Genomic DNA, 56,600 nt, shown 5'->3' with positions numbered 1-56,600 from the left:
TGCATATGATTTCGGGGGAGCTGACTGGCAATGGTCTGGCTGCCCAACCCGGCGATGGTCTGCTCAGCCGTGATGAGCAGAGTTGGTCGCTGATGGCTTCGCAAGACAGTGAAGCCCTGCTGTTTGATCTGCCGTGATTTATAAATCATGGTGAAATTAATGAGTTACTAAATCGGTCTTACACTATTAACGAGTGATGAGTAATCAAAGGAATCTGGAGATGGACAAAATGAGAGACGTGGCACTGCTGGTGGGTCGTGTATTGCTGGCACTGATGTTTGTGGTGGCTGGCTGGGGCAAGATCGGCGGTTATGCCGGTACCCAGGGGTATATGGAAGCCATGGGGGTTCCCGGATTCATCCTGCCGCTGGTGATCCTGCTGGAGCTGGGTGGTGGTCTCGCCATCATGCTGGGCCTGTTCACCCGTAGCCTCTCCGTGCTGATGGCCGGTTTCACCCTGATGGCTGCCTTCATCTTCCACTATCAGCCTGCCGAGCAGATGCAGATGCTGATGTTCATGAAGAACGTCTCGGTGGCCGGTGGTTTCCTGGCCCTGGCGGCGGCCGGTGCCGGTGCCTTCAGCCTGGATGCCCGCCTCGGCAAGAACTGGTAATGCCCTGATAGTTGAAGTTTTCCAACGCCTTTGGCCGGTGCGAGTGCACCGGCCTTTTTATTGTCCGCGTTTCAGGGCCGCCTTGTCAGGAACTGTGATCGTCCCCCGCCATGGGGGGACAAGCGCCTTTTGCATCTTATCCCCCAATCCCCGACAATCTCCTCTCCCATGACGTGATGGGCCCCGGGTTCTTCCCGCACCCTGCTTCGTCATGGCGGGAGTCGCCCACGTCGACTATCCACCCCATCATCTTCTGATCTGGCGGGCGTTGATCATGTTTACCCTCTACCACTCCAATTCACTGGACTTGCTCAAAGAGCTGCTGGTGAACCACATCCGGCAGGCACCCCTGGCTCACCCCTTCGAGCGGGAGCAGATCCTGGTGCAGAGTCCGGGCATGGCCCAGTGGCTCAAGCTGGAGCTGGCCAAGGCGTTTGGCATCGCCGCCAACATCGACTTTCCACTGCCCGCCAGCTTCATCTGGGAGATGTTTACCCGGGTGCTGGCGGACGTGCCGCGTCAGAGTCCCTATAACAAGGGAGCCATGAGCTGGCAGCTGATGAGCATATTGCCCGCCCTGCTGGACAGACCCGCCTTTGCGCCGCTCGCCGCCTATCTGGGGAACACCACTGAGGAAAGCGAGGCGCAAGGCTCTTCCCAGCCGGAGCAGGTGCGGCTGTGGCAGCTGTGCCAGAAGATTGCGGATCTGTTCGACCAATATCTGGTCTACCGGCCGGACTGGATCGCCCGCTGGGAGCAGGGGGAGGGACTGGTCGGCACCGGCAGCCAGGAGCTGGCAGAGGTGAGTGGCCAGGATTGGCAGCCCGAGCTGTGGCGCGAACTGGTGGCCCGCACCCTGGCGCTCTCCCCGAGCGGCTATCACCGCGCCAATCTCTACGAAGAGTTCATCCACGAGCTGGCGCGCACCCATGATCTGCCGGGCACGCTGCCCAAGCGGGTGTTCGTGTTCGGTATCTCGGCCCTGCCGCCGCGCTACGTGGAGGCGCTGCAAGCCCTCGGCAGCCGGGTGGAAGTGCACCTGTTCATCACCAACCCCTGCCGCTACTACTGGGGGGATCTGCTGGACAGAAAGACTCTGGCGCGGCTCGAGCGCAGGCTCAAACCCGGCACCGATCTCGAGGCGCTGCAAGGCCCCGCCAATCCGCTGCTCGCCTCCATGGGTAAGCTGGGGCGGGACTATCTGCACCAGCTGATGGAGCTGGAGGTGCCGCAGATCGAGGCCTTCGTCGATATCGACGAGCAGGATGGCGCGGGCAAAACCAGCCTGCTGCGCTGCATCCAGAAGGATGTGCTGGAGCTGGCCTCGCGGGGGGAAGGCCAGTTCGAACTCGACAGCAGCCGCCACAAGAGCCCGCTCGACGCGGCGGATGGATCCCTGCAGATCCACGCCTGCCACGGCCCCATGCGAGAGCTGGAGGTGCTGCACGATCGGCTGCTGGCGATGTTCGACGCGGATCCCACCCTCACCCCGAAGGACGTGGTGGTGATGATGCCGGATGTGAACAGCTACGGCCCCTATATCCAGGCCGTCTTCGGCAAGGAGCGGCCGGGTGACCGTGCCCGGATCCCCTTTGCGGTATCGGACCGCGCCGCCAGTCAGGAGAGTCCGCTGCTGCAAAGCTTCCTCGCCCTGCTGGGGCTGCCGAGCGCCCGCTTCGGGGCGGGGGAGCTGCTGGCCATCCTGGAAGTGCCCGCCGTGCTGCGCCGCTTCGAGCTCGGGGATGAGGAGTTCAACCAGTTGCGGCGCTGGGTGCAGGAGACCGGCATTCGCTGGGGGCTGGACGATGCCTATCCCGCGCGCTTCGATCTGCCGCCGCTTGCCGGCAACAGCTGGCTGTTCGGTCTGCGCCGCATGTTGCTTGGCTTCGCCATGGGGGACGGAGAGCCGGTGGACGGTATCCTGCCTTACGCGGATATCGAGGGTCAGCAGGGGCTCATTCTCGGCAAGCTGGCCTGGTTCGTGGATTCCCTCGCCGAGTTCCTGCCGAGGCTGCAACAGTCCCAGCCCCTGGGGGAGTGGATCGGCTGCCTCAACGCCCTGCTGGAGCGCTTCTACCTTGCCGACGAGGATGAGGAGCGGCTGTTGCAACTCATCCGCACGGCACTCGCCGACTGGCAGCAGGGGCTGGCCGAGGCGCACTTCGAGCAGCCCATCTCACCGGATCTGCTGCGGGACTATCTCGGCAGCGTGCTCGGGGAGTCCCGCTCCAGCCAGCGCTTCCTCGCCGGCCAGGTCAACTTCTGCACCCTGATGCCCATGCGATCCATCCCGTTTCGCCAGGTCTGCCTGCTCGGCATGAACGACGGTGTCTATCCGCGTACCCTGGCTCCCATGGGTTTCGATCTGATGGCGGTGGCGGGCCGGCGCGGGGACAGATCCCGCCGGGACGACGACCGCTACCTCTTCCTCGAGGCGCTGCTCAGCGCCCAGCAGGGGCTCTACATCAGCTATCAGGGTTTCAGCGCCGAGGACAACAGCGAGAAGGTGCCGTCCGTGCTGCTGGCGGAGCTCATCGACTATGTGCGCCAGGGCTTCGTGCTGGCGGGGGATGAAGCGCTCTTTGACGAGGCGTCCGGCGAGCGGCTGCTGGCACACCTGGTGACAGAACACCCCCTCACCCCCTACAGCCACAGCTACTTCTACCCGACGCCGGGATCCGGTCTCTTCACCTATGCCGCCGACTGGCTGCCGGCCCTCAATCCCGCCCCCGGGGCGGCGAATTTCCAGAGCGGCGAGCTGCCGCTGCCCGCCGAATGGGGCAAGGAGCAGGGGCTGGAGCTGGCCGAATTGCTGCGTTTCTACCGCCAGCCCGCCAAGTACTTCCTCAACCGTCGCCTCAAGGTGTGGTTCGAACTGGACGAGGCCAATATCGAGGACAGCGAGCCGTTCGAGCTGGACGGCCTGCAGCATTATCAACTCAAGAGCCTGCTGCTGGATGCCCATCTGGCAGAAGGGGAGGCCATGAGCAAGCGCCGGGAGCGGCTGCGCCTCTCCGGTCAGTTGCCCCAGGGCTGGTTCGGCAACCTCTTGCTGGACGATCTGGACGCCGACATGGGCAAGCTGGCGGCGCGTCTGCGCCCCTGGCTGGCGGTTGACGACGGGGACAAGGGGGCGGTGGAGATCGACATCGCCCTCACCCAGGGACAGTTGCAGGGCTGGATAGACACCCAGCATGGCCGCGCCCTGGTGGTGAAACCCGGCAGCTTCAACGGCAAAGATCTGCTGCTGGGCTGGGTACAGCACCTGTGCCTCTGCCTCAGCCAATATCCCGGCGAGACCCTGTTGCTGGACGCCAAGCAGGGCTGGCGTCTGCCCGTGCTGCCCGCCGAGGAGGCGCGCCCCCGACTGGCGGCCCTGGTGGCGCTCTGGCAGCAGGGCATGAAGCGGCCGCTGCCGTTTTTCCCGAGCACCGCCTGGGAGTGGCAGAAGGCGATCGAGAAGGATCCGGAGAAACCCGATGCCGCCGACAAGGTGGCGCTGGCCCGCTTCAATGGCGGCTACATGGTGACTGGCGAGGGGCAGGACATCTATGTCGCCCGCTGCTTCCCCGAGCTCAATGACGAGGTGCTCGGCCAGTTGCAGGCCCTGGCCCGGGAACACCTGAGCCCGCTCTCTGCTGCCCTCGAGGGACTGGAATAATGGCGAACCTGCTCAATACCCTGCGCTTCCCCCTCTATGGGGAGCGCCTGATCGAAGCCTCCGCCGGTACCGGCAAGACCTACACCATCGCCGGTCTCTACCTGCGCCTCTTGCTGGGCCATGGCCCCGTGATGGAAGAGGGGGAGGCGGCCGGGGAGGCCTGCGCCCACGAACGCCCCCTGTCGGTGACCGAGATCCTGGTGGTGACCTTTACCGAGGCCGCCACCGCCGAGCTGCGGGGGCGGATCCGCGCCCGTATCCATGAGGCCCGCCTCGCCTTCCTGCGCGGTGAAAGTGGCGATCCCCTGCTGGCACAGCTGCTGGTGGAGGTGGAGGATCATGCCCTGGCGGCGAGCCGCCTGCTGGCCGCCGAGCGGCAGATGGACGAGGCGGCGGTCTTCACCATCCACGGCTTTTGTCAGCGCATGCTCAAACAGAACGCCTTCGAATCCGGCGCCCTGTTTGAAACGGAATTCTTGACCGACGACAGCCAGTTGCGGTTGCAGGCGGTGAGTGACTACTGGCGCGCCGAGTTCTACCCGGTGGACGAGGCCCTGGCCCGGGCGGTACGCAAGCTCTGGCCGAGCCCGGCGGCCCTGCTGCGGGAGATGAACGGCTGGCTCGACAACAGCGAGCTGGCGATCCGCCCGCCTCTGGGGGAGGAGACGCTCATCGAGCGTCACCGCGAGGCCATGGCCCGCATCGACGAGGTGAAGGGGCGATGGCTGGCGCAAGGAGACGAGATCCGCCGCCAGACCGAGGGCCACATCAGCCGCTATACCGGCAAAAACTACGAAGGCTGGCTCGGCAAGCTGGCCGACTGGGCCCGGGATCCCGCCAGCGGCTACGCCATTCCCAAGGAGCTGGAGCGCTTCGGCCAGCGGGCGCTGGAAGATAACCTGAAGAAAGGGGGGACAATACCGACCCTGCCGCTGTTCACCGAGATCGACGCCCTGCTGGCGAGCCGTCCCGGCATCCGGGATCTGGTGTTGCAGCGGGCGGCGCGGGTGGTGCGTGAGCGGATGCAGGCCAGCAAGCGTCAGGCCCATCAGCTCTCGTTCGACGACCTGCTGAAAGATCTCGACGGGGCGCTGGGCTCCGGGCTTGGAGAGCGGCTGTGCGAGCGGATCCGGGCGACCTACCGGGTTGCCATGATCGATGAGTTCCAGGATACCGATCCCCAGCAGTACCGCATCTTCCACCGCCTCTACGGCGGCAGACAGGATACCGCGCTGCTGATGATCGGCGATCCCAAGCAGGCCATCTACGGTTTTCGCGGCGCCGATATTTTCACCTATATCCAGGCGCGCCGGAATGTGAGTGCCCACTACACCCTCGGGCGCAACTACCGCTCAAGCCGCGCCCTGGTGGCGGCGGTCAACGGTCTGTTCGAGCGGGCGAAAGATCCCTTCATCTATGAGGCGGACATCCCCTTCCTGCCGGTGGAAGCCCAAGGCAAGGGCAAGACGCTGCTGCTGGAGGGAGAGGTCGCTCCCGTGCTGCACTGCTGGCAGCTGGGCGGCCAGCCCACCTTCAACCGGGGGGAGTATCAGAGCCTGATGGCCCGCGCCACCGCCGCCGAGATTCGCCGCCTGCTCGGACTCGCCCGCGAGGGCAAGGCCATGATAGGGGACGCGCCGCTCATGGCGGGGGAGATCGCCGTGCTGGTGCGCACCGGCGCCGAGGGGCGGCTGGTGCAGCAGGAGCTGGCCCGCCTCGCCATCGCCTCCGTCTATCTCTCCAACCGGGAGAGCGTGCTGGCTCAGGTGGAGGCGCGGGAGATCCTCTTCATCCTGCATGCCTGCCAGAACCCGAGCGAGGAGCGCAGCCTGCGGGCGGCGCTCGCCACTGGTCTGTTCGATCTCGACGCCAGGGCGCTGGATGCCCTTGCCTCGGACGAGCGGGCCTGGGAGAGCGCGGTGCAGGAGTTCATGGACTACCGCGCGATCTGGCACCGCAACGGGGTGTTGGCCATGCTGCGGGCCCTGCTGCACAGGCGCAACCTCGCCGCCTCCCTGCTGGCGAGCCCCTATGGGGAGCGGCGGCTGACCAACTACCTTCACCTCGCCGAGTTGCTGCAACAGGCAAGCTGCGAGCTGGACGGGGAGTATGCCCTGCTGCGCTGGCTGGGGGAGGCGGTGAGCCACCCCAACGGCCAGGTGGCGGAGCAGGTACTGCGCCTCGAATCCGAGCGAAAGCTGGTGCAGATCGTCACCATCCACAAGTCCAAGGGGTTGGAGTACCCCCTGGTGTTCCTGCCCTTCATCTGCAGCCATCGGGCCGCCGAACTGCCCCTCTATCACGAGGAGGAGGATGGCCAGAACCGCACCGTGCTCGATCTGACCGAGTCGGAAGCATCCCTGGCCGAGGCCGACAAGGAGCGCCTCGCCGAAGACTTGCGGCTGCTCTACGTCGCCCTGACCCGGGGGGTCTATGCCACCTGGCTGGGGCTGGCCCCGGTGCGCTCCGGCAACGGCAAATCCGAGCAAACCGATCTGCACCAGTGCGCCATCGGTTACCTGCTGCAACGGGGGGAGGCCGGCGATGCCGCGACCCTGAACACGGCTCTTGGCGAGCTGGCGCAGGCCCTGCCCGGGGTGGCGGTCGGTGAGCCCTCGCTCACCCGCCCGGCCCCGCTGGAGCCCGATCAGGCGTCCCTCGGTGAGCCCCTGGTGCGCCGCTTCGAGGGGCGACTGGAGCGGGACTGGTGGATCAGCTCCTACTCCGGCCTCGCGGCCCAGGGCCAGGGGCACAGCAAGGGCGTGCTGGCCAATCCCGGCTTCGATGCGGAGGTGGTGACGGAGGCGGCCGCGCCGCTGCTGGAAGAGGTCCCCGAGGCCTCCATCTTCAGCTTCCCCAAGGGCGCGCGCCCCGGCACCCTGCTGCACAGCCTGTTCGAGACCATCGACTTCCAAAGTGCGCAAGGGGACGAGCTGTGCGCCCATATCGCCACCCTGCTGGCCCAGGAGGGGTTCGACGAGCACTGGGCCCCCGTGCTGCAACGGCAGGTGGAAGCGGTGCTGGATACCCCCCTCGAGACTGGGTTTGGGGAGCCGGTGCGGCTGCGAGCGCTCGGGGCGGGCAGCAAGCAGGTGGAGCTGGAGTTCTTCCTGCCCATGGGGCGGGTCACTGCCCCGGCCCTGACGGCCCTGTGCCAGCGCCATGATCCCTTGTCGGCGGGCAACAACCCCTTAAGTTTCAGTACGGTACAGGGGATGCTCAAGGGCTTTATCGATCTGGTGTTCGAATGGCAGGGGCGCTGGTATCTGCTGGACTACAAATCCAACCACCTCGGCATGAGCCCGGCGGATTACGACCGTCCGGCGCTGGAGTCTGCCATGCGGGAGCATCGCTACGACCTGCAATACCAGCTCTATTCGCTGGCGCTGCACCGGCTGCTTAGCCTACGGCTGCCGGGTTACGACTTCGAGCAGCACTTTGGCGGCGTCTATTACCTCTTCCTGCGGGGCATGCCGGCGGGGGGCGTCTTCCACTGCCGTCCGAGCCGGGAACTGGTGCTGGGGCTGGACGAGTTGTTTAGTCAAACTGTGATGCCTGATGAAGATCGTTTAGAAAAATCAAACAAGGTGGACGCATGACGGGCGCTGTGATGATCGAACGCTTGAAACAATTGGCCCTGGCGGGGCGCATTCGCCAGCTGGATCTGCAATTTGCCAAATTGGTGGCGGATCTGGGGGCCGGTCCCGAGCTGGTGCTGGGGGCGGCGCTCACCTGTTTCGAGCTCGGCCGTGGCCACGTCTGTCTGCCGCTCAACCTGCTGACGAGCCAGGGTGGCTGGCGTCCCTTCGGGCTGGATCCGGATCAGAGCCGGGATCTGCTGATGGATCTGGCAGACCCTGCGCTCTGGCCCGGGCTGTTCGCCACGAGTCCGCTGGTGGGCCAGGAGGAGAATGACGGGGAGGCGCCGCGCTGGCCCCTGCGGCTCTGGCAGGAGCGGCTCTACCTCACCCGCTACCACGACTTCGAGCAGGGGGTGGCTCGCCATCTGGGCGCCTTGAGCGAGCAGGCCGAATGGCCCGAGATAGCACCGACCCTGTCGCGGCTGTTTGCCCGGGATGACGCCTTGATCTTCTCGGCCCTGCTGGAGGCGCGCCTTGCCCCCGATTTCTCGGCCCCCCAGTTTGTGGAGAAGTATCTGGATCTGGTCTTCCCGGACGAGGTGAACTGGCCCGAGGTGGAGGCCTTGCTGGCCCGCGCCCAGGCGGCGAGCGACCTGGCTGCACTGGATACCCTGGTGCCGGAGGTGCTCTGCTGCAACGGCCAGAAGCTGGCGGCGGCCACCGCGGCGGCGCGTCCCTTCGCGGTGATCTCCGGCGGCCCCGGCACCGGCAAGACCACCACGGTGGCCAAGCTCTTGGCCATCCTGGTGGAGACCGGCCTGCAACAGGGCAAGGCCCCGGCGATCCGGCTGGTGGCCCCCACCGGCAAGGCGGCGGCAAGGCTCACCGAGAGTATCGGCAGCGCCCTGCAGGCGCTGGATCTTGCCCCCGAGGTGGTGGCGGCCATCCCGACCGAGGCGGGCACCCTGCACCGGCTGCTCGGGGTCATCCCCGGTCGCAGCCAGTTCCGCCATCACAAGGGCAACCCCCTGCACCTGGACCTGCTGGTGGTGGATGAAGCCTCCATGGTGGACTTGCCCATGATGGCGCGCCTGTTGGATGCGCTGCCCAAGCATGCCCGCCTCATCCTGCTCGGGGACAAGGATCAGCTCGCCTCGGTGGAGGCCGGGGCCGTGCTCGGCGATATCTGCAGCTTCACGGAAGAGGGCGTGAGCCAGGCGCAGGCACAGTGGCTCTCCCGCCAGACCGGCTACCGGCTGCAGGGCACGCCTGCGGGGGCAACCGTGCGAGACAGCCTTTGCCTGCTCACCAAGAGCTGGCGTTTCGACCAGCATTCCGGCATCGGCCAGCTGGCGCGGGCCTGCAACGGTGGCGACACGGCCGCGGTGGAAGCGGTCTGGAGTCAGGGCTTCAAGGACATCAGCCTGCATCCCTGGGCGGGGGAGGCCTACGAGGGGTTGATCGCCCAGGGGGTGGAGGGGTATGGGGCTTATCTCAAGGCGGCCCGGGAGGGGCAGGATCCCGCCGCCGTGTTCAAGGCGCTCAACGGCTTTCAGATCCTCTGCGCCCTGCGGGACGGCCCCTTCGGGGTGGAGGGGCTGAATCAGCGCCTCGAACTGGCGCTGGCGCGAGCCGGGTTTGTCCAGCGTGACGGCGACTGGTACGCGGGCCGCCCGGTGATGGTGGTGCGCAACGATCACGGCATCGGCCTCTACAACGGCGACATGGGGCTCTGCCTGCCGGACTACAGCGATGAGCACGGTAAGAGCGGCCGATTGAAGGTGTGGTTCGAGCAGCCGGACGGCAGCCTGCGGGCCCTGTTGCCAAGCCGTTTGCCTCCCCACGAGACCGTCTACGCCATGACCATCCACAAGTCCCAGGGGTCGGAGTTTGCCCATACGGTGCTGGTGCTGCCGGATGGCCCCAGCCCATTGCTGACTCGCGAGCTGATCTATACCGGCATCACCCGGGCCAAGCGCCGCCTCGATCTCTACGGCGATCGCGCCCTGCTGGCCCAGGCAGTGCGGAAAAAGACCGAGCGGTATTCGGGGTTGGCGCAGCGGTTGAATACTGATACCTAATATTTAAATGTGAGAGTTCATTGGGTGCATTTTCACTTATTGATATTGAAGAGGGATATATGGAAAAAGTAGATAAGGCAGAATTTAATAAAGAGAAGGAATATATTTGGAAGAAATTGTCGGAATTAGATCAAAAATTAACTTTGAAAGCTAGTTCTGAGGCTCTGAATAATTTAGAAAAAATTATTCCTGAAAGTTTAAAGGTTGCATCGCAATCGTCTAAAATGACCTCTGAATATAGAAATCGGGCTCAAAAAGCACAGGGCGAAGCAGAGCAAGCTAAGAGTACAATTGATAATATTAAGTCAGAGTCAGAGTTGGCATTTGAGCGTATTAATGAAATCGATAACCTTTCTGTGCTATTCAATGAAAAGTTGAAAGCATTAATAACTAATGCCAATTGTACGTATGAAGATTTAACAACGACCTATGATGAGTCAATTGCTACAGTTACGAAGCTAAAAGCCATAGCTCAAGAGCATGATGCTCTTGTTGAAACAATTGAATCAATACAGCTGTATAAAGAAGAGGGCGATTCAAATCATGGTAAAATAAAGACAATTTTATCACAAGCTGCTGCATTGAAAAAGGATATTGATGATGTTCACGATGAAATATTTGGATATGAAAGCAATGATTCAAGTGGGGATACCTCAACGAGGGTTGAGGGTCTCCGTGATAAGTTAACCAAGACATATAAAGATCTTCGCGCTGACCTATCAAAGCAATCAGTAGATATTGAGGAGCATAAAAACAAAGCAAATGAATGTTTAAAAGAGTTGGAGCTTAACGCTGAGAAAAGCTACAAGGATTATGTTTCTAGTTGTAATGCCTCGCATGATGATGTTTTACAAAGAATAAATAAATTATTGCCTCGTGCTATGACTGCTGGGCTTGCATCAGCATATAACGATAAAATAGAGACAGAAATAGAAGAACAAAAGAAACATGAAAAGTCATTCAATAAAACAATATTCTATCTTTTTTTAATATCACTTATTCCCTTTGCTATAAATGCCTATAGGCTATTTGGTAGTGGTGATAACCTTATTGTGATAATTAAAGATACACCCTATTTGCTAAGTGCAATGTTGCCATTGTATATACCTGTGCTATGGCTGGCCTATACTACTAATAAAAATTATAAATTATCCAAAAGACTTATCGAAGAGTATACTCATAAAGGTGTTGTAAGTAAGACATTCGAAGGGTTATCTCATCAAATAGATGAGCTTGAAGATCAGGCGATATCTGGTGAGCTCAGGGTTAAACTTCTCTTCAATATCGTATCTGTAAATACAGAAAACCCAGGTAAACTGATTTCAAATTATGATAAATCAGACCATCCACTTATGGACGCCCTTGATAAAAGTGCACAACTTGCAGATGCTGTAACCAAACTGTCTAAAATACCAGGCTTCTCTGCTATTGCTAAGAAGCTAGACGACCAAGCAAATCAGATTGTTGCAGACAAAACAGATAAAATTAATTCAGTTTTGAACACTGATATTGATGGTACATATAAAGAAGAGGCTAAAAATACTGCATCCAAAGATTCACCACCAGGGCAGGCAGCATAAGAGTGCAGGTTTCACAGGTCCCGTTATCAACTGACACTGGCTTTCTTCCTCAAGAAGAGGAACTGGGTAAAGGATGGCTCCTACCTAAGTGTCGCAACCCTGCCACAGGGTTCACTGGTCGGCTGTGTTAATGGCTTGTGCTTTGTGAAACCCCCTTTATACTGGCGCCATCTTGTCGGAGTGCTGACCGTCGAACGACGCTAAGCTGAGACCGTTAATTCGGGATCCGTGGAACCTGATCAGGTTAAGACCTGCGAAGGGAAACAAGGGTAACTTGCGAGTTGCCGCGCTTGGGAGCCTCCGCTTCCTGCTTGCTACAGGGCCAGCCCTCGGCAAGCCAGCGCACGAGAGGGAGCCTGCCTCGCCGAATCATCCCATCAGGGAGGGTCTGTGCGGGGCAGGAGGGGAAGCCAGGATAGTCAGCCAGGTTGGCCAAGACAGCGGCACCACTCCCTCTCGTAAGCACATCCGCTCGCAGGTTCATCTTCTCCTCGAACTCCAGACAAGCAAACACCCATAACTTCAACCAGTTAATGTGAGTTTTGCTATGTCTACCCCAATCCAGTCCGCACCAGAAGTCCAGCCCGTTTCCGACAATGCCAAGGCCGTCCCGGCCAGCCGCCGCGAGCAGCGTGCCAGCGCCCAGCGCTTTATCGATAACTTGAAGGGCATGGCCCATCCCAACTCCAAGCGCATCTTCATCCAGGGCTCCCGTCCTGACATCCGGGTTGGACTGCGCGAGATCCAGTTGGCCGACACCTTCGTCGGTGGCACCAAGGAGGAGCCCAAGTTTGAATCCAACGATCCCGTGCCCGTCTACGATACCTCGGGCGCCTATGGGGATGAGAACGCCCAGATTGACGTGCGTCTCGGCCTGCCACGACTGCGGGAAGCCTGGGTGCTGGAGCGGGGCGATACCGAGCCGCTGCCGGGCCTGAGCTCCATCTTCACCCAGGAGCGTCTGGCGGACGAGGGGCTGGATCATCTGCGCTTCGAGCACCTGCCCAAACCCCGTCGCGCCAAATCCGGCAAGTGGGTGACCCAGCTGCACTATGCTCGCCAAGGGATCGTCACCCCCGAGATGGAATTCATCGCCATTCGCGAGAACATGGGCCGCGAGCTGGTGCGCTCCGAGCTGCTGCTGCGCCAGCATCCGGGCCAGGGCTTCGGTGCCCGTCTGCCCGAGAACATCACCCCGGAATTCGTGCGCGATGAGGTGGCCGCCGGTCGCGCCATCATCCCCAGCAACATCAACCACCCGGAAGCGGAGCCCATGATCATCGGCCGCAACTTCCTGGTGAAGATCAACGCCAACATCGGCAACTCGGCGGTAACCTCCAGCATCGAAGAGGAAGTGGAGAAGCTGGTCTGGTCCACCCGCTGGGGCGCCGACACCGTCATGGATCTCTCCACCGGCCGTTACATCCACGAGACCCGCGAGTGGATCCTGCGCAACAGCCCTGTGCCCATCGGTACCGTACCCATCTACCAGGCCCTGGAGAAGACCAACGGCATCGCCGAGGATCTGACCTGGGAGTTGTTCCGCGACACCTTGCTGGAGCAGGCCGAGCAGGGGGTGGATTACTTCACCATCCACGCCGGCGTGCTGCTGCGCTACGTGCCCATGACCGCCAAGCGCCTCACCGGCATCGTCTCCCGTGGTGGCAGCATCATGGCCAAGTGGTGCCTGTCCCACCACAAGGAGAACTTCCTCTACCTGCATTTTCGCGAGATCTGCGAGATCTGTGCGGCCTACGATGTGGCACTTTCGCTGGGTGATGGCCTGCGTCCGGGCTCCGTCTATGACGCCAACGACGAGGCGCAATTCGCCGAGCTGCACACCCTGGGTGAGCTCACCAGGATTGCCTGGGAGTACGACGTGCAGGTGATGATCGAGGGGCCGGGCCACGTGCCCATGCACATGATCGAACGCAACATGACCGAGCAGCTGGAGCACTGCCACGAGGCCCCCTTCTACACCCTCGGCCCGCTCACCACCGACATCGCCCCCGGTTACGATCACTTCACCTCCGGCATCGGTGCCGCCATGATCGGCTGGTACGGCTGCGCCATGCTCTGCTACGTCACCCCCAAGGAGCACCTGGGGCTGCCAAACAAGGAGGACGTGAAGCAGGGGCTCATCACATACAAGATCGCCGCCCACGCCGCCGACTTGGCCAAGGGTCACCCGGGCGCCCAGATCCGCGACAACGCCATGTCCAAGGCGCGTTTCGAGTTCCGCTGGGAGGATCAGTTCAACCTGGCGCTGGATCCCGAGACAGCCCGCGCCTACCACGACGAGACCCTGCCCCAAGAGTCCGGCAAGGTGGCGCACTTCTGCTCCATGTGCGGCCCCAAGTTCTGCTCCATGAAGATCACCCAGGACGTGCGCGACTATGCCGCCAAGCTGGAAGCGGTCGAGGTGAAACTGGTGGGCATGGACGGCCAGCAGGAGCGGGTCGTGGCGGAGGTGGAAACCGGCATGGCCCAGATGGCGGAAGTGTTCAAGGAGAAGGGGGGCGAGCTCTACCATCAGGCTGCTACCCTGAAGCAGGCCGCAGGGGAGGAGGCGTGAGCAGCGAGCGCGGGGCTCTCAGCCCCGCCCATGCCCTGACGGCGGCCCCACGCCCCGTGGTCTGGACCATAGCAGGTTCGGACTCCGGGGGCGGCGCCGGCATCCAGGCCGATCTGCATACCCTGCACGCCCTCGGCGTGCACGGCTGCTCGGTGATCTCCGCCATCACGGCCCAGAACTCGGTGGCGGTGAAGATGGTGGATCCTGTGCTGATGCAGAGCTTCACGGCCCAGATCGACGCCCTCGGCGTCGACTTGCCCCCTGCCGCCATCAAGATAGGCCTGCTGCCGACCCGGCTGCATGTGGAGGTGCTGGCCCGGCGACTCGATACCCTGAGCGCCCCCTTCGTGGTCTATGACCCGGTCGCCATCGCCAGCACCGGCACCCCCATGGCGGAGCCGAACATGCTGGCGGCGGTGCGCGAACACCTGCTGCCACGCCTGTCCCTCATCACCCCCAACGGCCCCGAGCTGGAGGCCCTGACCGGCATCCCGGCGACCAGCCCGGCACTGGTACGGGCAGGGGCGGCGCGGCTGCGAGAACTCGGCGCCCGCGCCGTGCTGGTGAAGGGCGGCCACCTCGGCTGGAGCGGGGATCACTGCCTTGACTACTACCAGGACGAGCACCGCGAGTTCTGGCTGGCGGCACCTCGTCTGGCCACCCGCCACGGCCACGGCACCGGCTGCTGTTATGCCAGCGCCATCGCCGCCATTGTGGCGCTGGATTACCCCATCGAAGACGCCATCACGCTTGCGCGCGCTTACCTGCAGCAAGGGCTGGCAGGGGCACAAGGGGTGGGAGCCGGCCCCGGCCCCATCGCCCACCTCGGCTGGCCGACCGATCTCGCCCGGTTCCCTCGCGCCGTGCTGCCAGGTTCCGAGCTGGATCGCCGCTTCGGTCTCTGTCCTGCCAGCGAGGCACGCTTGCCCCGAGGCCCCTTCGCCGAGACCGAACATCACCTCGGCCTCTACCCCGTGGTGGATTCGGTGCAGTGGCTGGAGCGGCTGCTGGCGGCGGGGGTCAAGACCATACAATTACGGATCAAGGACTTGCCAGAAGCCGAGGTGGCGCCAGCTATTCGAACTGCGGTGGCTTTGGGCCGCCAGCATGGCGCCCGGCTCTTTATCAACGACTACTGGCAGTTGGCCATTGAAACGGGTGCCTACGGCGTGCACCTGGGGCAGGAGGACATGGAGACGGCGGATCTCGCCGCCATCCAGTCCGCCGGCCTGCGCCTCGGCATCTCCACCCACGGCTACTTCGAGCTGATGCGGGCGCGGGAACTCGCCCCCTCCTACATCGCGCTCGGTCATATCTTCCCCACCAATACCAAGCAGATGCCGTCGCGCCCCCAGGGGCTGGTGCGGTTGCACCACTACCGCGCCCTGATGGCGGACTGGCCCACGGTCGCCATCGGCGGCATCGGCGAGCCCCGCATTGCAGCGGTGCAGGAGAGCGGGGTCGGCAGCATCGCCCTGGTCTCCGCCATCACAGGGAGCGATGACTGGCAGGGGGCCACGGCCCGGCTGCTGGCCGCTGTGGGGGCAGGGGATCCGGCGCACTCCGCCATCCAGGCAAAGGAGGCTGTCTATGCGCTCTGACGAGGCGTCGTTAAGTGACGAAGAGTACCTGAGATACGGCCGCCAGCTGATGCTGGCGGAAATTGGGGAAGCGGGACAGGTGCGGCTCAAAGGGAAGTCGGTGCTGGTGGTCGGCCTCGGGGGGCTGGGCTCACCGCTCGCCCTCTATCTCGCCGGCGCCGGGGTGGGCACGCTCTGGCTCGCCGACGGCGACGTGGTGGATTCCAGCAATCTGCCGCGCCAGTTTCTCTACACGGGCGAGGATCTGCGCCGCTCCAAGGCCGAGCTGGCCCGCGAGCGACTGGCAGCCCACAACCCGCTGGTGGAGCTGATTGCCATCAACCAGCGTCTCGATGACGCGAACCTGCCGGCGTTCGTGGCCGAGGTGGATTTGGTGATCGACTGCTGCGACAACCTCGCCACCCGCCACGCCATCAACGCCGCCTGCGTGGCCTTGGGCAAGCCCTGGGTCTCGGCCGCCGCGGTCGGCTGGCAGGGTCAGCTGATGGTGCGAAGCGCCCCCGAGCACGCCTGCTACGCCTGCCTCTACCCGGCGGATACCCACATCAAGGAGAGCTGCCAGAGCAGCGGCGTCACCGGCCCGCTGGTGGGCGTGATGGGCTCTTTGCAGGCGCTGGAGGCCATCAAGCTGCTGCTCGGCCGTGAGAGCCCGGTGGCGGGCACCCTGCGCCGCTTCGATGCTTTGACTCACGAGTGGCAGACTCTGCGCCTGCCTGCGGATCCCGCCTGCCCTGTTTGTGGCAGCGCCAACAAGGATTGCCCATGAATATTCGATTGAACGACAAGGCGCTGGCCCTGACGACGGAAGAGGGTGCCAGCGTGGCCGCCCTGCTGGCGGCGCAAGCGATCAACCCTCAGGGGGTGGCGGTGGCCCTCAATGGCGCCGTGCTGCCCCGCAGCCGCTGGCCAGAGACCCCCCTCAATGACGGGGATGAACTTCATCTCTTCACTGCCATCGCCGGAGGCTAACGCATGAAGTTTGCTCTCTCACTCCTGATGGATCTGCCTCGTGGCGGATCGCCATCTCTTCCTACCACTATGGCCGGAGGCTAAGATGCTGCGCATTGCCGATCACCATTTCTCATCGCGTCTGTTTACCGGTACCGGCAAGTTCGCCCGCCCGGAACTGATGGCCGCCGCCATCGAGGCGAGCGGCTCAGAGCTGGTCACCATGGCCATCAAGCGGCTGGAGCCGGGCAAGCGCCACGACGATATCCTCACGCCCTTGCGAGCGCTCGGGGTCAAGCTACTGCCCAATACCTCGGGGGCCAAGACCGCCGCCGAGGCGGTGTTTGCCGCTCATCTGGCCCGCGAGGCGCTGGGCACCAACTGGCTGAAACTGGAAATTCACCCGGACCCCAAATACCTGCTGCCCGATCCCATCGAGACACTCAAAGCCGCCGAACAGCTGGTGAAGGAGGACTTCGTGGTGCTGCCCTACTGCGGCGCCGATCCCGTGCTCTGCAAGCGGCTCGAAGAGGTGGGCTGCGCCGCCGTGATGCCACTCGGCGCCCCCATCGGCTCCAACCAGGGGCTGGTGACCCGGGAGTTCCTCGCCATCATCATCGAGCAGGCCAATGTGCCCGTGGTGGTGGACGCAGGCATAGGGGCGCCGAGCCACGCGGCGGCGGCGTTCGAACTCGGCGCCGATGCGGTGCTGGTCAACACGGCGATTGCCGTGAGCGGCGACCCTGTCGCCATGGGCCGCGCCTTCGCGCTCGCCTGCGAGGCAGGTCGCAGCGCCTATGCGGCTGGCCTTGGCATTCGCGGCTTCCAGGCCAGCGCCTCCAGCCCGCTGACCGATTTTCTGGAGGCCCTATGAGCCAGGGAGTCGTCGTCACGGGACAAGCTATTATCTCCCCTCTCCCTTTGGGAGAGGGGCTGGGGGTGAGGGCCGCGGCCGAGACAAAGGAAGCGAGCTTTGTCGATCGTTGGCGCTCACTCGACTGGGACGATGTCGGCATGCAGATCCGGGCCAAGACGGCCCGGGACGTGGAGCTGGCGCTGGGGAAATCGCGCCGCAATCTGCAGGATTTTATGGCGCTGATCTCCCCGGCGGCAGAGGCTTATCTGCCCCGGCTAGCCCAGCTGGCAGAAAGTCTCACCCGCCAGCGCTTTGGCAACACGGTCGGCTTCTATGTACCGCTCTATCTGTCGAACCTCTGCGCCAACGACTGCAGCTACTGCGGCTTCTCCATGAGCAACCGCCTCAAGCGCAAGACCCTGAATGCACAGGAGATAGAGCGCGAGTGCCTGGCCATCAAGGCGCGCGGATTTGACAGCGTGCTGCTGGTGACCGGTGAGCACGAGACCAAGGTGGGCATGGCTTATTTTCGCGAGATGATGCCGATCATCCGCCGCCACTTCAGCACGGTCGGGATGGAGGTGCAGCCGCTGTCCGAGGGCGAATACGCCGAGCTGAAAACCCTCGGCCTGGACGCCGTCATGGTCTATCAGGAGACCTATCACGCCCCCGCCTACGCGCGCCATCACCTGCGCGGCAACAAGCAGGATATCGAATGGCGTCTCGCCACCCCGGACCGGCTCGGCCGCGCCGGAGTGGACAAGATAGGTCTGGGGGCGCTCATCGGTTTGTCATCGGACTGGCGTGCCGACAGCTATTTCGTCGCCGAGCACCTGGCCTGGATGGAGCGCCACCACTGGCAGAGCCGCTATTCCCTCTCCTTCCCGCGCCTGCGCCCCTGCACCGGCGGGCTGGAGCCCGAGGTGACCATGACGGACCGTCAGCTGGTGCAGCTGATCTGTGCCTGGCGGCTGTTCTCGCCGACCCTGGATCTCTCCCTCTCTACCCGGGAATCCCCGGCGTTTCGCAACGGCGCCCTGCGCCTTGGCATCACCCAGATGTCGGCGGAGTCGCGCACCCAGCCCGGCGGCTACGCCGACGGCGGCCAGGAGGAGCTGGAGCAGTTCGCCATCCATGACGACAGATCCCTGGGGGAGGTGGCCGCTGCCGTCAGGCAGGCGGGGTTGCAGCCGGTGTTCAAGGACTGGGAAGCGTTTTTGGGCCGATAGGGCTAGGGATGGAGTTCAGCCAAACTCCGTGCCTGTGGCGAGCAGGCACGGCTGCGCCGTGCAGGACGCGAGGCCGCTGGCCTCGAAGGGGTTTCGCCCGCCCTTCGGGCCGGGGCGAGTGACTTTGGAAAGACCCGCTCTTTTCCGAAATCGCACCAAAGGTCTTCTCCCCCGCTTATTCGCCCGACTTTGTCGGGTTCCTTCGGCTCACCCGCTTGTCCGACGGCACGCGCCGACGGGCCTTTGGCCTTCGCCATCCATGGCTTCGGCCAAAGCCCGCTTCGAACATCCCTGTTCTCGCGTCACATCGGGTCGAGCTGCGCTCGCCCTTTTCCGATTTGGCCCATGGCCCGGCGCCGCTCGCTCGACATCCAGTCTCGCGGCCTGGACAAGCGGGCTCGCCTCAGCGAATAAGAGGTGGGAATAAATACAGTACCCGCCTCATTCGATGCAGACTGTATATATTACCCACATAACAACTTTTTCCGAAAAAAAGAGTACAATATTAGGGGGTTAAATTATTTTTAAAATAAAAAATAGTTGTTCGTGATAAACATAGGGCCTTGCTTGACCGCAGCCAACCCTAATTATTGGTTGGTCCTGAGCTGACGAAGCCCTATGTACGATGTCATTAATTATCAAAATGCTCTAAAAGTATCTGACTTCTTAACTCTTCGTCACGGAAGAGGTATTTAATAATATTAAACACCTCTAGTTCTATGTAGTCGCATAGATAAGTGAGATGAGATTTTATATCAAAACGATAATAGCTATGAACTAATGCATTCCGAACATCGTAAAGCATATTTGATTTTAAACACTTTTCATAGTAATCATCACTTTTAAAATCACCAAAAATTATCTTTGCCTTATCGGATAAAGATTGGTCGAATATATCTAAACTGGCAGAAGAATAAATTATATTTATCAGTTTTCTTTCGGAGGAAAGCTCACTTATTTTCTCTCTGATTATTCCTAAGTGATTTTTTGATTTCCTATAGTTAGATATTCTCGTATAAAAAACTGCCTCCATAGAAAGCTCTATTACTTGATATAGAGACATAAATCGTGCATATGGGTTGGTTTCCGTTTGGAGATATGTTTTTGTGAAAGTACTTAAATAATTAATTGATGTGTCAAAGTCAAAGCCTCTCTCTATATGGACCTTATTTGGAATTGAATCATCATTCAAAGAATTTTTATATTCTGAAATCTGTTCATAATAAGGATATAAGCCATGGTGGATGAAAGAAAATGATAGCTCCCCTAGTCGCCCATGATCTGATGAATGTTTGTAGTCAGGTATAGAATCTAACAATCGTTTGCTGATGATTAAAAAATAGATCTTTTCAGAGAAAACTTGACCCTTTAATTGACAGTATATTTCGTAGGCGTGTTTCTGATAATACTGGTTATCCGAAAAATCATGTTCTCGAGATATCATTGATAAGGCCGGGATTAACCAGCCTACACGAATTTTTTTTAAGAATACTTCGGCAATATCTTTCTCATCTGGTTCCAGCTTGGAATATGTTTTAATGATATACTCGACGCCTTGAGTCGGAACACGATCCTCCCTATATTCGAGCGGTATAGAGTCCTCAGATAGGGTAACGGTATCCATGTGTCACACCTCTGCCAAAGCACGTTTTTTAGCTTTTTCTAAAGACGTGCCAATATTTTTAAAAGTGTTTCCGTCTTTATCAAAGAGATGTTTGAAAAATAACTTAAAGAAGATCCGTTGCCCATTACCAATCTTCTTGGATTTTTCCCTAACATCATCTAAGCATTTATTTAGGTTTAAAATATCATCATTTGTGAAAACAAGTTCATTACATATTATTGCAATGGAACTTAGTCCATTAATTGAATCCAGATCAATTAAATCACCTATGGCAGCGCCAAAGCCTGTGATTGCTTGGCTTCTATTGAATATCTTGAATGGTAGTTTTCCAAATGGATTAGCTTTAGTTTTGAATTCAGCATCGATATCATCATCACTCGGATATATCCAGTCTTTGAAGTACTCATCAAATTTTCTTGCTATTAAATTATATGTTTTTACAAAGTTTTTAAACTCATAGTCCCCATTGTCATCATGAGATATTAGTTGGATGGTCTGTACTGTTTGTAATATATCAAATCTATCTATAGGCAGCTCATTTCTTTCAAGGAAAGAATTATAACCATCAATTAGATCTGAAAATTTATATTCATTGATAGACCTCACGGCATCATCATCAACCTCCTTTATGATTCGTAGGTCTTCAACTGAACCATCAAGATATTTAGAGAATAAAATCTCCAGTTGATGTCTTAATGTCATTGGAGTTTGTCCAGTGTTAAGAGTCAGCATTCTGTATAGAATGCCAGTGTCACTTATAGATAAGTAGACTTCGACTCTTATTAGATATTCATTTTTTTCAAAAAAATCTATGTTGTTATCATAGACATCTATTAGAGAAAATGTTCTCTGAAGTCCATCCAGAATTTTTAAATCTTGTGGTTCCGACAGGATTTTATCAAGGATTTCCTCGTGGTTGTTATCTTCATAATCTAGTCTGAATGTAGATGCGAGCACAATAGGGGGAATAATGCATCCTTTTAATATATCCTCTTTAAGCAAGGTATATATACTTCCACTTCTACTAACCTTATTTCTTTGAAATGGATTGTTATGAATTATTTGCTTTGATAATTCTACATATTTTTTAATGTCGATTGTAAACTGTATGTTTTTTGAATTAACTTTCTTGTCATCGAGAACGCAAGTTACTTCTATCATAATTAACCTCATCATTTCGCCGAGAACTAAACATATTATATGCAGCCATGATATGATACCAGATTAATATATATGGAAAGCATAATCATCATAAGTTTTGGCTGAGTTTCTAAATTCATTAAACATATAACAATATCTACTGATATAAACGATATCATTGTTCACTTACTTACACATTCAAATTTTTACAATTATCCAATTTTCCTTAAAAAATAACTGACATGCCCCGGCGGCATATCGGGCAGCTGACCAAAGACCTCGTAACCCTGCTTCTGGTAGAAGGGGAGGGCCTGAAAACTGGTGGTTTCCAGATGGTAGTTGGTGATGCCCTTGCTTTGGGCGTACTGCTCCATGGCGCCAAGCAGGCGGGCGCCCCAGCCATCACGGCGAATGCGCTCGTCTATCCAGAGCCAGTCCACGTGCAGCCAGCCCCACTTGATGTCGGCGAGGATGCCTCCCAGTACCATGCCCTCTTCGTCCTTGATAAAGCTGGCGATCTGTTCCCGTTGATGGGAGCCCGCCATGACAAGGTTGTAGCCGGAGAGGCCGGCGCGCAGGGCATCGAGATCATCGCTCTGTGGGGTCTGGGGTGGGGTCAGTCGCATGGTGGTTAGCTCCAAATGAAGAGTGAGCAGCATCACCCGGCAACGGCAGAGGGTCAAGGTGGAGAGTGAGTGGTTGTCGGCCCTCTCTCACAGTTGCCCTGGTGGCGTTGACCGTTTGATTGGGCCAATCCCTGTCGCTGGGTGGGCAAGGCGTCTCGCGCTCGGGCCGGTTTTTCTCTAGCATGGAGGGGCGCGGAGCCGGGCTCCGCTATATGGATGGTTGGCGCTGCCCGGTTGATGGGCGTTGATGGCGCCCGGTTGCGGATGTTGGCGGCGTCCGGTTACGGACTTTGGTGGAGAGAGAAGATGAAGCTGCGTTCCTTGTTGGTGTTGGGTGCCCTGGTGCTGGGCGGTTGTGCGGTCAATCCCTATGGCGGCACTCAGGCGCCGGTGTCAGAGCCCAAGCAGCCTGTGGTCCAGCCGGAGAAGCCGGTGACCGAACCCGAGGTGGTGAAGCCTGCCCCCAAACCCGTGGCGCCGACCGGCCTGGCGCTGGCCATGGCGGATGCCTTCTTGAAAGCTCCGGAGGTGAAGGCGCTGGCGGGCAGCAACCCCGTGCTGCTGCTGACCCCGCCGCGTAACGGCACCACTGAGCCCTTCAGTACCCAGCCCATGGCCATCGCCATGAGCCAACGCATCCAGCAGCACGGCGGCTTCAGCTTCGCCGATCCGGGCCAGGTGGCGGCCATCACCGGCCAGCTGGAGTATCAGCAGGGGGGCAATCCGGCGTCTCTGGTGCGGCTGGGCCGCCAGACCGGTGCCAACTATATGCTGTACGGGGATCTCGTCTCCGAGGGGACCGGCTACCGGCTCGCCATGACCCTGATGGATCTGAAAAGCGGCGAGCTGCTGTGGAACGCGAGTCGCTCCGCCAGTCGTTAAGCGCCTCCTTGCCCCGACAACGCCACCCACGAGGTGGCGTTGTTGCATGGGCTGTTTGAATCTGCCTGGCCGACCCCTTCCTATCAGCCCATTCTCGCCACTTTGTGGTGGCATATTGAACTGCAACCACTGCATTTTCCATGTCAAAAATGCTGATTATTTCACCATTTCGATATGAGTGATGAGGTTTTTGCAAATCCATTGAAATGATCGAATGCCAGGCTTTCAGGGTGTCGGCTCCCGTCGACAGCTCGGCCTGAGTAGGGTGCTGTTTGATGCCCAGTTCACCTATGTCATCGAGAGGCAGATGAGCGTTATGACAGGGTCGTCTGGCTGGCGCAGAGGCGCCGCCCTGCCCGTAGAAAGACCGTGTGCGATATTTAACGGGTCGTGTATAACAGAACACACGGGGCCTGCGCCCGGATCCTGGAAGGAACACAGATGGCTCTCTCGGTGGCACAGCTCTACGAAGTGATGGCTCAGTTGCCCGACCCCGTCTTCATCCTCAGTGAAGATGGCTACTACGTGGAATACATCGGCGGGGTGGAGCAGCAGTCCTATCAGGATGGCAACCCCTTGATCGGCAAGCGCTTGCTGGATGTACTGCCCTTGGAGAAGGCGCAGTGGGTGCTGGATCAGATGGCGCAGGCCTTTGCCAGCGGCGAGGTGCAGGTGGTGGAGTATGACCTCTCTCCGGTGGAGGTGGAGGGGATCAACGCAGAGGCGGGCCCCCAGGGGATGCAGCGTTTCGAGGGCAAGTTGGCCCCCCTGCCATCCCTCTATGACGGCAAGCGGGCGGTGGCCTGGATGACCCGCAACATCACCCGCCAGCACGAGTTGCAACTGCGGCTCAAGCGGCTCGGGGAGACGGATCAGCTCACCGGCCTCTACAACCGCCACTTCTTCTTCGAACACTATCAGCAGCGGCTGCAAGGGGAGGGGGGGAGCGGTCTCATCATGCTGGACATCGATCACTTCAAGCAGATCAACGACCGCTTCGGCCATCAGGTGGGGGACCGGGTGCTGCGCAGCTTCAGTGCCTGCGTGGCAGCCCAGCTTCGGGCCGAGGACATGTTCGTGCGCAGCGGCGGCGAGGAGTTTCTGATCCTGCTGCCCCAGATAGGCGAGCAGACGCTGCTCAAGGTGGCGGAACGCATTCGCACCGCGGTGGCGACCATGGCGCCGGATCCGGCTCCCATCACGGTGAGTCTCGGCACCACCCTGATCCAGCCGGGGGAGACAGTGGGTGCCGTGCTGGCACGCGCGGATGAGTGGCTCTATCGGGCCAAGCGGGGCGGGCGCAACCGGGTGGCCCACGACACCGATCCCTGAATGGCAAGACGTCATAACGAACAAGGGCGACCCTCGGGTCGCCCTTGTCGTTTCTCACGGCCTTGGCCGAGTCTGCCTTAGCTGAACAGGGTCGAGACGCTCTGGCCCGCCATCAGCAGGCCGATGGCCAGCACGCTGAACCAGACCAGGGTCGCGCTCACCAGGGCGTAGCCGCCGGCGATGAAGAGACCGTCCCGCTGCAACATGCCGATGGCCAGCAGCAGGATGGCCCAGGCGGGCATGGCGTTGGTGAAGGGGATGGCGCCGAGGGGCAGCATCAGCAGCAGGGCCGCCAGCATGATCAGCAGGCCGTTGCAGCGATTGATGGTGGTGCTGCCGGTCAGCAGCAGCAGGCGCGGGCGGATGAAGCGATCGATGCGGGCCAGCAGATCGGCCCCCTTGTGCAGGGCCGGTTTCAGGTGCTCGGCGGCGAAGCGGCGCTCCATCAGGATGGCGGGCAGCCAGGGCACCCGGTTGAGGGTGATGCCGATGCCGATAAACAGGATCAGCAGGCCAAAGGGGGTGCTGACGCCGGGAATGGAGACCGGCAGCAGGAAGGGCACGGTGAGCAGCACGCAGAACAGCAGCATGCCCTGCTCACCCACCAGGGCCAGCATGTCCCGCAGGCTGATGTGGCTCTCCTCGATGGCGTGGGCCGTGGCTCGCAAGGTGTCTGACAGCTTGTTCTGTGGGTCGTTGAGTTGCGCGGCAACCATTCCTGAAATCCTCGTTCTGTGATGCCACCCCTGTGGCGCCGCCAGCTTACGGGCTCGAGGTTAATCCCAGATGAATGACGCATGCAGGATGGATCTTTATCTCGGGGGATGGGGCAGGACGTGCGGCCTAAAAATATTCGATACAGCCCCTGTGCAGCATGGGGTGCCGGGGGCCCTGATATGCTTTTGGCACAACGCGTTGCAATCAACTGACGAGCAGGGAGAGAGCCGTGACGAGAGCGGGCATGATGGTGATGGGGCTGCTGCTGCCGCTGGGTCAGGGCTGGGCGGCCGAAGACGGGGATCGCGGCTGGCAGCTGACTCCCTTCGCGGGATACAGCTCGGCCATCGACTTTGACAAGGCGGATGACGCGGTCCCGACCCCGCATGGGGGCACGGTCACCTCCCTGCAGGGGGAGAGCTCGGCCAACTGGGGCTTCTTCATCAGCAAGGAGGTGGACGATCCCGGCCTGATAGAGCTGCTCTACAGCCACCAGTCCACCCCCCTCTCCCCGACGCTGCCGGATCGGCTGACGGTGGATACCCTGCATTTTGCCGGGGTGCTGACCCTGTCGGACAACGTCATGGCCCCCTACATCGGCGCCGGGATCGGGGTGACCCGCTTCGATGCCCATGACAGCGAGACGGCCCCCTCCATGTCCCTGGCGCTCGGAGTGCAGCCGCGCCTGACCGAGCATCTGGCGCTGCGGGCCGAAGTGCGTGGTTATGGCTCCCTGCTCGACGAGGATGGGGATTTCCTCTGCGACCCCGAGATCTGCGCCTTTCGGGTGCGGGGGGATCTGGTCACCCAGTGGCAGGCGAATGTGGGATTGACCCTGAGGTTCTAGGCGTCATCATGGGAGACACACCCATACCTTCAAGGGATTGAATTTGCTGAACCCGCTGCCCCATACACTCCCCGTGCTGCACACCCCGCGGCTGTTGCTGCGTCCGCTCAACGGGCAAGACAGCGTGGATCTGTTCGCCATCTACGGGGATCCCGTCGTGATGCGCTTCACCGGAGAGCCCGCCTTTCCCGAACTCGCCACCGTGGCGCAGATGCTGGCGAGCGTCGAACGCCTGCTGGCAGCCGGGGAGTCTCTGGAGTGGGGGCTGGTTGAACGGGATGGCGAGCGCCTCGTCGGCACCTGTGGCCTGCACAGCTTCGAGCGGGCGAGCTGTCAGGCAGAAGTGGGTTGCATGCTGGCCCGGCGCCATTGGGGGCAGGGGTTGATGGGGGAGGCGCTGGGTGCCCTGATGGTATTCGCGAGGGAGCTGGGGCTGACCACGCTGCTGGCGGATATCGATCCGGACAATCTGCCCAGCCAGCGGTTATTCCGGCGGCTGGGCTTCGTCTGGCTGGGGGATAGCCATTACCGGCTGGGACTTGGCGAGGGGATCAGAGGATACCGCGAGTGATCCGGCTCAGGGGCTCGTTGACCTCGAACAGCTTGTACTGCACGTCGCTCGCGCCCATGGCGAGCACCCGCTGCTCGTGCATGGTCGCGTAGGCGAGGGCGCTCTTTTCATCCTCGAACAGATAGATGCCGCCGGCCTCGCCGGTATTCGGGTTCTCGGTCCAGATCTTGGAAATAAAGCCGGGCTCCCGGGTGATGGATTCCGCCAGCGGCAGCGCCGCCTCGGTGAGGGCCGGCCCCATCATCTCGCGGGGGAAGTTGAAATGGATCTGCAGCAGGCTGGGCATGGTTTACCTCTCTCTCTGGACTGGGCTGTAATGGCTGAGCCCACATCATAAGAAGCCGGCATCTTGGCTGCAAGAAGGCACCTTTTCGTGGCATAGTTACCTCAAAGTAACCACATATGAGCCTTGCCGTGTCTTCTGTTCCCTGTCCCGCCTACGAGGTGCTACGCCTGCTGACCGGCAAGTGGAAGCCCGCCATCCTGTTTCATCTGCGTGATCAGACCCTGCGCTTCGGGGACTTGCGCCGCTGCCTGCCGGAGGTGAGCCAGAAGGTGCTCACCGCCCAGCTCAAGGAGCTGGAGGCCGACGGGGTGATCCGCCGTACCCTCTACCCCGAGGTGCCCCCCAGGGTGGAATACGCCCTGAGCCCGCTCGGCACCGCCCTCATCCCCTTGCTGCAACAGATGCACGACTTCGCCCTGACTCACGGCGAGCTGTTGGCGCGCCAGAATGAGGCCGAGACCTCAGACTGATCCGGTCAGCGGGCCCGCAGCAACCAGCGGCTGGCCGGCGTGGCGGCCAGCAACCGATAGGCCAGCAGGGAGCAGGCGAACAGGGCCGGCACCTTCAGCAGCTCCCACCAAACGAGCTTGCCCTGGGGGCCGAACACCATCAGCCAGACCACCAGCATCATGTGCACGCAGTAGAGGCCGAGCACCTTGGGGGCCTGGCGTGCCAGCCAGCTCCCTTCGCCCCAGCCGGGATTGGCCAGCAGCAGACCGAACAGGCCGATGGCCCAGGGGATGGATCCCAGCAGGAAGTCGTGACGATTGAGGGGCACCTCGCCAAAGCGCAGCAGTCCCCAGGCCTCCAGGGCGTAGAGGGCGAGCCCCATTCCCAGCAGGCGAACGCCGAGGGCGGTGTCCGGCCGCCAGTTGCGAGCCTTGAGATAGGCACCGAGGGCCACGAACAGCAGCGAGAAGAAGGGACCGTTACGGGTCAGCAGGGCCCACTCGCCCCCCAGCAGCGGCTTGCCATAGGAGCCGCCGAGCAGGGCCAGCAGATAGAGTCCCGCCCCCATCACCAGCGCCAGTCCGGGCAGCCCTGCCCGCTGGCACAGCCCCAGGATCAGCACCGCCAGTATCAGGGCGGGCAGGAACCAGAGGTGGATCATGCCGCCCACCAGCCAGGCGTTGAGGCTATCCCCGATCTGCATCTGCCACTGACCCGCCATGGTCGGCAGATAGCCTTGCTGCACCGCCGCCACCGGGTTGAAGGGCACCAGCAGGTAGATGAGGCTCCAGCCGAGCCAAAGCAGTAGCAGCGGGCGGCAGTAACGCAGCGCCACCCCAAGGGGATCCTGGCTCAGCCTGGGTTGCAGGAAGTAACCGGCGCACAGGAAAAACAGCGGCACCGCGAAGCGACACAGCTGGTTGATGATGCCCCCGAGCCACAGATAGAGGGGGTCCCCCCAGAGGGTGGGATCGAAGGGGTTGCTGAAGGGGGAGATGTGGATGGTCATCACGGCTAGGATGGCCAGCACCCGCCCGCACTCGATACTGGAAATGCGCATGATTCCTCTTGGGATCTGGAGTTCTGGCCGCACCCTAACAGCCGCATCCGACCCCCGCCAGCCGGTGTGCCGACAACTGTGACCCTTGCCCGCGCCGGGTTACCCTTTGTTACCTCCCCCGAAAATGACGTTACCCCCGGTGAGAGCAGGATCCCGTTTTGGTGTATGTAACGGGCCGGGGCCCCTTGCCAGGCTGGCGCTTAGAGCAAGGCGATCAGCAGGGTGACGAGAGCTCCGCCAAGGAGCAGGGCAATGCCACGGCGGGACGGGCCGTGCAGCTTGTTCCACATCAGCAGACTGGTGAGGGCGAGCAGCAACAGCGCCAGGGCGGCGAGATCTCCCATCAGCTGCCAGGAGAGCCCGGTACCCATGCCGCGGTGCAGCCGGTTGAGGCTGGCGGCGAAGTTGGCCTGCTGGCGCTCGATGCGCACCTCCAGGGTGCCGAGCACATAGCTGGCGGCCAGGCTTTCGCTCAAGGTGACGCCCTTGAGCTCCCAGCGTGCGGGCAGGGTGAGCGTGCCGCTCGGGGTGGGCAGGGTCTGGGGCGGGGTGATGGCGGTGCGCGCCTCTGCCAGTCCGTCGGCATAGTGCTGTTGCAAGAGGGCCGTGAGCGCGGCGGGATCCGCCAGCGGCGTCGTCAGCGTCAGGATTTCACTCTGTTTGTCGGTATGGGGGCCAGGCAGGGGCAGCACGGCCCTGTGTTGCAGCCAGAGGCCGGTGAGACCGTAGATCAGCATCAGGGCCAGGGTGGCAAAACCGGCCCAGGCGTGGATGCGGCGCACCCACTTGTTGTTGTGGAGCGGGAGTTTCTTGGTTTTCATGCGTTTCTGGCCGGCTTGCGCCGGCCAGTCTGGTCAGGAGGGGATCAGAAGCGGTAGGCCGCGGTCAGGTTCAGCTGACGGGGGCTGCCCGGCATGATCTGGGCCGCGCTGGTGGCGCTGACGTAGTAGTGGTGATCGGTCAGGTTCTCCACGCTGAGCTGGGCATCCCAGTGCTGCCAGCGGTAACCGGCGCGGGCGTCATAGCGGGCGTAGCCCGGCAGCACCGTAGTGTTGGCGTTGTCGGCGAAGCGATCCCCCACCGCCGTCACCCCGGTTTCCCCATACCAGCCCTGCGGGCCGCTCTGGTAACCGGCGAACAACTGGCCGTTCTCGCGCGAGACGTTCATCGGCCGCTTGCCCTGCAGATCCGCATCCGCCTTGACCTGCTCCGCATCCTGGATGGCGACGCCGCCGTGCAGGTAGATCTCGTCGGTCAGCTGGGCGCGGGCGCTGAGCTCGATGCCGTCGGTACGCTGCAGACCGGTGAGGATCACCTTGGTGGGGTCCAGCGGATCCTTGCTGCGCTTGTTGTACATCTCCAACCGGTAAAGGGAGAGGGTGGTGGCCAGCTTGCCATCCAGCCAGTCGCTCTTCACCCCACCCTCATACAGCCGGGTGTGCTGGGGATCCAGGTTGTTGTTCTTGTCCCCCGGGGTGATGCCGATGAGTTCACCGCCCACCGGGGTGAAGGTCTTGCTGTAGGAGGTGTAGAAGGCGTGCTCCTCGAGAGGGTTCCATACCAGGCCCAGACGAGGGCTCAGGCTGGTGACCGAGAGGGTCTCCTCCTTGTCGAGATCGTTGCGACGGCTGGTGACGGTGAACTCGTCCCGGCGCAGGCCGCCGAGCAGGTGCCAGTCACCCAGGCTGAGCTGATCCTGCACATAGAGGCCGTAGCCACGGACCTTGTGACTGGCGTCGCTGGAGAGCTTCATGGCACCGTTATAGGTGGGCAATGAACCCGGATCGTAGAGGTTGCCCGGCGGGATGGCAGTGGCGTTCTGATAGAGCTTCGGCGTGCGTTCCTGCCAGCTCTGCTCCAGTCCCACCAGTAGACGATGCTCGACGGGGCCGGTCTGCAGCTCGCCTTCCGCTTCGGTGTTGCTGGTCAGGCTCTTGGCCTTGAGATCCTGCTGCCAGCGGGCGCGGGTCACCTGATCGCCTTTCACGCTGGTGACATAGGTGTTGTCGAACTGGCTGTCGAGGGTGGTGTAGCCGAGCTGCTGGCGCAACTGCCACTGCTCGCTCAGATCCCAGGTCAGCTGGGAGCGGGTGGACTGTGCCACGTCATCGATGTAGTCGCGGCTGGTATCGCTGTAGACACTCTCGATGGGCACGTTGGCGGGGCGGCCGTCGACGCCGGGGATGCCGCGATCCGGGGTGCGGTCACTGCCGTTGCGCTCGTACTGCACCAGCCAGTTCAGGTTGTCGGTGATCTCCCAGTTGGCGGACGGGGCCAGCAGGGTGCGTTTGCTGGTCACTCCATCGCGGAAGCTCTCCTTGTCCTCCTGGGCCAGGTTGAGGCGCAGTTGCACCCGCTCACCGGCCTCGGCATTGAGATCCGCCGCGAGTCGCTGGCTGTCGAAGCTGCCGACCCGGGCGGTGACACTGGAGGCCTGGCCCCGCTGAGGCTTCTTGCTGACCCGGTTGATGATGCCGCCGGTGCTGCCACGGCCGTAGAGCACGGCGGCCGGGCCTTTGAGTACCTCGACCCGCTCGATGTTGCCGAGATCGCGGGTGTACTGCATGTCGTCGCGCAGACCGTCCAGGTAGAAGTCGTTGCTGGCGTTGAAGCCACGAATGGTGACGCCGTCGAAACGGGTGTCACCGCTGGCGTTGACCCCGGGAATGCCGCTCAGGGCCTCGCTCAGGGTGGGTTGGCCATAGGCGGTCAGCTCGCTGGCCGGGATGCTCTCTATGGTCTGGGGTACCAGCTTGGCCGGGGTGGCGGTGCGGGTCGCGGTGGCGACCTCTTCGTGTTGACTGCGTTTGCCGATGACGGTGAGGGTCTCGTCTTCGGCCCGGGCGCTGGCGCAAAGGGACAGCAAGGCGACGCCCAATAGGGCGCGCTGGGGGTTGGGGTTCTGCATCTGCGTGTGACTCTTCTAATCGACCTGTTGGCCTGAACTTATTGATTTATTTGTAGTTATTAAAATGCTCCCGAAGCAGGAGGGCGCTAATGATATTCATTTTCATTTGACTGGCAAGGCAAAGATGCAAAAGTGGCACACCTACGACCAGTTGTGCGGCCAGTTGTGCGGCCAGTTGAGGCTCATTGTCCTGAGGTCATGCATCGGATGAGTCTTGGTTGTGGCAAGGGGCTGGTTTACCATCCGGGTGCGGTGGCGCCCATGCCACCTTAAGGAAACAGGACACGGAAAATGGAAGAGATCATCAGGGCAGACCTGCACAACCCGCACCACGGCGAGGTGCTGGTTTATCTGCTCAACGAATACGCGAAAGACGAGATGGGGGGTGGCAGTCCGCTCTCGGATGAGGTGCAGGCCAATCTGGCCAAGGCGCTGGCGGCGAGAAGCGATGCTCATGTGCTGCTGGCCTGGGTGGAGGGTGAACCCGCCGGGGTGGTTACCTGCTTCGAGGGCTTCTCGACCTTCGCTTGCCGCCCTCTGCTCAACATCCACGACATCGCCGTGCACCCGGCGCATCGCGGGCGCGGTCTCGGCAAGCGATTGCTGGCGGAGGTGGAACGTCTGGCCCGGGAGCTAGGCTGCTGCAAGCTGACGCTGGAGGTGCTGGAGGGCAACAAGGTGGCGCAGGCCGCCTATCGTGCCAGTGGTTTTGCGGGCTATGAACTCAGCCCCGAGGTGGGCCGCGCCCTGTTCTGGCAGAAGACATTGTCGTGAGCCACCTGGCAGAGTCGGGATCCTCTGCTTGTCAGCGGGCTGCTCAGCCCCTAGAGTGGCGCCCAGTTTCTCCCTTCTCTCAACGGCCAATCTTGGCCCGGTGAACCAGATGACTCTTTATGCCTCGGATCAGCGAGTGTCCCGAGTGAACTCCGAACAGATGCGTGCGATGAAGCATTGTCCGGAGCCCGGGGAGGCCTGAGCCTCCCACTCATTCATCGTGCCGTCACCTTCCGGCTCTCGTCCTGACGCGAGCGCCGGGTCGCAACTGCACGATTGAATCAAGGCCATAGACGCTGCCTCGTCTATGGCCTTTTTTGTTGGCCCGCATCCTGGATGCGGGGACGAAGCAGAGCAGAGGCCCGCCCGGGTTCTCTGCTTTTTTTTGGCCGGTGATGGCGGTTCAAGGGGTATGCTCATGGCTGTACCGCTCAGCCTCCCGGCCGCGATGACCTGAAGAAGGAAAGCGTGAGATGTCACAAAATATCTATGATAACCAAGGCTTTTTTGAAGGCTATGCCCAGTTGCCCCGCTCCCAGCAGGGGCTGGCAGGTGCGCCGGAATGGCCGGCGTTGCGGGCCATGCTGCCGGCCCTGACCGGCAAGCGGGTGCTGGATCTGGGCTGCGGCTACGGCTGGTTCTGCCGGGCGGCCCGGGAGCTGGGGGCGGGGGAGGTGACGGGGATCGATCTCTCCACCAGGATGCTGGCCCGCGCCGCCGAACTGACCCGGGACGAGCGGATCCACTATCAGCAGGGGGATCTGGCCCGGCTTGAGCTGAGTCGTGAGCCTTTCGATCTGGTCTACAGCTCGTTGGCGCTGCACTACCTGCCGGAGGTAAACAGCCTGTTCGCGCAGATCCACGGCGCCCTGGCGGCGGGCGGCAGCTTTGTGTTCTCGGTGGAACATCCCATCTTCACCTGCCCCCAGCCCCAGGGCTGGCTGGTGGACGAGGAGGGACGCCGATCCTGGCCCATCAACGGCTATCAGCGGGAGGGCGAGCGGGTCAGCAACTGGCTGGCGGAAGGGGTGATCAAGTATCACCGCACTCTGGGCACCTATCTCAATGCCCTGATCGGGGCGGGATTCGAGATCCGTCACGTGGAGGATTGGGGCCCCACGGCCGGGCAGATCGCCGCCAATCCGGCGCTGGCAGAAGAGGCAGAGCGACCCATGCTGCTGCTGGTGTCAGTGCAAAAGCCATTACGTTGATCTGAGAGACAAATAGAAACGGCGCGCAGAGAGTTCTGCGCGCCGTTTTTATGGCATTCAGCTTGAGCGAGGCTCGACTTAGAAGTCGTAGCGGGCTGCCAGCTGGAAGTCGTCCTTGGTGTTCAGCTTGCCACTGTCCTGGCTGTCCAGGTTGTTGATGCGGTATTCGCCGATGACCCGCAGGTTCTTGTTGAACTTGTACTGGGCACCCAGGGTGTAGTAGTCGATGGAGTCATAGTCGGCCTTGCCGTCCTGCTCCACCTTCTGCTTGTTCCACAGGGCCATCAGGCCGATGCCGTTCTCGAAGTTGTAGCCGAGGGCGGCTTCCCAGCCGGTGTGATCCTGGCCGGTCTTGAGGAAGTCGGTACCGTCTGCATAGCTCAGGGCGGCATAGACGGCCTTGTTGTCATATTTGGCGGAGAGCAGCCACAGCTTGGCGTCTTCCTCGTTGTTCTTGTCGCGGATCCCCACGTTGTAGGCGGTGCCGAGCGCCAGATTGAACGGGAAGGTATAGGACACGGCGGCACCGTAGGCGGCATCGCTGTCCTTGCTGGTGGTCTCTTCGGTGTCACCGCCGTCGAACTTGTAGCTGGTGTCGATCTGGAAGCCGTTGAACAGGCCGGAGTATTTCAGGACCGAGCCGGCACGGTTGGTGGCGAAGGTGTCGGTCTTGGCGCCGAGGGCGTCGTTGCCATAGCCGTCGGAGAGGGAGACGTCAGTCCAGTTGGCCAGCATGCCGGGGGCGCCTTGCTGACGACCGAAGGTCACGTTGCCCCAGTCGGCGCCCACACCGGCGAAGGCCAGACGGGTGCGCAGGTTGTCGGAGTTCTCGCTGACGGTCTTCTCGCTGTCGTTGATGTAGAACTGCAGCTCGTACTGGGCCAGGGCCTTGAGACCCGGGTTGATGGCGCTTTCTACCTTGGCGCCCAGACGAACAAACTGGTTTGCACCCTGTTTGTCGCTATATTCGTTTTTGATGTCACCGTTGGCATCCAGTTCCTTCTTCTCTCCGAAGAATTGACCGGCATAGATGCGGCCGTAGATATCCAGCATGGTGCTGTCATTTTTATATACTTCGACGGCTTGAGCCTGGAAGGCAGCGGTGAGAGCCAATGCTACTACTGTCAGCTTTTTCATCTTAATCCCTTGTGTTGCAAGCTTCTGTTTTAAAAGACGGGGCCATGCTAGAAGTGGCAGATGACAGCGGGGTGACCGTGTCATGAACAAGGGGTTGCGGTTGTGTGTCATTCCGATGAAAGCCGCGATTTATGTGGCGATCCGTCACTTTTACGCGCAAAGGTTTGCCCTTGTGGTAGAATGCCGCCCGTTTTCGGGCTCCAAAGGTTGGATATTGCGATGAGACGTGAACTGGCAATCGAATTTTCCCGAGTGACGGAAGCGGCTGCACTGGCTGGCTACAAGTGGCTCGGACGTGGTGACAAGAACATCGCCGATGGGGCGGCCGTGGCGGCCATGCGTCATATCCTCAATCAGATCCAGATCGATGGTGAGATTGTGATCGGCGAAGGGGAGATCGACGAGGCTCCCATGCTCTACATCGGCGAGAAGGTGGGCACGGGTCAGGGCGATGCGGTGGACATCGCGGTCGATCCCATCGAAGGCACCCGCATGACCGCCATGGGTCAGTCCAACGCGCTGGCGGTACTGGCGGTCGGCGACAAGGGCTCCTTCCTCAAGGCCCCCGACATGTACATGGAAAAGCTGATCGTCGGCCCCAAGGCCAAGGGCGCCATCGATCTGGATCTGGCTCTGGAGCTGAATCTCAAGGCCGTCGCCAAGGCGCTCGGCAAGCCGCTCTCCCGCCTGACCGTGATCACCCTGGCCAAGCCGCGCCATGACAAGGCGATCAAGGAGATGCAGGGGCTGGGTGTGCGGGTGTTCGCCATCCCGGATGGCGACGTGGCCGCCTCCATCCTGACCTGCCTGCCGGACAGTGAAGTCGACATGCTGTACGGCATCGGCGGCGCACCGGAAGGGGTCATCTCGGCGGCGGTGATCCGCGCCCTGGATGGCGACATGCAGGCTCGCCTGGTTCCCCGTCACAAGGTCAAGGGCGACAGTCCCGACGTGCGTGCCCTGGGGGAGCAGGAGATCGCTCGCTGCGAGGCCCTCGGCATCGACGTGAACAAGGTGCTCAAGCTGGAAGATCTCGCCAAGAATGACAACGTCATCTTCTCGGCCACCGGCATCACCAAGGGTGATCTGCTGGAAGGCATCACCAGCGATGGCGTCATGGCGACCACCGAGACTCTGCTGATCCGCGGCAAGTCGCGCACCATTCGTCGCATCAAGTCGATCCACTTCCTGGATCGCAAGGACAGCGTGGTGCGGGACATCATCCTCTGATGAGCAAGCGCTGAATTCCTGTCACAAAAAGCCCGACCGTTAACACGGTCGGGCTTTTTGCTTCCCAGTAGGCGAAGGGTTCTTTTGGCGGTAGCAGGGATAAGGCTTAGGGGAATGCGGACTCCTTGCTACACTGCTTCGCCCTACAGAGGAAGAATCACATGGAATGTCGTCAGGGTTGCGGCGCCTGCTGCATCGCCCCCAGCATCAGCAGCGCCATTCCCGGCATGCCCCAGGGCAAACCGGCAGGCGTCCCCTGTATCCAGCTCGATGCCAGCCTGGGCTGCAAGATCTTCGGCCAGCCCGAGCGTCCGGCGGTGTGCAGCGGCTTTCGCCCCATGCAGGATGTGTGCGGCACTCATCGTCAGGAGGCCATCTGGCTCATCGGTGAGCTGGAGCGGCTGACCGCCTGAGCGTTGGACTTTCTCCCTCAGAGAGGGGATTGGATGAGGATGGTGGTCTGTTGCCCTTCATCCCAGCCCCTTCTCCCGCGTGGCGATAGCATTCAAAACCCCATTCATAAAAAGAGGCCGCGATTGCGGCCTCTTTTCCGTGAGGTGGGCTGAACTCAGATCCCGGCCAGCTCCAGGGCCTGACGATAGTATTCGTTGGCCTTGTTGGTGAGGCGGCGCTTGTCCATCAGCTGGCCGAGGGCGTGGCAGAGGGCAGGGCTCGGCGCCTTGGCCACTTCCTGCTCCAGCAAACGCTGGGCCTCATCCAGCTGGCCCGCCAGCAGATAGACCTGGGCCAGTGCCGCTTCGGCGCCCGGTTGATCCTGCATCTTCTGGAGCTGGGTCAGCATGGGCTGGTAGTCATTGAGCTTCAGCTTGGGCAGACGGGCGAACAGCTCGGGGGCGGGTTGCTTGCGCAGCGCCTCCAGCCAGAGATCGGCCGCCTCGCTGTCGGCACCGAGCCGGCGCAGGCGATCCCCGTAGCGGATGAGCAGGGCGGGATCCTGGCGCAGCTTGCGCGGCAGTTCCTGCCAGACCGGGCGCAGGCTGTCGAGGGCGTCCCCGGCGGCTTCAAGCCGGCCACACCAGGCCTGTTGCAACAGTTCCTCTTCCTGCTGGGGGGTCAGCTTGCCGACCTTGCGCAGGGCGGGGGCCAGTTCGATGAGTGCGGCCCAGTCCTGGCGAGCCAGATAGACCTGACGCAGTTGGTCCAGCACCATGGGGTGGCGGGGATTGAGGGCATAGACGGATTCGAGGCGGCCGAGGGCGCTGTCGTATTGGCCCTGCTCTATCTGCAACTGGGTCTGGATCAGGGTCAGCGCCAGCTCGGCCTTGGGGTTCTCCTCCTGCGCTTTTTGCAGGTAGTGATCCCGGCTGATGTCATCGCCGCGCGCCTGGGCGACCTTGGCGGCGCTCAGGTAGTTCAGCAGCGGGGTGTCGCTGTTGTCAGCCCCCTTGATCAAGAGCTTCTCGGCCTGGTTGTAGTGCCCTTCGGCCATGGCCAGGGTGGCGTTGACGGTTTGCAGGTTTGCCTTGCGGCGGCGACGGGAACCGAACCAGCCCTGGGTTTTGCGGCGCAGGCCGAATACCCGGGTCAGCAGCCACTCGACGATGAGCAGGGCGCCGTAGAACAGCACCGCCAGGATGACGGCGCTGGTGACCGAGGATTCTACCGTGTAGTTGCCAAGGGAGATGAGCACATAGCCCTTGTTGCCGGAGGCTTGCGGGCCGAAGATGAGGCCCGCCACCATGACGGCGACGATGACGATCAGACGAATCATGGTGCCCTCCTCAGTTGCCGGCCAGGATGCGTTGCAGGCGCTCGGTCAGCACCTGCTCCAGCATGGCCTGGGTCTTGAACTGATCCGGATAGTCGAACTGGATCTGCTCCCCCTTGAGCTTGTCGAGCTCGGATTGCATGTACTGGGTGGCGCTGTTGTCGACGTCGAAATACTGGGTCAGCCAGCGCTCGGCCTTGTCCAGGCTGTCGGTGTAGAGCGCCTGCTGCTCGCGATAGACGGCGAGCTGGGCCTGCAGCAGCTTGGTCTTGAGGTTCTCACGCAGGAAGATCTCCTGCTGGGGGGAGAGCAGGGCCTCCACGGCGCCATCCCGGCGACGGATGGTGATGAAGTTTTCGGTGAACTTGACCCAGTTCTTTTTGAGGTTGCTCTCCCACTCGTCCGGGTTGGTGCTGACGGCCTGATCCGCCTCGGCCTTGGCTTCCGGCATGCTGACGGTGGAGAGGGGCAGCAGCTCGATTTGATCGGAGAGCGCGGCCAGCTTCAGGGTCAGCCCCTCGCGATCGACCCGCGGCATCCCTTTGAGCTTGGCGATATCTTCCGCCAGCGCCTTGCGGATGGGCATCAGGCTGGGATCGTTGAGGGCCTTGATCCGCTCGTCGGCATTGCCGAGCAATGTGATGGCAGAGATGAGATCATGTTCGAGCCACAGTTTGCGACCCGCCATCCGCACCAGGTATTCGGATTCGGCCAGCATCCAGTCGTTGGGACGCTTGTCATCCAGATCCAGCACCTTGTGCTGCAGGGCGTCCAGGGCATCTTGCAGTTGTTGCTGACTCTTGCCGAAGGCTGCCAGCTGATCGGCATCCTTGCTGCTGCTCTGGTCCAGCTTGCCCATGGCCTCGGCCAGTTGCTGTTTGAGGGCACCGAGTTCGGCCTGCTGGGCGGCGGCAGTCTGTTGTCCGTGCAGATAGAGGCCGCCGGTCAGCCCCAGGGCCAGCAAAATGGCGACACCGCCGAGGAGTACGCCGGAGCGACCCTGTTTCTTGCCGGGCACATCGCTGGCCACGGGGGCCGCAGTGCTTGGGTGGGATTTGACCTCGGATTCTTGTTGTTCAGTCATTCCATCTTCCTCAGTTCCAGGGCGGCCACCAGAGCCTGGTTGGATGCACCTTGGGCAATCACGATACGGGTAAAGCCAGCCGCCTCGGCCTGTTCGGCCACGCGCGGGCTGGGTACCACCAGCAGACGATCATAGAGCCAGGGCTGATGCTGGCTTGGCACCAGTGCCAACAGTCGCTGCAACAGTTCACCACTGGTGATGAGCAGGCTGTCGAGGCCGGCACGCTGCCAATGGCGGGTCAATGCGTCCCCGTCGAGTTCGGGGTAGTGGCGCTCATAAGTGGCACAATAGTGCACCAGTGCGCCGCGTGAGGCCAGTGTAGTGGCGATGAGATCCCGCCCGCCGTTGCCGCGCAGGATCAGCACGCGCTTGCCGGCCACCCCCTGCAGGCTTGGCAACAGCAGCAAGCCTTCGCTGCGGGGATCGTGCGGGCACTGGGCCTGGATGCCCACATCGGCGAAGGCATCCGCGCTGGCCTGGCCGACCGCAAAGTACTCAATATGTGGCCAGGTCAGACCAGTTTGCAACAGAAAATGATGAGCAAAATGAATTGCATGCATGCTGACGGCGATGACGATGTCCGCCGCAGGCAGCATGTCACTGAGACGGGATAGCTCGCTCCCCGGCCGGGTTTCCAGCAAGGGACAGCAGAGGGGCTGGTGGCCTTGCTGGCGCAAGAGTTGCGCCAACTCGTCGGCCTGCTCGGTGGGGCGTACCACCAGCGGGATCATCAGGCCACGCGCTCCGCTACCCGCCTGCCCACTGTCATGGGTGATACACCTCGGCCAGGATGACGTCGGCGCCATCGGCCAGCAGGCGTTGGGCCAGGGTCTCCCCGAGCCGCTCCGCATCCGCGACAGGGCCGCGGATCTCGTCGCGGATGATGCGGCTGCCATCCGGGCTGCCCACTAGGCCACGCAGCCAGACTTCCTCTCCCTGCACCAGGGCATAGGCACCGATAGGAACCTGACAGCCCCCTTGCAGGGCCCGGTTCATGGCGCGCTCGGTGAGCACCCGCACCCGGGTCTCGCCGTGTTCGAGCGGCGCCAGCAGGGCGTGCAATTCATGATCATCCAGCCGGCATTCGATGCCGACGGCGCCCTGGCCGTTGGCGGGCAGGCTCTGTTCCGGTTCGATGAAGGCGGTGATGCGATGCGCCATTTCCAGCCGTTTCAGACCGGCAGCGGCGAGAATGATGGCGTCGTACTCACCGGCATCGAGCTTGGCAAGACGGGTGTTGACGTTGCCACGCAGGTCGCGGATGACCAGATCCGGGCGGGCGGCCCGCAACTGACATTGGCGGCGCAGGCTGGAGGTGCCGACCACGGCGCCCTGGGGCAGCTCGTCAATCTGCGTGAAACGGTTGGAGACGAAGGCATCGCGCGGGTCTTCCCGCTCGCAGATGGTGTGCAGGCCGAGCCCCTCGGGGAACTCCACCGGCACGTCTTTCATGGAGTGAACCGCGATATCGGCGCGCCCCTCCAGCATGGCAGTCTCCAGCTCCTTGACGAACAGCCCCTTGCCGCCCACCTTGGCGAGCGGCGTATCCAGGATCTTGTCCCCCTGAGTGCTCATGGGCACCAGTTCGACGTCCAGATCGGGATAGAGCGCTTCGAGGCTGTCTTTCACGAAGTTGGCCTGCCACAGGGCCAATGGGCTCTTGCGAGTGGCGATTCTCAGAGTTCGGGCTGCCATATCAATCAGTTGTTTCATCTTTAGTGAGGAAAACGATCTTATCACCCTTTGCAGGGGCTTTCATGGCGCAGCCGGCAAAAGCGGGGGCAGGTTCAAAAAAGGCAGCTGAAAATGATTTTCATTAAGCCGCTGCGGATATTTAATTAATTGAAAACATTAAAATTTATTACTTTCCCATGATACCGTTATTGACAGGGTCAGAAATAATCCGGTGATTCCATGCGGGCTTGTTTACCACGGCGGTTTGCATTGTTAACATGATCACACTTTTTTGACGTCTCCCCATTTTGGTGCGTCATTTCTCTCCCCGATAGGTAGGGCATTGCTGGTAAAACTCGACACGCTGGTGGCGCGCTACGACGAGATCAATCGTCTCAAGACGCAACGGGCGCTGGATCTCATGAGTCGCTATGGGCAGCAGGTGTTTCAGTTGCTGCCTGTCATGCTGCACTTCAATCACCCTCTCTTGCCCGGTTATGTGGCAGGTGATGTGCCCCATGGCATCTGGAGCTTCGTGGCCAACGAGGCTCAGCAAGCCTTCATCCAGGATCTGTGTCAGAACGCGAATTGTCAGGGAGGCCTCAGCACCCACGACAAGTCGATCCAGGGTCTTTATTCCATGGGCAGCACCTCCTCCATCGGCCAGTGCTGCCATTCGGATCTCGATATCTGGGTCTGCCACGTGGCGGGCCTCTCCCAGGAACGGCTGGCGCTGCTGGAGCAGAAGTGCCAACTCCTCTCCAAGTGGGCCGAGCAGCGGGGGGTCGATCTCAACTTCTTCCTGATCCCCGAAGACAAGTTCCGCCAGCGCAACGATGCCCAGATGCAGGGGGAGAGCTGCGGCAGCGCCCAGCACCTGCTGCTGCTCGACGAGTTCTATCGCAGCGCCATGCTCATCGCCGGCAAGCGCCTGCTCTGGTACCTGGTGCCCGCTGAGTATGACGATCATTACGACGACTATGTGAACGGCCTGTTTGCCCACGGCAAGCTGAGCCAGGACGACTGGCTGGATCTCGGTGGTTTCAACCGCATTCCCGCCGAGGAGTACTTCGGTTCCGCCCTCTGGCAGCTCTACAAGGGGATCGACTCCCCCTACAAGGCGGTGCTCAAGTCCCTGTTGATGGAAGCCTACTCCCACGAGTATCCCAACACCCGTCTGCTGTCGGTGACCAGTCGCGACTGGTTCCAGCACAACGAGGGGATGCACTATCGGCTCGACAACTACTGCCTGATGCTGGACAAGGTGACCAACTACCTCAAGTCCATCGGCGACATGCAGCGCCTCGATCTGGTGCGCCGCTGCTTCTACCTCAAAGTATGTGACGGCCTGAGCCATCCCAAAGAGGAGCACAGCCCGAGCTGGCGTCGCGAGTTGATGGCCCAGCTGGTTTCCTACTGGGGCTGGGGCCCGGAGCGCCTGCACCACCTGGATCACCGGGAGGAGTGGAAGGTCGAAGAGGTCAAGGTGGCCTATGCCGAGTTGCTGGAAGCCCTGATGCAGAGCTACCGCAACCTCATCCAGTTCGCCCGTCGCAACAACATCAGCGAGTCCATCAACCCGGAAGACATCGGCATACTGTCGCGCAAGCTCTATGCCGCCTTCGAGAGCCTGCCGGGCAAGGTTCAGCGCATCAACCTCAAGATAGCGCCGGACTTGAGCGAGCCGGATCTCAGCCTGGTGCAGGTGCCCCACGGTCGCCTCAACCGCGCCGGCTGGTATCTCTACAAGCACTCTCTGGAGCCGGTGGACATCATCGGCCGGGCGCCGCTCGAATATAACGGCTACATCAGCAAGCTGGTGGCCTGGGCCTACTTCAATGGCCTGATGACGCCCCAGTCCCGGGTGCACCTGTTCAATCAGGGCTCGGATCTGCACATCGACAACCTGCACCAGTTCTGCCGCGATCTCTCCGGCACCTTCCCGGTCAAGTATCCCCGTGCCACCAACCTGGCCCTGAGCCGTCCCTGCGAGATCCACCAGCTCTCCATCTTCCTCAATCTGGAGACGGATCCGTCCAGCCACTGGGTGGGGCAGGTGATCGAGTTCGACGCCAACGCCGCCGACGTCTTCTCCTTCGGTCGCAACCAGGAGTGCCTGGTGGGCTCGGTGGATCTGGTCTATCGCAACTCCTGGAGCGAGATCCGTACCCTGCACTTCCAGGGAGAAGAGGCGGTGGTGGATGCCCTCACCACCATACTCGGCAAGATGCATCAGGATGCCGCCGCGCCGGAGATGATAGAGGTGTTCTGCTACAGCCAGCACTTCCGCTCCCTGGTGCGCTCCCGCTTCCAGCAACTGCTGGCCGAGTGCATCGAGTTGCGCCTCGCCCGGGACAAACAGCAGCTGGTCAAGACGCTGGCCCTCGGGCGCGAGAAGTACGGCATCTTCTTCGAGCGGCGCGGGGTGTCGGTCAAGAAGCTGGAAAACGCCATCGACTTCTACCGCCACATCTCTCACAACAAGCTGGATCACCTGCCGCTGCGTCTGGACAGGAGCCATAGCCAGCACCTGCCCGGCATCGTCGATGCCTACGCCAGCGAGGGGCTGGTGCAGTTCTTCTTCGATACCCGCAATGCGGGCACCAACATCTATATCCTGGACGAGGCCAACCGGGTGGAGATCTACCAGCACTTCGCCGGCAACAAGGATGAACTGGTACAGGGGGTGAACCGCTTCTACACCTCGGGCAAGGAGCGTGCGGGGGATGCCGGCCAGTTCAGCAACTTCAACCTGCCCCAGTACTACGAAATCGTGCAACAGGGTGATGAGTTGGAGGTGATCCCCTACCGCAGCCAGAATCCACAGCGAGATAATCCAGGGCCTGCCCGCGAGGTAGGTTGATATGCTGCCGGATTGCCGATGAGCCAACGAAAACGGCCTGCAGATGCAGGCCGTTGTCATATTCGTCGTCCGGGATTCAGCCGTCGAGGCGTGCCAGCAGCCAGTGACGGATGTCGGCGAGCTGGGGACGGCAGATCTCGTGGCGCATGGGGTACTCGTGCCACTCGGGGGCGAGGCCCGCCGCTTCCAGCCGGTTCTTCGCCTCCCAGCCCATGGAGAGCGCCACCACGTCGTCATAGATGCCGTGCATGTAGCAGATGGGCAGACGCTGGGCCGCCTCGCTCATTTCCCCCATCAGGGCATCGGGCGCCGCCAGATAGGTGGACATGCAGAGCAGGCCCGCCAGGGGCTGCGGGCAGCGCAAGGCCGTGAAGGAGGCGATGACGCCCCCCTGGGAGAAACCGGCCAGCACGATGCGCTCGGGGGCGAAGCCCTCGGCAATCAGCTGATCCAGCAAGCCCTGGATGCGGGCGGCGGATTCGCGGACATGGGACTCCACGGCGCGATCCGCCGGATCCTCGAAGCTCTTGATGTCGTACCAGCCGCGCATCTTGTAGCCCATGTTGATGGTGATGGGCCGTTCGGGGGCATCCGGCAGCAGGTGGCGCACCGGCAGGGTGGCGGGCAGGTCTAGGGCGTCCACCAGGGGCGCCAGACCCGCACCTGAGTCTCCCAGCCCGTGCAGCCAGATCACCGCATGACGGGCGCCGTCGGGGTGCAGGTCTATCATGGGAAGCGCACCGGCTCGCCCGCCTGGGTGGTGCAGGCCCGGGTCAGCAGAGTCTTGAGCTCGTCGCCGAAGCGGTTGTCTATCCAGCTCTCCCCGCGCAGCTCGAAGTGGAAGCCGTTCTCCCGGGTAGCGACCCAGATCTGGTGCAGGGGCTCCTGCTTGTTGATGATGACCTTGGTCTTGTTCTCGAAGCTCAAGGTCAGCACGCCGCCGGCCCGTTCACAGTCGATATCCGGATACCCCTCGTCGATGACGTCCTCCACGTACTGGAAAAAGGCGTCTGTCAGGGCGTGATACTCGTGATCCTTCATCGGTTTATCCTGTTGCTTTTAACAATGTGAGTGCGATTATAGAGGGCCAAAAATTTTTTCGCAGCGAACCATTATGACTACCCAGTTCACCAAGTGCCTGTTGGCCGCATTTCTCTCCCTTGGGTTGGGCGCCTGTGGTCTGACGGGGCCGCTCTATATGCCGCCCCCCGAGCAAGCCGCTCCTGCCGAGCAGCCTGCCCCCGCCAAGCCCGAGACAGAGAGTACACCGCAAGCCACCTCGTCTGCGACCGCCAAACCGGCCTCCGAGGCCGCGCCGCAATAATTTAGGAAGGAACCGCCCCCTTGGATCACTTTAACTACGACGCCGACGGCCAGTTGCAGGCCGAGCAGCTGCCCCTGCAACAACTTGCCGAGCAGTATGGTACCCCGCTCTACGTCTACTCCCGTGCCACCCTGGAGCGCCACTGGCACGCCTTCGATCAGGCGGCGGGCGACATCCCCCATCTCATCTGCTACGCGGTCAAGGCCAACTCCAACCTGGCGCTGTTGAACCTGCTGGCCCGTCTGGGATCCGGGTTTGACATCGTCTCCGGCGGGGAACTCTCCCGGGTGCTGGCGGCGGGCGGTGATCCGGCCAAGGTGGTCTTCTCCGGCGTAGCCAAGAGCGAGGCCGAGATGCGCCTCGCCCTGGAAAAAGAGATCCTCTGCTTCAACCTGGAGTCCGAAGCCGAACTGGAGCGTCTGAACCGGGTGGCGGGTTCCATGGGCAAGATCGCCAGGGTGTCGGTTCGGGTCAACCCGGACATCGACGCGGGCACGCATCCCTATATCTCCACCGGCCTCAAGCAGAACAAGTTCGGCATCCCCATCGAGCAGGCTCCCGCCATCTACCGCAAGGCGGCGGCCATGGCCCACATCGAGATCAAGGGGGTGGATTGCCACATCGGCTCCCAGCTGACTGAACTCACGCCCTTTATGGAGGCGGCGGACAAGCTGCTGCGGCTCATCGACGAGCTGGCGGCGGAAGGCATCCACATACATCATCTGGACGTGGGCGGTGGTCTTGGGGTCAACTACGGCGCCGAGCAGCCCCCTCATCCGAGCGAGTATGCCGAAGCCCTCAAGCGCAAGCTGGCGGGCCGGGATCTGACCCTGCTGTTCGAACCGGGCCGGGCCATCGTCGCCAACGCCGGAGTGCTGCTGACCAAGGTGGAGTTCCTGAAGCCGGGCGAGACCCGCAACTTCGCCCTGATCGACGCCGGCATGAACGATCTGCTGCGCCCCTCCCTCTATGGCGCCTGGATGAACATCATCGAGGTGGACAGCCGCGCGACCCACGAGAAGGCGCTGTACGACGTGGTGGGCCCGGTGTGCGAGACCGGCGACTTCCTCGGCAAGGAGCGTACCCTGGCGATCGGTGAAGGCTCGCTGCTGGCGGTACGCTCCGCCGGTGCCTACGGCTTCACCATGGCGTCCAACTACAACACCCGTCCCCGTGCGGCCGAGGTACTGGTGGATGGGGACAAGGCGTTCCTCATCCGGGAGCGGGAACAGCTGGCCGATCTCTGGCGCGGTGAGCACCTGCTGCCCTGAGTGCGCGGGCATTGCCGAGTTTTCCAGACGTTCCGCCGAATCGAGAGCGTGAGCCGTTGACCCGTCGCCGGTGTGGTGGGGATTTACTGCCCAAGGGGCACAGGAACGCAGGATGTTGATAGATTTTTCCAAGATGCATGGGCTGGGGAATGACTTCATGGTGGTGGACGGCGTCACCCAGAAGGTGTTCTTCAGCAACGACGTCATCAAGAAGCTGGCGGATCGCCATTTCGGGATCGGCTTCGATCAGCTGTTGCTGGTGGAGCCTCCCTATGATCCCGAGCTCGATTTTCACTACCGGATCTTCAATGCCGATGGCAGCGAGGTGGAGCAGTGCGGCAACGGTGCCCGCTGTTTCGCCCGCTTCGTGCGCCTGAAGGGGCTGGTCAACCGGGACAAGATCGCGGTCAGCACCGCCCGTGGCCGCATCACCCTGCAGCTGGAGGGGGAGAACCAGGTCACGGTCAACATGGGGGTGCCCCAGTTTGAACCGGGCAAGGTGCCGTTCCGGGCCCAGAAGGCAGAAAAAACCTACCTGCTGCGCGCGCAGGAGCATACTGTGATGTGCGGCGTGGTCTCCATGGGCAACCCCCATTGCGTCATCGAGGTGCCCTCGGTGGAGGAGGCCCCCGTGCTGACCCTGGGTCCCATCATGGAGCGTCACGAGCGTTTCCCCGAGCGGGTCAACGTCGGCTTCATGGAGATGGTCAACGCCAGCGAAATCAAGCTGCGGGTGTTCGAGCGCGGGGTGGGGGAGACCCTGGCCTGCGGCACCGGTGCCTGCGCCGCCGTGGTGATCGGCATCAGTCAGGGCAAGCTCAAGGAGCGGGTCACCGTCACCCTGCCGGGGGGCAAGCTGACCATCGCCTGGAAGGGGCCGGGTCAGCCGGTCTACATGACGGGGCCGGCCGAGCATGTGTTTGATGGTCAGATAGAGTTGTAGGCGACTTGCTGGCATGAGGGAGGGTCAGCCCTCCCCGTCACGATAATGTCGGGGCCCTGCGCCCCTTTTTCAGATGGATCAACCAAGTTATGAGCGAACTCAAACGGCAGGAATCACTGATGGATGAAGCCACAGTGCTGGAGTACCTGGCCCGTTATCCCGAGTTTTTCCAGCGTCATGCCGCCATGCTGGATCGCATTCGCATTCCCCACGAGCGCAAGGGCAGCGTCTCCCTGGTGGAACGCCAGATGGACAGGCAGCGAGAGCGCATCGAGCAGCTGGAGCAGGAGATCACCGAGCTGATGGGGATCGCCAGCGAGAACGAGCGGATCTTCAAGATCTATGCGGATCTCTACGGTGAACTCTACGGCTGCCAGAGCCTGTTCGAAGTCAGCGCCGTCATGGGCAAGGCCTTCGTGCAGCGCCTGCGCCTGACCGGAGTACGGCTCTGGCTCAACCCGAAACGCTTCCCGCTGAGCGGCCCGGAGCAGCGCTTCCTGGCGGAGGGCAAACAGCTCGATCAACTGCTGGGTCAGCGCCTGCCGGGGACAGACTATTATTTCGGCCGGCTGAATCAGGGCGAGAAACAGACGCTGTTTGGTAGCGATGTCCTGGTCAATTCTGTTGCCCTGATGCGGATTGGCGATCTGGGTGTGCTGGCCTTCGCCAGCTCGGATCCGGGCCACTTCACCCCCCACACGGATACCCTGCTGCTGGGACAGCTCGGCCGCCTGCTGCAACTGCGCCTGCCCGAGATCGGCCGTGGCTGAGGCTCCTGGCGCCGCCGATGCCCTGCCTGCCACCCTGGCTCAGGCGCTGACGGCCTTTATCGAGTATCTGCGAGTCGAACGTCAGCTCAGCCCCCACACCCGCAGCAACTACCAGGCTCATCTGGAAGCCATGACTGCCGAGCTGGCGCGTCTCGGCCTGACCGACTGGGCCAGGCTGGAGGTGAGCCAGGTGCGCAGCCTGGTGACCCGGATGCACAAGGCGGGGCTGGCGCCTCGCTCCCTTGCCACCAAGGTCTCGGCCCTGCGCAGTTTCTGCGACTGGCAGGTTCGCCAGGGGCGGCTGGCGGCCAATCCGGCCCGCGGCATCGTGACCCCCAAACAGGGGCGCCCCCTGCCCAAGAACCTCGACGTGGACGAGATGTACCAGCTGCTCAACATCACCGACGAGCAGGATCCGCTGGCGGTGCGGGATCGCGCCATCATGGAGCTGATGTACTCCTCCGGTCTGCGTCTGGCCGAACTGGTGGGGCTCAACCTCGCGGACATCAAGCTCGATGATCGTCAGCTCAGGGTGACCGGCAAGGGATCGCGAGAGCGAGTACTGCCCATGGGGCGCATGGCGGTGGAGTGGCTGCAGAAGTGGCTCAAGGTGCGCCCCTTGCTGGCGGGAGACGAGCTGGAGGCGCTGTTCGTCTCCAAGCGCAAGCAGCGGCTGTCGGCGCGCTCCGTGCAGGAGCGGCTCGATGGCTGGGGCAACAAGCAGGCGCTCAACGCCCACGTTCATCCCCACAAGCTGCGTCACAGCTTCGCCACCCACATGCTGGAGAGCTCGGGGGATCTGCGGGCGGTGCAGGAGCTGCTGGGTCACGCGGATCTCTCCACCACCCAGATCTATACCCACCTGGATTTCCAGCACCTGGCCAAGGTGTATGACGGTGCTCACCCTAGAGCCAAGCGGGATCCGGGTTCAGAGGAAAACGAATAAGGGGGCAGCCCAGCCACCCAAGGAGAGTCCATGCAGTTCTATCGCCGCTGGCAGCCGGTGGCCGCCATCTCGTTCGATCTCGACGACACCCTTTATGACAACGGCCCCGCCATCACCCGTGCCGAGCAGTGGATGCTGGCTCACCTGCGCAGTGAATACCTGGCGACCGCCATGCTCGACAAGGCGGGCTGGCTCGCCCTCAAGCGCGACCTGCTGCTGGCGCGCCCCGAGCTGCGCGACGACGTCAGCCTGGCGCGCGAGCAGGGGATCTGCGCAGCCCTGATGCAGGGGGGAATGGCACGGCAACAGGCACAGCGAGAGGCCAGGGCGGTGTTCGCCGGCTTCCTCGCAGAGCGTTCGAAGATAGCGGTCAGCGACGAAACCCACGCCCTGCTGGACCGCCTTGCGGCGCGCTACCCCCTGGTGGTGATCACCAACGGCAACCTGGATCTGGTGCAGGCCGGGTTGGCGGACTACTTCACCCTGGTCTGCAAGGCCGGGCTGGGCGCCCGGATGAAACCGGCCCCCGACATGTTTCTGGCGGTGCAGGCGGCCCTCAAGCTCTCCCCCGAGCGGATCCTGCACGTGGGGGATCACCCCGAGAGCGATGTGCTGGGTGCCCGATTACACGGTTATCGGGCCGCCTGGCTCAACGAGGGCGGCCGGTCAGCTCAGGGCTTGCGACTGTTGCCGGATGTTGAGCTGAGTGCCCTCGACGAGCTGGCTACCCTGTTGCTCTGAGGGGCGCGGCCGATAAGCAAGATACCGTTTCCGGTGCCTGTCATGGGGCCTGGCGCGGGGTGATTATCTTTGGCACAAGTAGATGAAGGAGCGGCGGGTTTGAACTGCATGAAGAGAGGCATCTGGTTGCTGATGCCCATGGTGCTGGCGGGGTGCGATCTGCTGAGCGATCACTACCGGATGGAGTTCCGAGATGGATCCTGGCGGGAGATCACCATTTCCCCCTTCTCCGACGAGGCTACCTGGCGCGAGGGCTGCGCCACGGGAGAAATCCAGGTGGACATGACGCTGCCCCTGAAGCGGGGCAAGGTGGTCGACGGTCGGGAGCAGCTCCTGATTGGGGGTGAGCTGTTCGAGCTGGAAGAGACCAAGCTCTATCGCGGCAACGGCATGGTGCTCGGCCAGGCCCCGGATCACGTCCAGCGGGGTCTCAAGGGGCTGGATGTGTGCCGCACCCTGCGCCCCGATCGCGGGGCGCTGCCGAGGCTCAAAGCCAAGGGCTTTGGCGATTAACCTAGCTGCTGCCTGCGCTCGCGGCAGGCGGCCCCGAAGGCCTCGAACAACTTGATGGAGTGGGGGTTCTCGCTCGCCTTCCACTCCGGATGCCACTGCACCGCCAGGGTGAACTGGGGCAGTTCGGGGGCATGGAGGGCTTCAATCAAACCATCCTCGGCATAGGCCAGCGGGGCCAGCCCCTTGGCCAGCGTCTTGATCCCCTGACCGTGCAACGAGTTGACCGGGATCCGCTCCTCTCCCATCAGTTTGGCAAACCAGCTGCCAGGCACCAGGCTGACCTGATGGCTGTGACCATACTGATCCTCCACCGTATCCTCCGCATCCTCCCGGTGATCCGCGTAGCCGGGCTCGGTATAGACCTTCTGATAGATGTCGCCACCCAGGGCCACGTTGATCTCCTGCATGCCGCGACAGATGCCGAGCAGAGGCAGACCCCGGTCGATGGCGGCCCGCACCAGGGGAATGTCGAACAGATCCCGGTCCCTGTCCTGGGGCTTGTCCGGGGTCAGGTTCTCCTGACCGTAGAGGGCGGGATCGATGTTGGAGCCGGCACCGCTCAGATAGACGCCGTCCGCCAGATCCAGGTATTGCTCCAGGTCTTCGGCGCCGCAGCAGGTGGGGACCAGCAGGGGCACGCAGCCGCTGATCTCCACCAGGGGCTTGATGTATTTGTGGGTCATCACCTGATAGGGGTGGCCGTTACGGGGCTGGGCCCCCATGGTCATCAACACGACGGGTTTGGCATGGGATCGGGAGGGGTTGGGCATAGGTCACCTGGCTATCCTTGGCTGTGGTGTCTCATCCTGCGCCTTGGGAAGGCCCTTTCCACTGGGTGGCGACAAGGGCATGCCTCAAGGCATGGTCATGGGATCCGGGGTCGTGCCGGGGTGCCAGAATCGTCGGTCAGCCTGGGCGATGACAGCCTGGATCCTGATCCCAGTCTGCCAAGGCCGTTCAATATGTCAAACGAAATGATGCGATTATGTTAATTTTGATAAGGTGGGAGCCAGCTCGAGTCCCGTTATCAGGGGGCTGAAGGGGTGATGGTGTGAGAGGGGGTGACCATAATGGTGGATATATTAAACATGCAGGCTGGGTGGTGAAAAATGTGGGGCACCCTGGGTGCCCCGGCCAGGATCACGCATTCAGGATGAACTGCTCAATCACCTTGGCGACCCCGTCCTCGTCATTGCGGCTGGTGGTGTGCTGCGCCAATTGCTTGATCTCGTCGGTGGCGTTGCCCATGGCGACCCCGAGTCCGGCGTATTCGATCATGTGGCGATCGTTGCCCGCATCCCCCACGGCGATCACCTCGCTGGCGTCGATGCCGAGGTGTTCCGCCAGGGCGGCGACCCCGGTGCCCTTGTTGCTCAGCTTGTTCATGAACTCGAGGAAGTAGGGGGAGCTGCGCACCACGGTATAACGCTCATAGAGCTCGGCAGGCAGCTGGGCGATGGCGCGGGAGAGCTGGGGCTCCGGGTCTATCATCATCACCTTCATCACCTGCTCGTCGGCGGGCAGGGTGGCGAAGTCCACCAGGTTGATGGGCATCTTCACCAGTCGGGATTCGTGTTCGGTATAGGTGCTGACCCTGGGGCTGATGAGTCCCTGACGCACGGAGAAACCGTGGATGTTGACCCCGAGTTCATCCGCCAGATGGGCGATGGCGCTGGCGTCCTTGCCGGTCAGCAGCTGGCTGCGGATGATGCGCTGATCCGAGACTTTCTGTACCAGGGCGCCGTTGTAGCAGATGACGTAGTCATCGGGGCCGGTGAGGCCGAGTTCGGCCAGATAGGGGGTCATGCCTTCAAGTGGGCGACCCGAGGTCAGCACCACGGTGACGCCCTTGGCGCGGGCTGCCGTGATGGCGGCGTGGGTGCGGGGGGTGATGCGGCCCTCTGGGTTCAGCAGGGTGCCATCCATATCCAATGCGATCAGCTTGTACATCTTCTCACTACCTGAGTCTGGCTGGCCCGCCCCATGGGGCCAATGGGCTGTCGAGTGTAGCGAAAATCACCGTCGGGATCACGCCACGCGGTGGGGGACGCCGACGACAGATAGCGTTGGGATCAGCGCTGGCCCTGATAGGGGGTCAGTTGCAACTGGTCGTCCCGGATGGCGAAATGGATGGGGCCGTGCTCGATGTCGACCCTGTTGTGGTGGTGAGCCATCTCCACCTCGACCCCGGGGAAGAGACGCTGGGTGGCGATGATGTCCATCTTGGCCATCAGGGCCTGCAGCTCGATCTGGGCCGTCGCCAGCTGCTCGTCCAGAGACCGGCTCTCGTCGAGCTGGCGGGTGCGGATCTCCTTGATCTTCTGCAGGGTCTCGGGGTTGCGCTTGTCGTGGGGCAGTTGCAGCAGCCGCAGTATGAGATCCTGCAGTTTGTCGAGCTGTTCCCGGCAGGCCTGCTTGCGCTGGCGCAGGGCCTGCTCCTGTTCCTTGTGGCTGAAGTAGCCACCGAGGATCTGCAGCCGGGTGCGATTCGCCGCCGAGGCGCCGAGCACGGGAGCCATGATCAGCCGGTTGGCGATGTTGATCCCCCCGATCAGGTGGCCCTTGCGCATGGCGCTGTCTCCCACCTTGAGATCCTGGCCGCTGCGGCAATAGCTGTGGCTGAGCTGGCTCTGGATATGGATGTCGCCATCGGCCTCCAGCCGTGCGTACTGAGCATAGCTGGCGTGGATCTCGCCACCGGCATAGAGGTGGCAGAGGTATTCGTCGTTATCCTGCTTGCGGCCGATGACGCCGCTGCGCACCGTGATGGTTCCCCCCGATTCGATATAGCCCCCCTCGACGAAGCCGCCGATCACCACATCGCCGCTGGTCTTGATCCGCATGCCGGGCATGACGTCGCCGGTGACCAGCAAGGATCCCTCGAACATGACGTGACCGTGGCGGATATCCACCTGCTTGACGCTCAGCACCTCGTCGACCCGCATGCCCGCCCGCTCCTGACAGGGCAAGCCGGGCCGGGTCGCCAGTAGCAGATCCGGATCCTCGGGGGAGAAGCAGCTGCCTTCCCCCGCCACCATGGCGCTCTCCTTGCCCGCCTTGGCGGGCAGGGGCTGGCCGGTCACCGTGAAACCGTCGATGCCCCGGGTGGCAGGGTGGCGCCGCATCAGCTGGGAGCCCGCCTTGACGGTCAGCAGGGTGCCCAGGTCGCGCATGTCCACCTTGCCGTGATCCCGCTCCTGGGGTTTGAGGATCCGCTCCGCTGCCGTCTCCACCAGTCGCTCCAGCCGGGTATCCAGCCCGTGCTCGGCGGCCTGGCCAAGGGCGATGACAGGGTTGATCTGGCTGCCGGGAGCCGCCTCCCTGGCCGCCTGCACGGCGGCAAGCAGCCTGGCCGGATCCACCCCGCGCTTGATCTGGCTCTCCGCCAGGGCTTGTTGCAACTGCTCCAGGGTCAGGGGCTTGCCCCCCCAGTCTGCGGTGATCTGGGCCCTGGCGCTCATCAGATCCTTCTCGACCTGCAGCAGCAACCTGGCGTCCTGGCGCTGGGCGATGGGGACGGGGGCATGGGAGGGGGCATCGGGATTGTCTTGCAGGGCGCCGAGCAGGGTGACCGCTTGCCGGATCCCTTCGGTGAGGGGTTGGTAGCGGCGACAGTTGGAGGCCCGCAGCAGGCCAAGCACGTCGGCCTCAGCGACGGGGTAGGTGAGTCCGGGGGCGATGCGCAGACAGACATAGGTCATGTCCGCCGACAGCTGAAACCACGTTTTGTCTAACACCGGGTACCTCCTTGTCTCTCCTTCGCCAGCGTCCCTGGCGCTCTGCGCTGGCGGCAAGGGATGCTGCCTGAACGGCCCTGAATCGCAGTATTCTGATATTTTTCTTTTTAGGTCAACGAGCTGAATGCAAATGAGTGAGCTGGCTTGAGGAAAAAAATACTGACAATGGATATGCTGGCGACAGTCATGCATCAACGCCCACCCCGGGCGGCCCCTGCCGGGTCAGACTCGGGTGCCGGGCCAAGGAGCCCCTATGCTACGTCACTGCCTGCTCTTCATTCCCCTGCTGGGTCTGCTCGGCGCCTGCCAGCCTGACCACCGCGGCGAGGCGCTCGGCACCCTGGAGCGGGACAGAGTACTGCTCACCGCCACCGCCAACGAGATTGTCCGCGCCCTGCCGGTGGCGGAGGGCAGCCGGGTGGAGGAGGGCACGGTGCTGGCCCGGCTCGACGACAGCCGCCAGCAGGCAGTACTGGCCCGGGCCCGTGCCGAGGAGGCCAGTGCCCGGGCGGCCCTGGCCCGCATGACCAATGGCGAGCGGCCGGAGGACATCGCCGCCGCCCGCGCCAGCCTGGACAAGGCCCAGGCGACCCTCAAGGAGAGCGAGCGCAGCTTCCAGCGTACCGAACGGCTGGTGCGGCAGAAGCTGCAGAGCCCCTCGGAGCTGGACAAGGCCCGCGCGGAGCGGGATGGCGCCCTGGCCGAGCGGGATGGCGCCCGCCAGCAGCTCGACAAGCTGACCCGGGGCGTGCGGGCGGAGGACATAGACGAATCCACTGCCAAGCTCGAAGCGGCCAGAGCGGATGTATTGCTGGCAGAACGTGAACTGGCAGATCTCACCGTGGTCGCCACCCGCAGCGGACGCCTCGACAGCCTGCCCTACAACCTCGGCGAGCGGGTCCCGGTCGGTGCCGTGCTGGCAGCCCTGCAGGCGGACAGTGCCCCCTACGCCCGGGTCTATGTGCCGGAGACCGCCCTGGCACATTACCCCGTAGGTCAGACCATGCGGGTGCGGGTGGATGGTCTGGCGGATCCCTTGAACGGCCGGCTGCGCTGGATCTCCCAGGAGCCCGCCTTCACCCCTTACTACGCCCTCAACGAGCAGGACAGGGCCAGGCTGGTCTATCTGGCGGAGATAGACTTGCCCGCGGCCCGGGACCTGCCAAGCGGCCTGCCGGTGCAGGCCGAGCCTGCCGATGACGGGGAGCCGTCCCATGAGTGAGGCATCCGTGGGTGAACTGGCCATCAGTGCCCGGGGGGTGAGTCGCCGCTTCGGTGACTTCCTCGCCGTGGACGGGCTGGCGCTGGCGGTGCCCAGAGGGCAGATCCAGGGGTTCCTCGGCCCCAACGGCTGTGGCAAGTCCACCACCCTGCGGATGCTGACCGGCCTGCTCACCCCATCCGAGGGGGAAATCGAGGTGCTGGGCCTCGCCATCCCGAAACAGGCGGAGGCACTGCGCCGCCGCATCGGCTACATGACCCAGAAGTTCTCCCTCTACGACGAACTCACCGCCTGGGAAAACCTGGAATTCATGGGGCGGATCCACGGCATGGGCAGCCGGGCCCTCGATGCCCGTCTGCACGAGCTGCTGGCGACCTATGAGTTGACGCCCTTGGCGCGGCGCCGGGCCGGGGCCATGAGCGGCGGTCAGAAGCAGCGGCTGGCGCTGGCGGCGGCGGTGATCCACCGCCCGGATCTGCTGCTGCTGGACGAGCCCACCTCGGCAGTGGATCCCCAGAACCGGCGCGACTTCTGGGAGAAGCTGTTCGACCTGAGCGAAGGGGGTACCACCATCCTGGTCACCACCCACTACATGGATGAAGCGGAGCGTTGCCACGGCCTAGCCATCATGGAGGCGGGCAAGGTGCGCGCCCAGGGCTCCCCCCTGGCGCTGATGGAGGCCATGAACACCCAGGTGGTGGAGGTGCAGGCCCCGGATCTGCGGCTGCTCAAGCAGCAACTCTTGCAACTGGTGCCGGTGCGATCCGCCGCCCAGCTCGGCCAGCGGCTGCGAGTGCTGGTGGACAAGGATCTGGCGGATCCTGTCTCCTGGCTGCGGCAGGCCTGCCCGGCCCTGGCGAACGCCAGTCTGGTGCCGGTCAGACCCAGTCTCGAGGATGTGTTCGTCAGCTGTACCGGACAGGAGCGCAGGGCATGAACAGCTTGCAACAGCTCTGGGCCATCACCCGGAAGAAGCTGAGACCGCTGGCGCGGGACAGGCTGACGGTCGGCAACGTGGTGGTGATGATCCCGTGGATCTTTGCCGAAGGAGCGAACCCATGAACAGCCTGAGACGGCTCTGGGCCATCACCCAGAAGGTGCTGAGGCAGCTGGTGCGGGACAGGCTGACGGTCGGGATGGCGGTGATGATCCCGTGGATCTTTGCCAAAGGAGCGAACCCATGAACAGCCTGAGACGGCTCTGGGCCATCACCCAGAAGGAGCTGAGGCAGCTGGCGCGGGACAGGCTGACCTTCGGCATGGTCGTCATGATCCCCCTGCTGCAACTGCTGCTGTTTGGCTATGCCATCAACACGGATGTGCGCCAGATCCCGGCCGGGCTGGTGGACATGAGCGAGAGCGTGCCGGGGCGGCTGCTGGTGGAGGCGGTCAGGGCCACCCAGGTGGTGCAGATCGAGCGGCGCTACGTGGGCTTGCAGGAGGCGGAAGCCGCCCTGACCCGGGGGGAGGTGCGCGCCGTGCTGGTGCTGCCCCGGGATCTGGCTCGCCGCCTGAGCGATGGGGAGAGCGCGGGCCAGTGGCTGGTGGATGGGTCCGATACCGTCATCGCCAATGCCCTGCTTGGGCTGCGCGCCATGCCCCTCAGTGGACTCAAGCCGGGGGCCGAACGTGCGCCCCCCACCTTCGAGACGGTGCTCTACTTCAACCCCTCCCGCCGGGCGGCGGTCAACATAGTGCCCGGCCTGCTCGGGGTGATCCTCACCATGACCATGATCATGTTCACCTCGGCGGCCATCGTGCGGGAGCGGGAACGGGGCAACCTGGAGCTGCTCATCACCACCCCGATCAGCTCGCTGGAGCTGATGATCGGCAAGATCCTGCCCTACATAGTGGTGGGGCTCGTCCAGGTGGTCATCATCCTCGGCCTTGGTCATCTCATCTTCGCGGTGCCCATCAACGGTGCCCTGAGCCAGGTGCTGCTGGCGACTCTGCTGTTCATCGCCGCCAGCCTGACCCTGGGGCTGCTCATCTCCACCCTGGCCCAGACCCAGTTGCAGGCGATGCAGATGACGGTGTTCATCCTGCTGCCCTCCATCCTGCTGTCGGGTTTCATGTTTCCCTACGAGGGGATGCCGGTGCCGGCCCAGTGGGTGGCCGAGGTGCTGCCCGCCACCCATTTCATGCGGCTGATAAGGGGCATAGTGCTGCGGGGGGGTGACATGGGGGATCTGTTGTCGGACGTGCTCTGGCTGGCGGGGTTCACCCTGCTGATGCTGACCCTGGCCGCCCGTCGCTTCAAGAAG

At 62.1% G+C, this 56,600-nt stretch carries 52 protein-coding genes and 1 riboswitch (2 of these 53 cut by a window edge); of the genes, 34 read left to right on the top strand and 18 right to left on the bottom strand.

Annotated features, from left to right (window positions below):
• The 12 genes from ABNP46_RS19515 to thiH all read left to right on the top strand — a co-directional run.
• Window positions 1-137, top strand: partial view of a pirin family protein gene (locus tag ABNP46_RS19515; RefSeq protein WP_349920035.1) — the end only. 550 nt of this gene lie to the left of the window's left edge; only the last 137 of its 687 coding nucleotides appear in the window; its start codon lies off the left edge, out of view; it ends in the stop codon at window positions 135-137.
• Window positions 138-220: 83 nt separating this feature from the next.
• Window positions 221-613, top strand: coding sequence for a DoxX family protein (locus ABNP46_RS19510; protein WP_349920033.1), 393 nt, complete (start codon window positions 221-223; stop codon window positions 611-613).
• 274 nt (window positions 614-887) lie between these two features.
• A complete protein-coding gene (recC, locus tag ABNP46_RS19505) occupies window positions 888-4,274 on the top strand; it encodes an exodeoxyribonuclease V subunit gamma (protein WP_349920031.1) in 3,387 nt (1,128 codons plus the stop codon).
• A complete protein-coding gene (gene recB / locus ABNP46_RS19500) occupies window positions 4,274-7,873 on the top strand; it encodes an exodeoxyribonuclease V subunit beta (protein ID WP_349920029.1) in 3,600 nt (1,199 codons plus the stop codon). The genes recC and recB overlap by 1 nt, the downstream gene beginning before the upstream one ends.
• Window positions 7,870-9,936, top strand: a complete 2,067-nt coding sequence (gene recD / locus ABNP46_RS19495; protein WP_349920028.1) for an exodeoxyribonuclease V subunit alpha — start codon at window positions 7,870-7,872, stop codon at window positions 9,934-9,936. The genes recB and recD overlap by 4 nt, the downstream gene beginning before the upstream one ends.
• Window positions 9,937-9,995: 59 nt before the next feature.
• On the top strand, window positions 9,996-11,516 hold the full coding sequence (locus tag ABNP46_RS19490; protein ID WP_349920027.1) for a hypothetical protein: 1,521 nt from the start codon (window positions 9,996-9,998) through the stop codon (window positions 11,514-11,516).
• A gap of 166 nt (window positions 11,517-11,682) precedes the next feature.
• Window positions 11,683-11,796, top strand: a riboswitch (TPP riboswitch).
• 267 nt (window positions 11,797-12,063) lie between these two features.
• The gene (gene thiC / locus ABNP46_RS19485) at window positions 12,064-14,091 is read left to right on the top strand and encodes a phosphomethylpyrimidine synthase ThiC (protein ID WP_349920025.1); all 2,028 of its coding nucleotides are present in this window, start codon (window positions 12,064-12,066) and stop codon (window positions 14,089-14,091) included.
• On the top strand, window positions 14,088-15,692 hold the full coding sequence (gene thiE, locus ABNP46_RS19480) for a thiamine phosphate synthase (protein ID WP_349920024.1): 1,605 nt from the start codon (window positions 14,088-14,090) through the stop codon (window positions 15,690-15,692). The genes thiC and thiE overlap by 4 nt, the downstream gene beginning before the upstream one ends.
• Window positions 15,682-16,458 (top strand): HesA/MoeB/ThiF family protein, encoded by a 777-nt coding sequence (locus tag ABNP46_RS19475; protein WP_349920023.1) that lies wholly within the window; start codon window positions 15,682-15,684, stop codon window positions 16,456-16,458. The genes thiE and ABNP46_RS19475 overlap by 11 nt, the downstream gene beginning before the upstream one ends.
• Window positions 16,455-16,661, top strand: coding sequence for a sulfur carrier protein ThiS (thiS, locus tag ABNP46_RS19470; protein WP_434476163.1), 207 nt, complete (start codon window positions 16,455-16,457; stop codon window positions 16,659-16,661). The genes ABNP46_RS19475 and thiS overlap by 4 nt, the downstream gene beginning before the upstream one ends.
• A gap of 85 nt (window positions 16,662-16,746) precedes the next feature.
• Window positions 16,747-17,514, top strand: a complete 768-nt coding sequence (locus tag ABNP46_RS19465) for a thiazole synthase (protein ID WP_349920021.1) — start codon at window positions 16,747-16,749, stop codon at window positions 17,512-17,514.
• Window positions 17,511-18,725 (top strand): 2-iminoacetate synthase ThiH, encoded by a 1,215-nt coding sequence (gene thiH / locus ABNP46_RS19460; RefSeq protein ID WP_349920020.1) that lies wholly within the window; start codon window positions 17,511-17,513, stop codon window positions 18,723-18,725. The genes ABNP46_RS19465 and thiH overlap by 4 nt, the downstream gene beginning before the upstream one ends.
• Window positions 18,726-19,356: 631 nt before the next feature.
• On the opposite strand, the gene ABNP46_RS19455 is transcribed toward thiH, so the two are convergent.
• The 3 genes from ABNP46_RS19455 to ABNP46_RS19445 form a co-directional block, all read right to left on the bottom strand.
• The gene (locus ABNP46_RS19455) at window positions 19,357-20,349 is read right to left on the bottom strand and encodes a hypothetical protein (protein WP_349920018.1); all 993 of its coding nucleotides are present in this window, start codon (window positions 20,347-20,349) and stop codon (window positions 19,357-19,359) included.
• 3 nt (window positions 20,350-20,352) lie between these two features.
• A complete protein-coding gene (locus ABNP46_RS19450) occupies window positions 20,353-21,510 on the bottom strand; it encodes a hypothetical protein (protein ID WP_349920017.1) in 1,158 nt (385 codons plus the stop codon).
• 191 nt (window positions 21,511-21,701) lie between these two features.
• The gene (locus tag ABNP46_RS19445; protein ID WP_349920015.1) at window positions 21,702-22,115 is read right to left on the bottom strand and encodes a GNAT family N-acetyltransferase; all 414 of its coding nucleotides are present in this window, start codon (window positions 22,113-22,115) and stop codon (window positions 21,702-21,704) included.
• Between the two features lie 306 nt (window positions 22,116-22,421).
• Between ABNP46_RS19445 and ABNP46_RS19440 the strand changes: the two genes are divergently transcribed.
• Together ABNP46_RS19440 and ABNP46_RS19435 are read left to right on the top strand one after the other, a co-directional pair.
• On the top strand, window positions 22,422-22,997 hold the full coding sequence (locus tag ABNP46_RS19440; RefSeq protein ID WP_349920014.1) for a penicillin-binding protein activator LpoB: 576 nt from the start codon (window positions 22,422-22,424) through the stop codon (window positions 22,995-22,997).
• Between the two features lie 441 nt (window positions 22,998-23,438).
• Entirely contained in the window at window positions 23,439-24,329 is an 891-nt protein-coding gene (locus ABNP46_RS19435) for a sensor domain-containing diguanylate cyclase (protein ID WP_349920012.1), read from the top strand.
• Between the two features lie 77 nt (window positions 24,330-24,406).
• Here ABNP46_RS19435 and ABNP46_RS19430 read toward each other — a convergent pair whose 3' ends face one another.
• A complete protein-coding gene (locus ABNP46_RS19430) occupies window positions 24,407-25,045 on the bottom strand; it encodes an exopolysaccharide biosynthesis protein (RefSeq protein ID WP_349920010.1) in 639 nt (212 codons plus the stop codon).
• A 248-nt stretch (window positions 25,046-25,293) separates the two neighbouring features.
• Between ABNP46_RS19430 and ABNP46_RS19425 the strand changes: the two genes are divergently transcribed.
• Both ABNP46_RS19425 and ABNP46_RS19420 read left to right on the top strand, forming a co-directional pair.
• Complete coding sequence (locus ABNP46_RS19425; RefSeq protein WP_434476203.1) at window positions 25,294-25,893, top strand: outer membrane beta-barrel protein; 600 nt, start codon at window positions 25,294-25,296, stop codon at window positions 25,891-25,893.
• A 43-nt stretch (window positions 25,894-25,936) separates the two neighbouring features.
• Window positions 25,937-26,464, top strand: coding sequence for a GNAT family N-acetyltransferase (locus ABNP46_RS19420; protein WP_434476162.1), 528 nt, complete (start codon window positions 25,937-25,939; stop codon window positions 26,462-26,464).
• On the opposite strand, the gene ABNP46_RS19415 is transcribed toward ABNP46_RS19420, so the two are convergent.
• Window positions 26,445-26,750 carry a monooxygenase gene (locus tag ABNP46_RS19415; RefSeq protein WP_349920005.1) on the bottom strand — a complete coding sequence of 102 codons (306 nt, stop codon included), beginning with the start codon at window positions 26,748-26,750 and terminating at the stop codon, window positions 26,445-26,447. The two genes, ABNP46_RS19420 and ABNP46_RS19415, sit on opposite strands and share 20 nt — an antisense overlap.
• A gap of 128 nt (window positions 26,751-26,878) precedes the next feature.
• Here ABNP46_RS19415 and ABNP46_RS19410 point away from each other — a divergent pair, with 128 nt between their 5' ends.
• On the top strand, window positions 26,879-27,220 hold the full coding sequence (locus ABNP46_RS19410; RefSeq protein ID WP_349920004.1) for a winged helix-turn-helix transcriptional regulator: 342 nt from the start codon (window positions 26,879-26,881) through the stop codon (window positions 27,218-27,220).
• 5 nt (window positions 27,221-27,225) lie between these two features.
• On the opposite strand, the gene ABNP46_RS19405 is transcribed toward ABNP46_RS19410, so the two are convergent.
• From ABNP46_RS19405 to ABNP46_RS19395, 3 genes are all read right to left on the bottom strand, one after another.
• Entirely contained in the window at window positions 27,226-28,260 is a 1,035-nt protein-coding gene (locus ABNP46_RS19405; RefSeq protein ID WP_349920003.1) for an acyltransferase, read from the bottom strand.
• Window positions 28,261-28,460: 200 nt separating this feature from the next.
• Window positions 28,461-29,081, bottom strand: coding sequence for a PepSY-associated TM helix domain-containing protein (locus ABNP46_RS19400; RefSeq protein ID WP_349920001.1), 621 nt, complete (start codon window positions 29,079-29,081; stop codon window positions 28,461-28,463).
• A gap of 44 nt (window positions 29,082-29,125) precedes the next feature.
• Complete coding sequence (locus ABNP46_RS19395; protein ID WP_349919999.1) at window positions 29,126-31,168, bottom strand: TonB-dependent receptor; 2,043 nt, start codon at window positions 31,166-31,168, stop codon at window positions 29,126-29,128.
• A 291-nt stretch (window positions 31,169-31,459) separates the two neighbouring features.
• Between ABNP46_RS19395 and ABNP46_RS19390 the strand changes: the two genes are divergently transcribed.
• A complete protein-coding gene (locus tag ABNP46_RS19390) occupies window positions 31,460-31,942 on the top strand; it encodes a GNAT family N-acetyltransferase (RefSeq protein ID WP_349919997.1) in 483 nt (160 codons plus the stop codon).
• A gap of 473 nt (window positions 31,943-32,415) precedes the next feature.
• Window positions 32,416-33,153, top strand: coding sequence for a class I SAM-dependent methyltransferase (locus ABNP46_RS19385; protein ID WP_349919996.1), 738 nt, complete (start codon window positions 32,416-32,418; stop codon window positions 33,151-33,153).
• A 78-nt stretch (window positions 33,154-33,231) separates the two neighbouring features.
• Here the strand turns inward: ABNP46_RS19385 and ABNP46_RS19380 are convergent, their stop codons facing one another.
• Window positions 33,232-34,290, bottom strand: coding sequence for a porin (locus ABNP46_RS19380; protein ID WP_349919994.1), 1,059 nt, complete (start codon window positions 34,288-34,290; stop codon window positions 33,232-33,234).
• Between the two features lie 219 nt (window positions 34,291-34,509).
• Here ABNP46_RS19380 and glpX point away from each other — a divergent pair, with 219 nt between their 5' ends.
• Together glpX and ABNP46_RS19370 are read left to right on the top strand one after the other, a co-directional pair.
• A complete protein-coding gene (gene glpX / locus ABNP46_RS19375; protein WP_349919993.1) occupies window positions 34,510-35,520 on the top strand; it encodes a class II fructose-bisphosphatase in 1,011 nt (336 codons plus the stop codon).
• Between the two features lie 161 nt (window positions 35,521-35,681).
• Window positions 35,682-35,933 carry a YkgJ family cysteine cluster protein gene (locus tag ABNP46_RS19370; RefSeq protein WP_349919991.1) on the top strand — a complete coding sequence of 84 codons (252 nt, stop codon included), beginning with the start codon at window positions 35,682-35,684 and terminating at the stop codon, window positions 35,931-35,933.
• 155 nt (window positions 35,934-36,088) lie between these two features.
• On the opposite strand, the gene ABNP46_RS19365 is transcribed toward ABNP46_RS19370, so the two are convergent.
• Genes ABNP46_RS19365 through hemC form a run of 4 tightly spaced genes read right to left on the bottom strand, consistent with a single transcriptional unit; the run spans window position 36,089 to window position 40,028 of the window.
• Window positions 36,089-37,252: a heme biosynthesis HemY N-terminal domain-containing protein gene (locus ABNP46_RS19365; protein WP_349919989.1), complete on the bottom strand. Its 1,164-nt coding sequence runs from the start codon at window positions 37,250-37,252 to the stop codon at window positions 36,089-36,091.
• A 10-nt stretch (window positions 37,253-37,262) separates the two neighbouring features.
• Window positions 37,263-38,333, bottom strand: a complete 1,071-nt coding sequence (locus ABNP46_RS19360) for a uroporphyrinogen-III C-methyltransferase (protein ID WP_349919988.1) — start codon at window positions 38,331-38,333, stop codon at window positions 37,263-37,265.
• The gene (locus ABNP46_RS19355) at window positions 38,330-39,064 is read right to left on the bottom strand and encodes a uroporphyrinogen-III synthase (RefSeq protein ID WP_349919987.1); all 735 of its coding nucleotides are present in this window, start codon (window positions 39,062-39,064) and stop codon (window positions 38,330-38,332) included. The genes ABNP46_RS19360 and ABNP46_RS19355 overlap by 4 nt, the downstream gene beginning before the upstream one ends.
• Before the next feature lie 34 nt (window positions 39,065-39,098).
• Window positions 39,099-40,028 carry a hydroxymethylbilane synthase gene (gene hemC / locus ABNP46_RS19350; RefSeq protein ID WP_349919986.1) on the bottom strand — a complete coding sequence of 310 codons (930 nt, stop codon included), beginning with the start codon at window positions 40,026-40,028 and terminating at the stop codon, window positions 39,099-39,101.
• A gap of 322 nt (window positions 40,029-40,350) precedes the next feature.
• Between hemC and ABNP46_RS19345 the strand changes: the two genes are divergently transcribed.
• Entirely contained in the window at window positions 40,351-42,870 is a 2,520-nt protein-coding gene (locus ABNP46_RS19345; protein WP_349919984.1) for a class I adenylate cyclase, read from the top strand.
• A gap of 76 nt (window positions 42,871-42,946) precedes the next feature.
• On the opposite strand, the gene ABNP46_RS19340 is transcribed toward ABNP46_RS19345, so the two are convergent.
• Entirely contained in the window at window positions 42,947-43,600 is a 654-nt protein-coding gene (locus ABNP46_RS19340) for an alpha/beta hydrolase (protein ID WP_349919983.1), read from the bottom strand.
• On the bottom strand, window positions 43,597-43,911 hold the full coding sequence (cyaY, locus tag ABNP46_RS19335; protein WP_349919982.1) for an iron donor protein CyaY: 315 nt from the start codon (window positions 43,909-43,911) through the stop codon (window positions 43,597-43,599). Before cyaY ends, ABNP46_RS19340 begins: the two co-directional genes overlap by 4 nt.
• 73 nt (window positions 43,912-43,984) lie before the next feature.
• On the opposite strand from cyaY, the gene lptM reads away from it, so the two are divergent.
• The 7 genes from lptM to ABNP46_RS19300 all read left to right on the top strand — a co-directional run bounded on the left by lptM (window position 43,985) and on the right by ABNP46_RS19300 (window position 49,378).
• Complete coding sequence (gene lptM / locus ABNP46_RS19330) at window positions 43,985-44,194, top strand: LPS translocon maturation chaperone LptM (RefSeq protein ID WP_349919980.1); 210 nt, start codon at window positions 43,985-43,987, stop codon at window positions 44,192-44,194.
• 20 nt (window positions 44,195-44,214) lie between these two features.
• Window positions 44,215-45,465 carry a diaminopimelate decarboxylase gene (gene lysA, locus ABNP46_RS19325; RefSeq protein WP_349919978.1) on the top strand — a complete coding sequence of 417 codons (1,251 nt, stop codon included), beginning with the start codon at window positions 44,215-44,217 and terminating at the stop codon, window positions 45,463-45,465.
• A gap of 112 nt (window positions 45,466-45,577) precedes the next feature.
• Window positions 45,578-46,408, top strand: coding sequence for a diaminopimelate epimerase (gene dapF, locus ABNP46_RS19320; RefSeq protein WP_349919977.1), 831 nt, complete (start codon window positions 45,578-45,580; stop codon window positions 46,406-46,408).
• 89 nt (window positions 46,409-46,497) lie between these two features.
• Complete coding sequence (locus tag ABNP46_RS19315) at window positions 46,498-47,178, top strand: DUF484 family protein (protein WP_349919975.1); 681 nt, start codon at window positions 46,498-46,500, stop codon at window positions 47,176-47,178.
• On the top strand, window positions 47,171-48,124 hold the full coding sequence (gene xerC / locus ABNP46_RS19310; protein WP_349919973.1) for a tyrosine recombinase XerC: 954 nt from the start codon (window positions 47,171-47,173) through the stop codon (window positions 48,122-48,124). Before ABNP46_RS19315 ends, xerC begins: the two co-directional genes overlap by 8 nt.
• Window positions 48,125-48,154: 30 nt before the next feature.
• Window positions 48,155-48,865 carry an HAD-IA family hydrolase gene (locus ABNP46_RS19305; protein ID WP_349919971.1) on the top strand — a complete coding sequence of 237 codons (711 nt, stop codon included), beginning with the start codon at window positions 48,155-48,157 and terminating at the stop codon, window positions 48,863-48,865.
• A 108-nt stretch (window positions 48,866-48,973) separates the two neighbouring features.
• Window positions 48,974-49,378: a hypothetical protein gene (locus tag ABNP46_RS19300; protein WP_349919969.1), complete on the top strand. Its 405-nt coding sequence runs from the start codon at window positions 48,974-48,976 to the stop codon at window positions 49,376-49,378.
• Here the strand turns inward: ABNP46_RS19300 and ABNP46_RS19295 are convergent.
• From ABNP46_RS19295 to ABNP46_RS19285, 3 genes are all read right to left on the bottom strand, one after another.
• Window positions 49,375-50,148, bottom strand: coding sequence for a gamma-glutamyl-gamma-aminobutyrate hydrolase family protein (locus tag ABNP46_RS19295; protein WP_349919968.1), 774 nt, complete (start codon window positions 50,146-50,148; stop codon window positions 49,375-49,377). The two genes, ABNP46_RS19300 and ABNP46_RS19295, sit on opposite strands and share 4 nt — an antisense overlap.
• Before the next feature lie 370 nt (window positions 50,149-50,518).
• A complete protein-coding gene (yidA, locus tag ABNP46_RS19290; RefSeq protein ID WP_349919966.1) occupies window positions 50,519-51,328 on the bottom strand; it encodes a sugar-phosphatase in 810 nt (269 codons plus the stop codon).
• A gap of 122 nt (window positions 51,329-51,450) precedes the next feature.
• Window positions 51,451-53,115, bottom strand: a complete 1,665-nt coding sequence (locus ABNP46_RS19285; RefSeq protein WP_349919965.1) for a DUF342 domain-containing protein — start codon at window positions 53,113-53,115, stop codon at window positions 51,451-51,453.
• Between the two features lie 253 nt (window positions 53,116-53,368).
• Between ABNP46_RS19285 and ABNP46_RS19280 the strand changes: the two genes are divergently transcribed.
• The 5 genes in view from ABNP46_RS19280 to ABNP46_RS19260 are tightly spaced (at most 7 nt apart) and all read left to right on the top strand, a layout consistent with a single transcriptional unit that may run on beyond the window.
• Window positions 53,369-54,337 carry an HlyD family secretion protein gene (locus ABNP46_RS19280; RefSeq protein WP_349919964.1) on the top strand — a complete coding sequence of 323 codons (969 nt, stop codon included), beginning with the start codon at window positions 53,369-53,371 and terminating at the stop codon, window positions 54,335-54,337.
• 7 nt (window positions 54,338-54,344) lie between these two features.
• Complete coding sequence (locus ABNP46_RS19275; RefSeq protein ID WP_349922584.1) at window positions 54,345-55,274, top strand: ABC transporter ATP-binding protein; 930 nt, start codon at window positions 54,345-54,347, stop codon at window positions 55,272-55,274.
• Window positions 55,271-55,399 (top strand): hypothetical protein, encoded by a 129-nt coding sequence (locus ABNP46_RS19270; protein ID WP_349919963.1) that lies wholly within the window; start codon window positions 55,271-55,273, stop codon window positions 55,397-55,399. Before ABNP46_RS19275 ends, ABNP46_RS19270 begins: the two co-directional genes overlap by 4 nt.
• Window positions 55,396-55,521 carry a hypothetical protein gene (locus ABNP46_RS19265; RefSeq protein WP_349919961.1) on the top strand — a complete coding sequence of 42 codons (126 nt, stop codon included), beginning with the start codon at window positions 55,396-55,398 and terminating at the stop codon, window positions 55,519-55,521. Before ABNP46_RS19270 ends, ABNP46_RS19265 begins: the two co-directional genes overlap by 4 nt.
• Window positions 55,518-56,600, top strand: partial view of an ABC transporter permease gene (locus tag ABNP46_RS19260; protein ID WP_349919959.1) — the 5' portion only. The gene runs 12 nt beyond the window's last position; only the first 1,083 of its 1,095 coding nucleotides appear in the window; its start codon is at window positions 55,518-55,520; its stop codon lies off the right edge, out of view. Before ABNP46_RS19265 ends, ABNP46_RS19260 begins: the two co-directional genes overlap by 4 nt.

This window comes from Aeromonas veronii, assembly GCF_040215105.1.
Lineage (GTDB): Bacteria > Pseudomonadota > Gammaproteobacteria > Enterobacterales > Aeromonadaceae > Aeromonas > Aeromonas veronii_G.
Note: the sequence above shows the minus strand (reverse complement) of the source record. Positions and strands in the feature narration are given on the sequence as shown.

What these genes read in the sequence shown, in the direction of transcription:
- ABNP46_RS19510 (WP_349920033.1), top strand. Translation starts at nt 221, where the DNA reads ATGGACAAAATGAGAGACGTGGCACTGCTGGTGGGTCGTGTATTGCTG.
- recC (WP_349920031.1), top strand. Translation starts at nt 888, where the DNA reads ATGTTTACCCTCTACCACTCCAATTCACTGGACTTGCTCAAAGAGCTG.
- recB (WP_349920029.1), top strand. Translation starts at nt 4,274, where the DNA reads ATGGCGAACCTGCTCAATACCCTGCGCTTCCCCCTCTATGGGGAGCGC.
- recD (WP_349920028.1), top strand. Translation starts at nt 7,870, where the DNA reads ATGACGGGCGCTGTGATGATCGAACGCTTGAAACAATTGGCCCTGGCG.
- ABNP46_RS19490 (WP_349920027.1), top strand. Translation starts at nt 9,996, where the DNA reads ATGGAAAAAGTAGATAAGGCAGAATTTAATAAAGAGAAGGAATATATT.
- thiC (WP_349920025.1), top strand. Translation starts at nt 12,064, where the DNA reads ATGTCTACCCCAATCCAGTCCGCACCAGAAGTCCAGCCCGTTTCCGAC.
- ABNP46_RS19475 (WP_349920023.1), top strand. Translation starts at nt 15,682, where the DNA reads ATGCGCTCTGACGAGGCGTCGTTAAGTGACGAAGAGTACCTGAGATAC.
- thiS (WP_434476163.1), top strand. Translation starts at nt 16,455, where the DNA reads ATGAATATTCGATTGAACGACAAGGCGCTGGCCCTGACGACGGAAGAG.
- ABNP46_RS19465 (WP_349920021.1), top strand. Translation starts at nt 16,747, where the DNA reads ATGCTGCGCATTGCCGATCACCATTTCTCATCGCGTCTGTTTACCGGT.
- thiH (WP_349920020.1), top strand. Translation starts at nt 17,511, where the DNA reads ATGAGCCAGGGAGTCGTCGTCACGGGACAAGCTATTATCTCCCCTCTC.
- ABNP46_RS19455 (WP_349920018.1), bottom strand. Translation starts at nt 20,349, where the DNA reads ATGGATACCGTTACCCTATCTGAGGACTCTATACCGCTCGAATATAGG.
- ABNP46_RS19450 (WP_349920017.1), bottom strand. Translation starts at nt 21,510, where the DNA reads ATGATAGAAGTAACTTGCGTTCTCGATGACAAGAAAGTTAATTCAAAA.
- ABNP46_RS19445 (WP_349920015.1), bottom strand. Translation starts at nt 22,115, where the DNA reads ATGCGACTGACCCCACCCCAGACCCCACAGAGCGATGATCTCGATGCC.
- ABNP46_RS19440 (WP_349920014.1), top strand. Translation starts at nt 22,422, where the DNA reads ATGAAGCTGCGTTCCTTGTTGGTGTTGGGTGCCCTGGTGCTGGGCGGT.
- ABNP46_RS19435 (WP_349920012.1), top strand. Translation starts at nt 23,439, where the DNA reads ATGGCTCTCTCGGTGGCACAGCTCTACGAAGTGATGGCTCAGTTGCCC.
- ABNP46_RS19430 (WP_349920010.1), bottom strand. Translation starts at nt 25,045, where the DNA reads ATGGTTGCCGCGCAACTCAACGACCCACAGAACAAGCTGTCAGACACC.
- ABNP46_RS19425 (WP_434476203.1), top strand. Translation starts at nt 25,294, where the DNA reads ATGGTGATGGGGCTGCTGCTGCCGCTGGGTCAGGGCTGGGCGGCCGAA.
- ABNP46_RS19415 (WP_349920005.1), bottom strand. Translation starts at nt 26,750, where the DNA reads ATGCCCAGCCTGCTGCAGATCCATTTCAACTTCCCCCGCGAGATGATG.
- ABNP46_RS19405 (WP_349920003.1), bottom strand. Translation starts at nt 28,260, where the DNA reads ATGCGCATTTCCAGTATCGAGTGCGGGCGGGTGCTGGCCATCCTAGCC.
- ABNP46_RS19400 (WP_349920001.1), bottom strand. Translation starts at nt 29,081, where the DNA reads ATGAAAACCAAGAAACTCCCGCTCCACAACAACAAGTGGGTGCGCCGC.
- ABNP46_RS19395 (WP_349919999.1), bottom strand. Translation starts at nt 31,168, where the DNA reads ATGCAGAACCCCAACCCCCAGCGCGCCCTATTGGGCGTCGCCTTGCTG.
- ABNP46_RS19390 (WP_349919997.1), top strand. Translation starts at nt 31,460, where the DNA reads ATGGAAGAGATCATCAGGGCAGACCTGCACAACCCGCACCACGGCGAG.
- ABNP46_RS19385 (WP_349919996.1), top strand. Translation starts at nt 32,416, where the DNA reads ATGTCACAAAATATCTATGATAACCAAGGCTTTTTTGAAGGCTATGCC.
- ABNP46_RS19380 (WP_349919994.1), bottom strand. Translation starts at nt 34,290, where the DNA reads ATGAAAAAGCTGACAGTAGTAGCATTGGCTCTCACCGCTGCCTTCCAG.
- glpX (WP_349919993.1), top strand. Translation starts at nt 34,510, where the DNA reads ATGAGACGTGAACTGGCAATCGAATTTTCCCGAGTGACGGAAGCGGCT.
- ABNP46_RS19370 (WP_349919991.1), top strand. Translation starts at nt 35,682, where the DNA reads ATGGAATGTCGTCAGGGTTGCGGCGCCTGCTGCATCGCCCCCAGCATC.
- ABNP46_RS19365 (WP_349919989.1), bottom strand. Translation starts at nt 37,252, where the DNA reads ATGATTCGTCTGATCGTCATCGTCGCCGTCATGGTGGCGGGCCTCATC.
- ABNP46_RS19360 (WP_349919988.1), bottom strand. Translation starts at nt 38,333, where the DNA reads ATGACTGAACAACAAGAATCCGAGGTCAAATCCCACCCAAGCACTGCG.
- ABNP46_RS19355 (WP_349919987.1), bottom strand. Translation starts at nt 39,064, where the DNA reads ATGATCCCGCTGGTGGTACGCCCCACCGAGCAGGCCGACGAGTTGGCG.
- hemC (WP_349919986.1), bottom strand. Translation starts at nt 40,028, where the DNA reads ATGGCAGCCCGAACTCTGAGAATCGCCACTCGCAAGAGCCCATTGGCC.
- ABNP46_RS19340 (WP_349919983.1), bottom strand. Translation starts at nt 43,600, where the DNA reads ATGATAGACCTGCACCCCGACGGCGCCCGTCATGCGGTGATCTGGCTG.
- cyaY (WP_349919982.1), bottom strand. Translation starts at nt 43,911, where the DNA reads ATGAAGGATCACGAGTATCACGCCCTGACAGACGCCTTTTTCCAGTAC.
- lptM (WP_349919980.1), top strand. Translation starts at nt 43,985, where the DNA reads ATGACTACCCAGTTCACCAAGTGCCTGTTGGCCGCATTTCTCTCCCTT.
- dapF (WP_349919977.1), top strand. Translation starts at nt 45,578, where the DNA reads ATGTTGATAGATTTTTCCAAGATGCATGGGCTGGGGAATGACTTCATG.
- ABNP46_RS19315 (WP_349919975.1), top strand. Translation starts at nt 46,498, where the DNA reads ATGAGCGAACTCAAACGGCAGGAATCACTGATGGATGAAGCCACAGTG.
- ABNP46_RS19305 (WP_349919971.1), top strand. Translation starts at nt 48,155, where the DNA reads ATGCAGTTCTATCGCCGCTGGCAGCCGGTGGCCGCCATCTCGTTCGAT.
- ABNP46_RS19300 (WP_349919969.1), top strand. Translation starts at nt 48,974, where the DNA reads ATGAAGAGAGGCATCTGGTTGCTGATGCCCATGGTGCTGGCGGGGTGC.
- ABNP46_RS19295 (WP_349919968.1), bottom strand. Translation starts at nt 50,148, where the DNA reads ATGCCCAACCCCTCCCGATCCCATGCCAAACCCGTCGTGTTGATGACC.
- yidA (WP_349919966.1), bottom strand. Translation starts at nt 51,328, where the DNA reads ATGTACAAGCTGATCGCATTGGATATGGATGGCACCCTGCTGAACCCA.
- ABNP46_RS19280 (WP_349919964.1), top strand. Translation starts at nt 53,369, where the DNA reads ATGCTACGTCACTGCCTGCTCTTCATTCCCCTGCTGGGTCTGCTCGGC.
- ABNP46_RS19270 (WP_349919963.1), top strand. Translation starts at nt 55,271, where the DNA reads ATGAACAGCTTGCAACAGCTCTGGGCCATCACCCGGAAGAAGCTGAGA.
- ABNP46_RS19265 (WP_349919961.1), top strand. Translation starts at nt 55,396, where the DNA reads ATGAACAGCCTGAGACGGCTCTGGGCCATCACCCAGAAGGTGCTGAGG.